At 61.4% G+C, this 57671-nt stretch carries 55 protein-coding genes (2 of these 55 only partly in view); 36 read left to right on the forward strand and 19 right to left on the reverse strand.

Annotated elements, in window-relative coordinates; all coding sequences use genetic code 11:
* From OSJ75_RS18305 to OSJ75_RS18330, 6 genes are all read right to left on the reverse strand, one after another.
* Positions 1-59: the 5' end (the start) of an ABC transporter permease gene (locus OSJ75_RS18305; protein WP_250019492.1), read on the reverse strand. 949 nt of this gene lie to the left of the window's left edge; only the first 59 of its 1008 coding nucleotides appear in the window; the start codon lies at positions 57-59; its stop codon lies off the left edge, out of view.
* Positions 52-1542 (reverse strand): sugar ABC transporter ATP-binding protein, encoded by a 1491-nt coding sequence (locus tag OSJ75_RS18310; RefSeq protein WP_250019491.1) that lies wholly within the window; start codon positions 1540-1542, stop codon positions 52-54. Before OSJ75_RS18310 ends, OSJ75_RS18305 begins: the two co-directional genes overlap by 8 nt.
* Positions 1535-2527: a sugar-binding transcriptional regulator gene (locus tag OSJ75_RS18315; protein ID WP_250019490.1), complete on the reverse strand. Its 993-nt coding sequence runs from the start codon at positions 2525-2527 to the stop codon at positions 1535-1537. The genes OSJ75_RS18310 and OSJ75_RS18315 overlap by 8 nt, the downstream gene beginning before the upstream one ends.
* Positions 2524-4044 carry an FGGY-family carbohydrate kinase gene (locus OSJ75_RS18320; RefSeq protein ID WP_267229024.1) on the reverse strand — a complete coding sequence of 507 codons (1521 nt, stop codon included), beginning with the start codon at positions 4042-4044 and terminating at the stop codon, positions 2524-2526. The genes OSJ75_RS18315 and OSJ75_RS18320 overlap by 4 nt, the downstream gene beginning before the upstream one ends.
* A 28-nt stretch (positions 4045-4072) precedes the next feature.
* Entirely contained in the window at positions 4073-5095 is a 1023-nt protein-coding gene (locus tag OSJ75_RS18325; RefSeq protein WP_250019488.1) for a galactitol-1-phosphate 5-dehydrogenase, read from the reverse strand.
* 68 nt (positions 5096-5163) lie between these two features.
* Positions 5164-6156, reverse strand: coding sequence for a substrate-binding domain-containing protein (locus OSJ75_RS18330; protein ID WP_250019487.1), 993 nt, complete (start codon positions 6154-6156; stop codon positions 5164-5166).
* Positions 6157-6414: 258 nt separating this feature from the next.
* Between OSJ75_RS18330 and OSJ75_RS18335 the strand changes: the two genes are divergently transcribed.
* From OSJ75_RS18335 to OSJ75_RS18360, 6 genes are all read left to right on the forward strand, one after another.
* On the forward strand, positions 6415-7347 hold the full coding sequence (locus OSJ75_RS18335; RefSeq protein WP_267229025.1) for a threonine/serine dehydratase: 933 nt from the start codon (positions 6415-6417) through the stop codon (positions 7345-7347).
* 30 nt (positions 7348-7377) lie between these two features.
* Positions 7378-8616, forward strand: coding sequence for a peptidase T (gene pepT, locus OSJ75_RS18340; protein WP_267229026.1), 1239 nt, complete (start codon positions 7378-7380; stop codon positions 8614-8616).
* A 1000-nt stretch (positions 8617-9616) separates the two neighbouring features.
* Positions 9617-10444: a transporter substrate-binding domain-containing protein gene (locus OSJ75_RS18345; RefSeq protein ID WP_371929612.1), complete on the forward strand. Its 828-nt coding sequence runs from the start codon at positions 9617-9619 to the stop codon at positions 10442-10444.
* Between the two features lie 66 nt (positions 10445-10510).
* Entirely contained in the window at positions 10511-11794 is a 1284-nt protein-coding gene (locus OSJ75_RS18350; RefSeq protein ID WP_250019812.1) for an NAD(P)/FAD-dependent oxidoreductase, read from the forward strand.
* A gap of 45 nt (positions 11795-11839) precedes the next feature.
* Positions 11840-12799 carry an amino acid ABC transporter permease gene (locus OSJ75_RS18355; protein WP_267229027.1) on the forward strand — a complete coding sequence of 320 codons (960 nt, stop codon included), beginning with the start codon at positions 11840-11842 and terminating at the stop codon, positions 12797-12799.
* Between the two features lie 18 nt (positions 12800-12817).
* Positions 12818-13570, forward strand: coding sequence for an amino acid ABC transporter ATP-binding protein (locus OSJ75_RS18360; protein WP_250019810.1), 753 nt, complete (start codon positions 12818-12820; stop codon positions 13568-13570).
* Positions 13571-13596: 26 nt separating this feature from the next.
* Here the strand turns inward: OSJ75_RS18360 and OSJ75_RS18365 are convergent, their stop codons facing one another.
* Positions 13597-14409, reverse strand: a complete 813-nt coding sequence (locus tag OSJ75_RS18365) for a PfkB family carbohydrate kinase (protein ID WP_267229028.1) — start codon at positions 14407-14409, stop codon at positions 13597-13599.
* 50 nt (positions 14410-14459) lie between these two features.
* A complete protein-coding gene (locus OSJ75_RS18370; protein WP_267229029.1) occupies positions 14460-15473 on the reverse strand; it encodes an SIS domain-containing protein in 1014 nt (337 codons plus the stop codon).
* Between the two features lie 191 nt (positions 15474-15664).
* Between OSJ75_RS18370 and OSJ75_RS18375 the strand changes: the two genes are divergently transcribed.
* Positions 15665-16396: a GntR family transcriptional regulator gene (locus tag OSJ75_RS18375; protein WP_323748382.1), complete on the forward strand. Its 732-nt coding sequence runs from the start codon at positions 15665-15667 to the stop codon at positions 16394-16396.
* A 19-nt stretch (positions 16397-16415) separates the two neighbouring features.
* Positions 16416-16937 (forward strand): SIS domain-containing protein, encoded by a 522-nt coding sequence (locus tag OSJ75_RS18380; RefSeq protein ID WP_267229031.1) that lies wholly within the window; start codon positions 16416-16418, stop codon positions 16935-16937.
* Positions 16938-16955: 18 nt separating this feature from the next.
* Here the strand turns inward: OSJ75_RS18380 and OSJ75_RS18385 are convergent, their stop codons facing one another.
* Positions 16956-17831, reverse strand: a complete 876-nt coding sequence (locus OSJ75_RS18385) for an FkbM family methyltransferase (RefSeq protein ID WP_250019804.1) — start codon at positions 17829-17831, stop codon at positions 16956-16958.
* Between the two features lie 189 nt (positions 17832-18020).
* On the opposite strand from OSJ75_RS18385, the gene OSJ75_RS18390 reads away from it, so the two are divergent.
* Positions 18021-18305 (forward strand): DUF3175 domain-containing protein, encoded by a 285-nt coding sequence (locus tag OSJ75_RS18390; RefSeq protein ID WP_267229032.1) that lies wholly within the window; start codon positions 18021-18023, stop codon positions 18303-18305.
* A gap of 20 nt (positions 18306-18325) precedes the next feature.
* Here the strand turns inward: OSJ75_RS18390 and OSJ75_RS18395 are convergent, their stop codons facing one another.
* Positions 18326-19678, reverse strand: a complete 1353-nt coding sequence (locus OSJ75_RS18395; protein WP_267229033.1) for a formimidoylglutamate deiminase — start codon at positions 19676-19678, stop codon at positions 18326-18328.
* 86 nt (positions 19679-19764) lie between these two features.
* Between OSJ75_RS18395 and hutI the strand changes: the two genes are divergently transcribed.
* The 12 genes from hutI (at position 19765) to OSJ75_RS18455 (ending at position 32346) form a co-directional block, all read left to right on the forward strand.
* Complete coding sequence (gene hutI, locus OSJ75_RS18400) at positions 19765-21015, forward strand: imidazolonepropionase (protein WP_267229034.1); 1251 nt, start codon at positions 19765-19767, stop codon at positions 21013-21015.
* Positions 21012-22553: a histidine ammonia-lyase gene (gene hutH / locus OSJ75_RS18405; RefSeq protein ID WP_267229035.1), complete on the forward strand. Its 1542-nt coding sequence runs from the start codon at positions 21012-21014 to the stop codon at positions 22551-22553. The genes hutI and hutH overlap by 4 nt, the downstream gene beginning before the upstream one ends.
* Positions 22550-23353 (forward strand): N-formylglutamate deformylase, encoded by an 804-nt coding sequence (gene hutG, locus OSJ75_RS18410; protein WP_267229036.1) that lies wholly within the window; start codon positions 22550-22552, stop codon positions 23351-23353. Before hutH ends, hutG begins: the two co-directional genes overlap by 4 nt.
* Entirely contained in the window at positions 23353-25023 is a 1671-nt protein-coding gene (gene hutU, locus OSJ75_RS18415) for a urocanate hydratase (protein WP_267229037.1), read from the forward strand. The genes hutG and hutU overlap by 1 nt, the downstream gene beginning before the upstream one ends.
* Entirely contained in the window at positions 25023-25610 is a 588-nt protein-coding gene (locus tag OSJ75_RS18420) for a HutD family protein (protein ID WP_267229038.1), read from the forward strand. The genes hutU and OSJ75_RS18420 overlap by 1 nt, the downstream gene beginning before the upstream one ends.
* An 18-nt stretch (positions 25611-25628) precedes the next feature.
* Positions 25629-26375 carry a UTRA domain-containing protein gene (locus tag OSJ75_RS18425; protein WP_250019820.1) on the forward strand — a complete coding sequence of 249 codons (747 nt, stop codon included), beginning with the start codon at positions 25629-25631 and terminating at the stop codon, positions 26373-26375.
* 110 nt (positions 26376-26485) lie between these two features.
* Positions 26486-27634: an ABC transporter ATP-binding protein gene (locus OSJ75_RS18430; protein WP_267229039.1), complete on the forward strand. Its 1149-nt coding sequence runs from the start codon at positions 26486-26488 to the stop codon at positions 27632-27634.
* Between the two features lie 46 nt (positions 27635-27680).
* Positions 27681-28817, forward strand: coding sequence for an extracellular solute-binding protein (locus OSJ75_RS18435; RefSeq protein WP_267229040.1), 1137 nt, complete (start codon positions 27681-27683; stop codon positions 28815-28817).
* A gap of 59 nt (positions 28818-28876) precedes the next feature.
* Positions 28877-29698, forward strand: a complete 822-nt coding sequence (locus OSJ75_RS18440) for an ABC transporter permease (protein ID WP_267229041.1) — start codon at positions 28877-28879, stop codon at positions 29696-29698.
* Positions 29695-30507, forward strand: a complete 813-nt coding sequence (locus OSJ75_RS18445) for an ABC transporter permease (RefSeq protein WP_267229042.1) — start codon at positions 29695-29697, stop codon at positions 30505-30507. Before OSJ75_RS18440 ends, OSJ75_RS18445 begins: the two co-directional genes overlap by 4 nt.
* A 1-nt stretch (position 30508) precedes the next feature.
* Entirely contained in the window at positions 30509-31573 is a 1065-nt protein-coding gene (locus OSJ75_RS18450) for a LacI family DNA-binding transcriptional regulator (RefSeq protein WP_267229043.1), read from the forward strand.
* Entirely contained in the window at positions 31573-32346 is a 774-nt protein-coding gene (locus OSJ75_RS18455; protein ID WP_267229044.1) for a phosphodiesterase, read from the forward strand. The genes OSJ75_RS18450 and OSJ75_RS18455 overlap by 1 nt, the downstream gene beginning before the upstream one ends.
* Here the strand turns inward: OSJ75_RS18455 and OSJ75_RS18460 are convergent.
* A complete protein-coding gene (locus OSJ75_RS18460; RefSeq protein ID WP_267229045.1) occupies positions 32340-32735 on the reverse strand; it encodes a helix-turn-helix domain-containing protein in 396 nt (131 codons plus the stop codon). The two genes, OSJ75_RS18455 and OSJ75_RS18460, sit on opposite strands and share 7 nt — an antisense overlap.
* A gap of 262 nt (positions 32736-32997) precedes the next feature.
* Between OSJ75_RS18460 and OSJ75_RS18465 the strand changes: the two genes are divergently transcribed.
* The 6 genes from OSJ75_RS18465 (at position 32998) to OSJ75_RS18490 (ending at position 38334) form a co-directional block, all read left to right on the forward strand.
* Positions 32998-33738 carry a L,D-transpeptidase gene (locus OSJ75_RS18465; protein ID WP_267229046.1) on the forward strand — a complete coding sequence of 247 codons (741 nt, stop codon included), beginning with the start codon at positions 32998-33000 and terminating at the stop codon, positions 33736-33738.
* Positions 33739-33808: 70 nt separating this feature from the next.
* The gene (locus OSJ75_RS18470; protein WP_267229047.1) at positions 33809-34999 is read left to right on the forward strand and encodes an RHE_PE00001 family protein; all 1191 of its coding nucleotides are present in this window, start codon (positions 33809-33811) and stop codon (positions 34997-34999) included.
* Positions 35000-35192: 193 nt separating this feature from the next.
* On the forward strand, positions 35193-36170 hold the full coding sequence (gene exbB, locus OSJ75_RS18475) for a tonB-system energizer ExbB (protein WP_267229048.1): 978 nt from the start codon (positions 35193-35195) through the stop codon (positions 36168-36170).
* 9 nt (positions 36171-36179) lie between these two features.
* The gene (gene exbD / locus OSJ75_RS18480; RefSeq protein WP_250019780.1) at positions 36180-36629 is read left to right on the forward strand and encodes a TonB system transport protein ExbD; all 450 of its coding nucleotides are present in this window, start codon (positions 36180-36182) and stop codon (positions 36627-36629) included.
* Between the two features lie 5 nt (positions 36630-36634).
* Complete coding sequence (locus OSJ75_RS18485; protein ID WP_267229049.1) at positions 36635-37483, forward strand: energy transducer TonB family protein; 849 nt, start codon at positions 36635-36637, stop codon at positions 37481-37483.
* Positions 37484-37506: 23 nt separating this feature from the next.
* On the forward strand, positions 37507-38334 hold the full coding sequence (locus OSJ75_RS18490) for an ATP-binding cassette domain-containing protein (protein WP_250019819.1): 828 nt from the start codon (positions 37507-37509) through the stop codon (positions 38332-38334).
* Positions 38335-38358: 24 nt separating this feature from the next.
* On the opposite strand, the gene OSJ75_RS18495 is transcribed toward OSJ75_RS18490, so the two are convergent.
* Entirely contained in the window at positions 38359-40098 is a 1740-nt protein-coding gene (locus OSJ75_RS18495) for an ABC transporter ATP-binding protein (protein ID WP_267229050.1), read from the reverse strand.
* Positions 40099-40328: 230 nt separating this feature from the next.
* Between OSJ75_RS18495 and OSJ75_RS18500 the strand changes: the two genes are divergently transcribed.
* The 3 genes from OSJ75_RS18500 (at position 40329) to OSJ75_RS18510 (ending at position 44561) form a co-directional block, all read left to right on the forward strand.
* Positions 40329-41390 carry a siderophore-interacting protein gene (locus tag OSJ75_RS18500; RefSeq protein ID WP_267229051.1) on the forward strand — a complete coding sequence of 354 codons (1062 nt, stop codon included), beginning with the start codon at positions 40329-40331 and terminating at the stop codon, positions 41388-41390.
* A 19-nt stretch (positions 41391-41409) separates the two neighbouring features.
* The gene (locus OSJ75_RS18505; RefSeq protein WP_267229052.1) at positions 41410-42291 is read left to right on the forward strand and encodes a helix-turn-helix domain-containing protein; all 882 of its coding nucleotides are present in this window, start codon (positions 41410-41412) and stop codon (positions 42289-42291) included.
* 122 nt (positions 42292-42413) lie between these two features.
* Positions 42414-44561: a TonB-dependent siderophore receptor gene (locus tag OSJ75_RS18510; RefSeq protein WP_267229053.1), complete on the forward strand. Its 2148-nt coding sequence runs from the start codon at positions 42414-42416 to the stop codon at positions 44559-44561.
* Between the two features lie 3 nt (positions 44562-44564).
* Here the strand turns inward: OSJ75_RS18510 and OSJ75_RS18515 are convergent, their stop codons facing one another.
* Genes OSJ75_RS18515 through OSJ75_RS18540 form a run of 6 tightly spaced genes read right to left on the reverse strand, consistent with a single transcriptional unit; the run spans position 44565 to position 50752 of the window.
* Positions 44565-46163 carry a GMC family oxidoreductase gene (locus OSJ75_RS18515; RefSeq protein WP_267229104.1) on the reverse strand — a complete coding sequence of 533 codons (1599 nt, stop codon included), beginning with the start codon at positions 46161-46163 and terminating at the stop codon, positions 44565-44567.
* The gene (locus OSJ75_RS18520; protein WP_267229054.1) at positions 46160-47149 is read right to left on the reverse strand and encodes a branched-chain amino acid ABC transporter permease; all 990 of its coding nucleotides are present in this window, start codon (positions 47147-47149) and stop codon (positions 46160-46162) included. Before OSJ75_RS18520 ends, OSJ75_RS18515 begins: the two co-directional genes overlap by 4 nt.
* On the reverse strand, positions 47142-48029 hold the full coding sequence (locus OSJ75_RS18525; RefSeq protein WP_250019769.1) for a branched-chain amino acid ABC transporter permease: 888 nt from the start codon (positions 48027-48029) through the stop codon (positions 47142-47144). The genes OSJ75_RS18520 and OSJ75_RS18525 overlap by 8 nt, the downstream gene beginning before the upstream one ends.
* A 4-nt stretch (positions 48030-48033) precedes the next feature.
* On the reverse strand, positions 48034-48744 hold the full coding sequence (locus OSJ75_RS18530; protein ID WP_250019817.1) for an ABC transporter ATP-binding protein: 711 nt from the start codon (positions 48742-48744) through the stop codon (positions 48034-48036).
* Positions 48731-49543: an ABC transporter ATP-binding protein gene (locus OSJ75_RS18535; protein ID WP_250019767.1), complete on the reverse strand. Its 813-nt coding sequence runs from the start codon at positions 49541-49543 to the stop codon at positions 48731-48733. The genes OSJ75_RS18530 and OSJ75_RS18535 overlap by 14 nt, the downstream gene beginning before the upstream one ends.
* Before the next feature lie 3 nt (positions 49544-49546).
* Positions 49547-50752 (reverse strand): ABC transporter substrate-binding protein, encoded by a 1206-nt coding sequence (locus OSJ75_RS18540; protein ID WP_250019765.1) that lies wholly within the window; start codon positions 50750-50752, stop codon positions 49547-49549.
* Between the two features lie 287 nt (positions 50753-51039).
* Here OSJ75_RS18540 and OSJ75_RS18545 point away from each other — a divergent pair, with 287 nt between their 5' ends.
* The 4 genes from OSJ75_RS18545 to OSJ75_RS18560 all read left to right on the forward strand — a co-directional run bounded on the left by OSJ75_RS18545 (position 51040) and on the right by OSJ75_RS18560 (position 55860).
* Positions 51040-51951, forward strand: coding sequence for a LysR family transcriptional regulator (locus OSJ75_RS18545; RefSeq protein WP_250019763.1), 912 nt, complete (start codon positions 51040-51042; stop codon positions 51949-51951).
* Positions 51952-52032: 81 nt separating this feature from the next.
* Positions 52033-53811: an adenylate/guanylate cyclase domain-containing protein gene (locus OSJ75_RS18550; protein WP_267229055.1), complete on the forward strand. Its 1779-nt coding sequence runs from the start codon at positions 52033-52035 to the stop codon at positions 53809-53811.
* Positions 53812-54027: 216 nt separating this feature from the next.
* Positions 54028-54615, forward strand: coding sequence for an ANTAR domain-containing response regulator (locus tag OSJ75_RS18555; RefSeq protein WP_267229056.1), 588 nt, complete (start codon positions 54028-54030; stop codon positions 54613-54615).
* A 6-nt stretch (positions 54616-54621) separates the two neighbouring features.
* On the forward strand, positions 54622-55860 hold the full coding sequence (locus OSJ75_RS18560) for a CmpA/NrtA family ABC transporter substrate-binding protein (protein ID WP_267229057.1): 1239 nt from the start codon (positions 54622-54624) through the stop codon (positions 55858-55860).
* A 146-nt stretch (positions 55861-56006) separates the two neighbouring features.
* Here the strand turns inward: OSJ75_RS18560 and OSJ75_RS18565 are convergent, their stop codons facing one another.
* Positions 56007-56213: a hypothetical protein gene (locus OSJ75_RS18565; protein WP_252597217.1), complete on the reverse strand. Its 207-nt coding sequence runs from the start codon at positions 56211-56213 to the stop codon at positions 56007-56009.
* On the opposite strand from OSJ75_RS18565, the gene OSJ75_RS18570 reads away from it, so the two are divergent.
* Together OSJ75_RS18570 and ntrB are read left to right on the forward strand one after the other, a co-directional pair.
* On the forward strand, positions 56158-57450 hold the full coding sequence (locus OSJ75_RS18570; protein WP_267229058.1) for a CmpA/NrtA family ABC transporter substrate-binding protein: 1293 nt from the start codon (positions 56158-56160) through the stop codon (positions 57448-57450). The two genes, OSJ75_RS18565 and OSJ75_RS18570, sit on opposite strands and share 56 nt — an antisense overlap.
* A 51-nt stretch (positions 57451-57501) precedes the next feature.
* Positions 57502-57671 carry the beginning of a nitrate ABC transporter permease gene (ntrB, locus tag OSJ75_RS18575; protein WP_371929617.1) on the forward strand. The gene runs 679 nt beyond the window's last position, so 170 of the gene's 849 nt are visible here — the first part of the coding sequence; the start codon lies at positions 57502-57504; its stop codon lies off the right edge, out of view.

Consider the following 57671-nt stretch of genomic DNA (forward strand, 5'->3'; position numbering starts at 1 on the left):
AGACGTTTGCCAATCGGCGGATAGGGCGCTTCGACGGAAGGCGTTGCGGTCTTAGACATGTTGTTCACCCAATATTGTAGCGCGCAGGATAGCATCGCGGTCAGTGTTGGCAGGGTCGTAGCGGCCGATGTTGCGACCCTCGTGGAAGACCCAGATATTGTCGCAGGCGGCATAGAGCTCCTCGAGCTCGCTGCTGGCGACGATGACGGCTGCGCCATCCTCCGCCAGCTTGTCCACCAGATCGTAGAGGTCGGCCTTGGCGCCGATATCGAGGCCGCGGCTCGGCTCGTCGAGCAGCAGGATGCGCGCGCCGTTGATGATCCACTTTGCCAGCACGACTTTCTGCTGGTTGCCGCCGGAAAGCTGCACCACGGCCTGTTCGGGCTTGCCGTATTTCGTCGACAGGCTCTTCAGGACCGGCACCGTGCGCTCCTTCTGCAGCTTGTGCCGCGTCAGCCAGCTGCTGCGCATCGACGGCAGGGTGGCATTCTTGTAGATCGGCGCATGGAGCACCAGACCCTCGGTCTTGCGGTTCTCCGGCACGAGGCCCACGCCGCGGCGAATGGCATCCGCCGGATGCCGCGGATGAAACGGCCTGTCCTCGAGCAGTATCTCGCCGTCGAAATGGTGTGCGCCGAACAGCGCCTTGAGGAAGGAGGTGCGCCCCGAACCATTGAGGCCGGTCAGCCCCACGACTTCGCCCCAGCGAACCTCGAGGCCGGCAATGTCGAGGCCTTCCGCGCCGCGCAGGCGGTTGACCCGCAGGGCGGTATCGCCGGTGACGGGCTTGCGCGGCTTGCGCTCGATCAGGGACCTCTGCTTGCCGATGATGGCCTCGACCAGCGCCGTGTCGCTCGTCTCTTCTATGCTGTAGGTGCCGATCGTGCGGCCGCCGCGCAATACGGTGACGCGGTCGCCGATCTCGCGCAATTCGCCGAGGCGATGGCTGACATAGACGATGGCGACGCCCTGCCTGACGAGTTCCCGGATCACCTCGAACACCGATTTCAGCTCGGTCTCGTTCAGCGATGCGGAAGGCTCGTCCATGATGATGACTTTCGCATCCATGGTCAGCGACCGGGCAATGGCGGTCAGTTGCTGGTTGGCGACCGAGAGCGTCTCGACGCGGGCATCGGGCCGGAAGCGGGCGCCCACGCGCGCCAGCGCCTCGTTCGCGCGCCGCCGCCGCTCCGCATGATCGATGATGCCCATCCGCGTCGGCGCATGGCCGAGGAACAGGTTCTGCTCCACGGTCAGCTGCGGCACGAGATCCAGCTCCTGGTAGATCATGGAAATGCCGTGGCGCGCCGCATCGGCAGGCGAGCGCAGTTCCACCGGCTGGCCGCCGATCGCCAGTTCGCCGCCCGTCGGGCGGAAGGCGCCGGCGATGATCTTCAGCAGGGTGGACTTGCCGGCGCCATTGGCGCCAAGCAGGCAATGGACCTCGCCGGGCCGTACTTCCAGCGACGCCGATTCCAGCGCCACGATGCTGGGCAGGAAGATCTTCGAGACATTGCGAACGGTTAGAACATTATCAGGCATCCGACATCCTCAGCGCATATCGTGCGGTCGCTTCATCGGTAACGATGACCGAAACATAGCCGGCCTTGAGCGCCGACGCGGCGATGCGGAACTTCTCCTCGCCCGCGACGACGCCGATCGACCACTTCTTGGTTTTCAGGAATTCGAGCCGCATCCCGACGGTGCGGTCGTCAATGGCGCGGTCGACTATATTGCCGTCGCCATCGACGAAGCGGCCGAGTATGTCGCCGACGGCGCCGGCGTCCTTCAGCCGGTCTATGTCGGCTTCGTCGAGATAGCCGGAGCTGAGAAGCACCGATTCATGCGTGATGCCGCCCATGCCGAAGCAGACCACCTCCGCCTGCATGGCAAGATCGAGCACGCGCTCGATGATCGGGTCTTCTTCGAGCACTTCGCGCGTGCTCTTCTTGCCGACGATGGCCGGCACCGGCAGGAGCGTCGCCGTACCATTGCCGGCCTTGGCGAATTCCTCCGCGACCGCGCTGGTATGGGTCATCGAGGAACGCAGGTTGGTAGCGCCATTGACCAGCACCACATGCACGCCCGGGTTCCAGTTCGTCGGCAGGAACCGCGCCACGGCCGACATGGTGCGGCCCCAGGATACGCCGACGAGATCGGCCCGCGGCGTCAGGCCCGTCAGGTAGCGGGCCGCGGCCTGGGCGACGCTCTCGATCAGCAGCCCGGAATCCGCCGTGCCGCCGGAAGGAACGACGACGGCATCGTTGAGGCCGAATTCCTGCTGCAGCCGCACTTCGAGTTCGGTCTTGCGCTGGGCGCGCGGCGTGATCTCGATCCGCACGACGCCAAGCTCCTTGGCCTCCGTCATCAGCCGGCCGACCTGCCAGCGCGTCAGGCCGAGCTCCTTGGCGATCTCGCTCTGTGTCTTGTCGAGGTCGTAATAGAGCTTGGCCACGCGCACCATCAGATGCTCGCGCTGCTCGTCGGAAGGAAGCCTGGTGGAGGAAGTCAGCCGCGCATCGGTCATTGTTCGGTTCCCGCTCTTTGCCGCGCGCTGAGATCGTGGAGCACCGGCGTCAATGATTCCGTTGCCGTTCTATAAAGTTCCAGCATGTTGCGATAGCGCCTGCTGGCGGCGGGATCGGGCAGGAGTTCGCGCGTCGGCGCGGCGCAGCTTTCCGAGGCGCTGATCAGGTCCGGAAACAGGCCGAGCGCATGGGCCGAGCACGCCGCCGTGCCGATGAGCGAGAGATTGTCGCCATAGGCCACCTGCACCGGTCTACCAAGTGCATCCACGGTGGCCTGCAACCAGAGCGGGTTCTTGCAGATGCCGCCCGCCACCACGATCCGATCGACCGATACGCTGCGTTCTTCGAGCACATCGACCACATTGGCCGAGCCGAGGGCGATCGAGTCCACCGCCGCCGAATATATGTCCGCCCGGCCATGGCCGAGGGAGAGCCCGAGAATGGCGCCGCGCAGGTCGGCATCCCGGTAAGGCGTGCGGTTGCCCATCCAGTAGTCGAGGGTGAGCAGGCCGGAATTGCGGGCCGCGGCGGACGAGGCCTCGCGGATGAGATCGGCATGGCCGGCCTCGTCCAGCCCGAAAATCTTGCGGCTGAGCCAGTTGAGGATCGAGCCGGCGGAGACCTGCCCCGCCTCCACCAGCCAGAGCCCGTCGACCAGCGCATTCGGATAGGGACCCCAGAAGCCGCGCACATCGCCCTGTCCGGCGAGATGGGTGAGATGGACGACGGATGTGCCGCCGATGATCAGCATGCCGCCGGCGGCGACCGTGCCGGCGCCAAGCATGCCGATATGGGCATCGATGCCGCCCTGGACGACGATCGCCGGCGCTGCAATGCCGAGTGCATCGCGCACTTCCGGCAGCAAGGCCCCGATAGGATCGCCCACCGGGACGATGGTCGCGGGCAGCTTGCCGTGAAGGCCGGGAATGCCGAGGGCTTCGTAGATCTCGGGCACGAAGCTGCCGGCGCTGGAATCATAGTTCCACTTGCAGGCGGCGTTCATGCGCGAGCCGGCCCAGATGCCGCTCAGCCGGCAATTGATGAAATCGAGCGCCTCGCAGATAATATCGGCCCTGGCGAAGACTTCCGGCTCGTTGGCCGCCAGCCACATCGCCTTCGGAACGAGCCATTCGGCTGCATCGCCGCCGCCGCTATAGGCCATGACGGGATGGGAAACGGCTTCGGTTGCGCGCGCTTCGGCGGCCGCCCGGCAATCCATCCACAGGATGGCCGGATAGAGCGGTGCGCTGGTCTTGTCGCAGATCACCACGGACGACGCGGTAGTCGCCACGCAGACGGCGGCGATATCGTTCGATCCGCATTGGGCGATGGCATCGCGGCCGGCGGCGAGCACCGCGGCCCACCATTCTTCCGGCTGCTGCTCCGCCCAGCCGGCGCGTGGATGCGCGGTCGCATAGCTCGCCTCGGACGTGGCCAGCATGGTGCGCCGTTCGACATCATAGACGCCTGCCCTGGCACCTCCCGTGCCAAGATCGAAGCTAAGGACGAGTGTCATCCTCTAAATCCTCCCTGTCCCGCCACGATCAGGGGCGGAACATCACCTTGGAGAAGAACATCGACCTGTCATTCTGGAACTTGCCGAACATTGCCGGCAGTTCGGCAAGATCGAGGTCATGGGTCAGCATGAATTCCCATTCGAGTTCTCCCGATCCGAGCTTCTCCAGCGTGACCGTCCATTGCGGCCCGGGATAGGGCGCGCCGAACGAATTCCACGACCCATGCAGGGAAATCTCCTGCCGCAGGAAATGCTGGAAAGTCTTGTTGTCGAGCGGCACTTCGCCGACCGGAATGCCGATGAATACCACATGGCCGCTGGGCGCCGCCATCTTTACGGCCATGTTGATGGACGAGGGATGCCCCGCTGCCTCCACGATCGTATCGCAGAGAAGACCGGCCGGTATGTCGCTGCCGGAAAGGAACGTGTGCTTGGCGCCGGCCCGGCGGGCGAGTTCCAGCTTCTCTTCCGACACGTCCACCGCGACGACTTCGCTGGCGCCCATGAGCCGCATCCACTGGATGGCGAACAGGCCGATGGGACCGCAGCCGATGACGCCGCCGCGCTGGCCCATGGTCATGCCGCCGGCCTTCCAGATGGCGTGGAGCGCGATCGAGGCGGGGTCGGTCATGGCGACGGCCCTCGGGTCGATGCCTTCCGGCGTCTTCAGGAGATTGGACACCGGCACGCAGACATATTCCGCATAGGCGCCATCGCGGCGGGAACCGAAATAATCATAGTCGCGGCAGCGCGAGAACTGGCCCTTCTGGCACTGGTCGCATTTGTAGCAGGGCAGCATGGGCGGCACGGCCACGAGTTCGCCCTTGGTGAAGCCTTCGACGCCCTCGCCCAGTTCGGCGATATGGCCGGAGAATTCATGGCCGCAGATCAGCGGCATCTTGTGCGCGCCCTTGATCAGCATGCGCGGCAGGTCGGAGCCGCAGACACCGACGGCGGCAACGCGCAGCAGCACATGCCCCGGAAGCACATCCGGAACGGGAACCTCTTCGAGGCGTATATCACCGGGGGCGTAAAGTACTGCTGCGCGCATGATGGATCCTTGACTGCGTATGGATAGGAAACAATGCGGGGTCGGCAGAACCGGCCCCGCCAATATGGTTATTTGCCCAGAACCTCGGGGCGATATTCGGCGAACAGGCCTTCACGCGGGAAATCCGCGACATTCTTGGCAGTGACGAGCGTCGAACCGGCATCGACGAACTTGGCCACCGGCTTCTTCGCCGCCGCCTCGCGCGCCACCTGGATGGTCACGTCGCCGAGATATTTCGGATCGTTCAGCGCGGAAGCGATGTAATTGCCGCCATCGGCGATGATGCCGAGGGCTTCCGAAAGCCCATCGACGCCGGCGACGAGCACGTCGTTGCGGTTGTTTTCCTTCAGCACCTGCAGCGCGCCGAGAGCCATGTCGTCATTATGGGCATAGACCAGCTTGACGTCCGGATTTGCCTGCAGGAGATCCTGCATGGCGGTAACGGCATTGGCCCGGATATATTCGGCATAGGGTCCCTCGACGATCGTATGGCCGGAACCCTCGATCGCCTTGTGGAAGCCGTCGCGGCGATCCATCATGACCGCGCCGCCGGCATCGCCCTGGATCTCGATGATCTTGGCCTTCTCCACGCCATCGGCCTTCAGCCTTTCGACGACGGCCTCGCCGACCATCTGGCCCATCTTCTTGTTGTCGCGGCCGATATGGGCGGTGACGCCCTCGCCATTGACGCTGCGGTCGACGGTGATGACCGGGATGCCTGCGGCAACGGCGGCTTCGAGCGAAGGCACGACCGCATCAGGATTGACCGGATTGATGATGAGCGCGTTGACGCCCTGGGTGATCAGATCCTGGATATCGTTGTTCTGCTTGCTCACATCGCCATTGGCATCGAGGAAGATCAGCGTATCGCCGCCCGCCTTGGCCGCTGCCTCGGCGCCGGTCTTCAATTGCACATAGAATGGCGACTGCAGCGTCACCTGGCTGAAGCCGATCTTCAATCCCTCCGCATGGGCTGGCGCGGTTAGCCCGATACCTGCCGCGAGCGCAACGGCAGACGCGGCCAGAACGAATCTCGACAAAAAACGACGACGGTTGAGCATGGTTTTCCTCCCCATTGACCCAGATTTTCAGAGCGAACAACAAAAGTGCAATTTCTGCTCATTTGTTAAATTGAAAATAAGCAGATGCTCATGGCGGTGTCAACCTCACTGAAAATTTGCAATGGTCCATCGAGATGGCCCATGGAGATTTGCCTCTGCATCCTGCGCACCTCAGTGCTGCAATGCGCTGCGAAGGTGCTTGCGCGACGACCGGCGATGGTCCTAAGCTGGCGGCTCCCCCATTGCGAGATTCTCCCGATGCTCATCACAAGCGAGACCATAGCCGACACCGCGCGGCTGATCCGTCCCCATGTGCGCCGAACGCCTGTCCTGCGCACCGACCTGGCCGATTTCGGCGGTCCGGCGCTGCCGCTCGACCTGAAGCTCGAATGCCTGCAGCATTCCGGCTCGTTCAAGGCGCGCGGCGCCTTCGCCAATCTGCTGACGCGCGAGATTCCCGCCGCCGGCGTCGTCGCTGCCTCGGGCGGCAATCATGGCGCGGCCGTCGCCTATGCCGCGAAGCAGCTCGGCATCCGCGCGACCATTTTCGTGCCCGAACTTGCCTCGGCGGCGAAGATCGCGCTGATCCGGCAATATGGCGCCGATATCGTCATCGGTGGGGCGCGCTACGCCGATGCGCTGGCCGCGAGCGAGACATTCATTGCCGAACACGGCGCGCTCGCCGTCCATGCCTATGACCAGATGGAGACCCTGCTCGGCCAGGGTACGCTGGGCCATGAGATCGAAGAGGATTTGCCCGAGGTGACGACGCTGCTGGTGGCGGTTGGCGGCGGCGGGCTCATCGGCGGCATAGCCGCTTGGTATGCCAGCCGCATCAGGATCGTGGCGGTGGAGCCCGACGGCGCCCCGACGCTGCACGATGCCTTGCGGGCCGGCAAACCGGTCGAAGCGCCGGCGGGCAGCGTCGCGTCGGATTCCCTCGCCCCGCGCCAGGTGGGGCAGCTCATGTTTCCGATCGCACGGGACCATGTCGCCGAATCGGTCCTCGTCACGGATGATGCGATCATCGCCGCGCAGAAGGCGCTGTGGAACGGCGCTCGCGTCGTGGCCGAACCGGGCGGCGCCACCGCCCTTGCCGCCATCCTGTCGGGCGCCTATCGTCCCGGTCCTGACGAGCGCGTCGCCGTGCTCGTCTGCGGGTCGAATACGACAGCCGTCGATTTCGGCTGATAGCGGCCGAATGGTCAGAAAGGAAGAGCAATGAACCAGACTGTCGTCGAACGTTTCCTGCGTTATGTGGTGATCGATACGCAGTCCGACCCGACATCGCCCAGGCAACCATCGACGGAGAAGCAGAAGGATCTCGGCCGTCTTCTGGTGGAGGAACTGCTGGAACTTGGCCTTTCCGACGCCCATCTCGACGAACATGGCTATGTCTACGCCACCATCCCGTCCAATGTGGACAGGCCCGTGCCGGTCATATGTTTCTGCTCCCACATGGATACGGCGCCCGATTTCAGCGGAGCCAATGTCAAGCCGCAGATCGTGCGCAATTATGGCGGCGGCGATATCCCCTTGCCGGGGGATTCGAGCCGGATCATCCGCCCGAGCGAACACAAGGCATTGTCGGACCAGATCGGCAACGACATCATCACCACGGACGGCACGACCCTGCTCGGCGCGGACGACAAGGCCGGCATCGCCGAGATCATGACCGCCGCGCAGACATTGGTGCAGAACCCGCAGATCCCGCACGGGACCATCAAGATCCTGTTCACGCCGGATGAGGAGATCGGCCGCGGCGTCGACAAGGTCGACCTCGCCAGGCTCGGCGCCGAATTCGCCTATACGGTCGATGGTTCGACGGCGGGCACTATCGAGGACGAGACCTTCTCGGCCGACGGCGTGGAGATCACCATATCCGGCGTCGCCATTCATCCGGGCTTTGCCAAGGGCCGGATGCAGAACGCCATCAAGATCGCGGCCGCGCTGCTGGACAGGCTTCCCGCCGACCAGGCGCCTGAAACGACCGAGGGGCGGCAGGGCTTCATCCACCCGACCGGCATCACCGGGTCGATGGAAAAGGCCGAACTCGGCTTCATTATCCGCGATTTCGACGATGCGCTTCTCAAGCAGCGCGCCGCGCTGCTCGAGACATTGCTGAACGAGGTCGTCGCCGCCTATCCCGGCGCGTCCTCCACCTTTGAGGTCAAGGAACAATACCGCAATCTGAAACAGGTGCTCGACCAGCATCCCCGGATCGTCGAATACGCCACCGAGGCGATAGCGCGGGCGGGCCTGACGCCGGTGCGCGGCAGTATCCGTGGCGGCACCGACGGATCGCGCCTGTCGTTCATGGGCCTCCCCTGCGCCAACATCTTTGCCGGTGGCCACGCCTTCCACTCGCCGCTGGAATGGGTGAGCCGGCAGGACATGGAAAAGAGCGTCGCCACGCTGGTGGCACTCGCACAGATCTGGGCCGAACGCAGCGAGGGCTGAGGGCGGTGGTTTGGTGGCGGGGTGGTAGTTCTGTAAGCTCTCGACACCCGCCAACATCTCAGAGCCATCACCCTGCAATCATTCCAATAACCCTCATCCTGCGCTTGTCGAAGGGCGCAACAACGTTTGTGCAATCTTTTTTGGTTGCATCAACATCGTGCGTGCTTCGACAGGCTCAGCATGAGGGAGGTGGGGTGCAACACCTATTGAATACGGAAAATCCGCACCACGCCCGCGAAATCGCGTCTGGTCATTGAAAAAGGGGGGGGGGAGACGGGCGGCCTTCAGCGCGTCAGTAGGTATCAGGGTCGAGGTCCGAAGACCGCCCGCGACGTCTTTGCCTGCCATTGTTACGCTTGTCAGACGCAACAACCCGGAAAACGAAGCGCCACCTCCGTTTCCTTCTGCAGTTTGCCGGTCGATCGGGGTTGTCACTTCCGACCATCCGGCAACGCCACCCTTCCCCAGCTTGTCGAAACAGCACCGGAAGCTGCTCCCCCACTGGAAAGGATTTGTGCAGAATACCCCGGCTTCAAACAGGTGGGATAAGTTTCCACTTATCCCACCTGGAGGGGCGTGTGTTGCATTACTGTTGTGGGGTCCTTCGACAGGCTCAGGATGAGGATGATTGATTTGATTGCAGAAAAGCAGGGAGCCATGATCTGAAACCTCGCAGAATTATCCCCCTGCCAAACTCCACTCTCCCTCATCCTGAGCCCTCATGGTGAACTTGTCGAAGCACGCAGCAACGTTCGTGCAATCCTTCTTTGCAGCGCTGCATCGAAATAGTGGCATCGAAGGCAGGCTCTTTTGGGCCGGGTTTTTGCCTGCCGCCGATGTGCGAACTTCATCATCCCATGTGAATTCGACAACAAGTGACGGTGGTTTCGCTGCGCCGCTCTCTTGACTCCGCAGCTTTTCACGCCGCAATGTATTGTCTGACGTCTTACATAACCACAAGAGAATGCGGGGAAGACGTTGCCAAAGAAGGAGGTCTCTCGTGAACAGTTTTCTCAAATTTGCAGTGGCAGGAGCATTGGCTCTTGCGGCCTCGACGGCGGCCCACGCCGGCGCGACGCTCGATCGGGTCATGAGCAAGAAGGCAATGGTGGTCGCCACGAACAGCAGCTGGCCTCCCCAGAGCTATCTGGACGACAATAATGAAATGGTCGGGTTCGACATCGACATGGCCAAGGAAATCGGCAAGCGCCTGGGCGTCGAAGTCTCGTTCGAGACGCCGGATTGGGCGACCCTGACGGGCGGCCGCTGGCAGGGACGCTATGATGTGGGCGTTGGTTCGGTAACGCCGACCAAGGCGCGCGCCAATGTCATCGATTTCGCCTCGATCTATTATTACAGCCCCTATGTCTATGTCGTGCACAAGGACAGCAAGGCTGCTTCGGTCAACGATCTCAACGGAAAGGTGATCGGCGTCGAAACGGCGACGACCTCCGAGGATTTCATCCGCCGCCAGCTCGAGATCGATGCGCCGGGCCTGCCGCCGATCGAATACAAGATCGAGCCGGGCGAAGTGCGCACCTTTGCCGACTCCATGCTGCCTTTCGACGATCTGCGGCTTGGCGATGGCGTGCGCCTCGACGCGGTCATCGCGCCGGAACAGACTGCACAGAACGCCATCAAGAACGGCTATCCGGTACGCATCATCGAAGGCGAATATGCCTTCCGCGAACCGCTGGTCGTGATCGCCGAAAAGGGCGATCCGGAATGGACCGCCAAGGTCGGCGAAACCATCGCGGCGATCAAGGCCGACGGTACCTTGGCCAAGCTGACCACCAAATGGTACGGCAAGGACTACAGCGCCAACTGATACATTTGAAGGGGGCGGCCGATGTCGCCCCTTTTCAATCGCCTTGCCGTGGGCCGCGAGAGATCAATGACATATATAGATACGTTTTACCGCCGGACGCTTGCGGACGATCGATCCTTTCCGAAGCTCGATGGCATCATCGAATGCGACACGCTGATCGTTGGCGGCGGTCTTGCCGGCCTCACCGCCGCATTGCAGCTTGCAAGAGCCGGCCAGTCGGTGGTCGTGCTCGAAGCGCAGCGCATCGGCTGGGGCGCCTCCGGCCGCAATGGCGGATTTGTCAGCCCGGGCTATGCCAATGGCGCCGATGCGATCGAGCGTGCCGTCGGCGCCGATGCTGCCCGCAAGCTGCATGCGCTTTCGGTCGAAGGGATGTATTTCGTCCGCGATACGATCGCAGAATTGAAGATTGCCGAGGCGGCGCCCGTCAACGGCATCATGAGCGTGCTGCGCTATCCCGATCCGGACGGGCTCAAGGCCTATGCCGAGAAGCTGCAGAAGAATTTCAACTACAAGGTCGATTTCATGGAGTGCGACGAGGTGCGCCAGCGCCTGCGCTCCAATCGCTACTTCCAGGCGCTGCGCGACCCGCAGGCGTTCCACATACATCCGCTGAACTATCTGCGCGCGCTCGCCCGCGAGATCGAGCGGCTCGGCGGCAGGATTTTCGAGCAGAGCGCGGCGGCATCGACCGATCTTTCCGGAGCGTCGAAGGTCGTGCGCACCGCCGCCGGCACGGTGAAAGCGCGCCGCCTGGTGTTGAGCACCGGCGGCTATACGACTTCGCTGATACCGAAGGTCGGCCGCAGCTTCCTGCCCATCGCCACCTATGTGATGCTTTCGGAAGAGGCGCCGGAACTGATCGCTTCCGCCATCGCGACCACCGATGCCATCGGCGACAACCGGCGGGCGGGCGATTATTACCGGGTGGTCGATGGCGGGCGGCGCCTGCTCTGGGGCGGCCGGATCACCACCAAGGCGGCTTCCGCCAGCGCCCTCGCCAATGAGCTGCGCCGGGAAATGACCACCACCTATCCTCAGCTGGCGCAATTGCGCACCGAAGTCGCCTGGTCGGGGCTGATGTCCTATGCGCGCCACCTCATGCCCCAGATCGGCCGGCTGCAGCCCGATGTGTGGTATTGCACGGCCTTTGGCGGACATGGGCTCAACACGACGGCGATCGGCGGAAAGCTGGTTGCCGAAGCCATACTCGGCCAGTCCGACCGCTATACGCTCTTCAACCCCTATGGCCTCGTCTGGGCCGGCGGCCTCGCCGGGCTCGCCACCGCCCAGCTGACCTACTGGAAATTGCAGGCCCAGGACTGGTGGCGGGAGCGCCCCTATGTCTGAGCCCAAGAGCGCCTTGTTCAAGCCCCAGAGAAGGAAACTCCGCTCATGATCGCAGCGTTCATCCTGTCGCATCCGAAGGCGACGAAGCGGATCGGCGGATCGGTTGCCATCGTGCTTCTGGCTGCCATGCTTTACTGGATGGGCGTGGGACCGGGCTGGCTGCAGCCATTCCTGCCTGAAGCCCTGCAATCCCCCGGGGCGTCGCGCGTCGCGGCTGCGATCGTGATCTCGCTGCTGATCGCGCTGAACTGGAAGGTGCTGGGTCTCCTGCCGCGGCTCTACCAGGTCGGCGCCGTCTGGGCCGAGCTATTCGCGCTCCTGCTGCTGTTCTTCTATTCGTTCAATCTCAGTTTCAGCTTCATCGCCAAGAAGATCGGGTTTCTCATCACGCAAGGCGTGGTGACGACGCTATATATTTCGGTGATCTCGATCGTCATCGCGACGATCATCGCGCTCATCGGCGCAATCGCCAAACTGTCGAAGAACGGCGTCGTCTACGGCCTCGCCAGCTTTTACACCTCGCTCTTCCGCGGCCTGCCGCTCTTGATGCAGATCTACATCATCTATCTCGGACTGCCGCAGGTCGGCTATGTGATCGGCGCCATTCCGGCCGGCATCCTCGCGCTTTCGCTCTGCTACGGCGCCTATATGACGGAGATCTTCCGCGCCGGCATCGAGAGCATCCCGAAGGGCCAGAGCGAGGGCGCCACCGCGCTCGGCCTGCGGCCCAACCACACCATGTTCCTGGTGATCCTGCCGCAGGCGATGCGCGTCATCATTCCGCCGACGGGCAACCAGTTCATCGCCATGCTCAAGGATTCGTCGCTGGTCTCCGTCGTCGGCGTCTGGGAAATCATGTATCTGGCACGCACGATGGGCCAGAAGGAGTTCCGCCACATCGAGATGCTGATCACCGCATCCATGATCTACTGGCTGCTGTCCATCGCCCTTGAAATCATCCAGGCCCGCATCGAGGAACGGTTCGGCCGTTCCCTGAAGCGCTGATCGGAGACGACAGAACTCATGACCCAGCCTGCTCCTGCAAGTGCCGAGATCGAGATGAAAGACGTCCATAAATGGTATGGAAGCTATCATGCGCTCGACGATATAAACCTGACGATTGCGCCGCGGGAGAAGGTGGTCCTGTGCGGGCCGTCGGGCTCGGGCAAATCGACCCTGATCCGCTGCATCAACCGGCTGGAGACGCACCAATCGGGCAGAATCGTCGTCGGCGGCATCGAACTCAACGATGAAGAGGACCGGATCGACGAGGTGCGGCGCGAGGTGGGGATGGTATTCCAGCACTTCAACCTGTTTCCGCATCTCACCATCCTGCAGAACTGCATCCTCGCCCCGCTATGGGTTCGCAAGACGCCGAAGAAGCAGGCGATCGACCAGGCGATGCACTTTCTCGAACGCGTCCGGATTCCCGAGCAGGCGAACAAGTTTCCCGGCCAGCTTTCCGGCGGCCAGCAGCAACGGGTGGCGATTGCCCGGGCGCTCTGCATGAGCCCCCGGATCATGCTGTTCGACGAGCCGACATCGGCGCTTGATCCGGAAATGGTCAAGGAAGTGCTCGACACCATGGTTTCCCTCGCCAGGGAAGGCATGACGATGGTGTGCGTCACCCATGAAATGGGCTTTGCCCGCCAGGTGGCGGACCGGGTGATCTTCATGGATCAGGGGCGGATCGTCGAGGAAGGAAAACCGGCGGAATTCTTCGACAATCCGCAGAACGAGCGCAGCAAGCTGTTCCTCAGCCAGATCTTGCACTAGGTTCCAGCCGGCGGCAGGTCGGGCGGTCAGAGCAAGCGCGGTATTTGCCGGAAGCCGCCAAGATGGGTGCATGTGGCGGCCGCGGCATCGCGCCCGGCCTCAAGCCAGACGCGCAGATCGCCGCCCTCCCTGCTCCTTGCGGCGATGAAGCCGGCAATGAAGCTGTCGCCGGCGCCCGTGGTATCGACGACGTCGACCGGCTTGATGCCGATCTGGACGATCTCCTTGCCGTCGGATGCCAGCGAGCCGAGCGCGCCCATCGTCACCACCGCCAGGGCGGCGCCGCGCCGGTGGAACTCGGCTGCCATGTGCCGCGCTTCATCAGGGGAGCCGGCCGAGGCGAAGACGATGCCGAGGCCGGCCACGTCGAGATTTCGCGGATCGGCATTGACGGAGACGTCCTGCGAGACGCTCGTGCCGCTTTGCGCCAGCGCCTGCCGAAGCGCGCCGCCATCGTCGAGCCAGCCGATATGGACGTGGCGCATCTGCACCAGCACTGCGAGTTCATCGGGCTTTGGCGCATAGCCCCGGCACGCGCCGAACTCCTCGACGACAAAGACCCGTTCGCCCGCCTCGGTGATGTCGATGTCGGTGAAGGCGGTAACGGCGGGCCTAATGGCCACATGGTCGGTATTGACGCTGTTCGCCGACAAGGCGTCGACGATATGCCGGCCATCGGCATCATCTCCGATGGCGCCGAAATAGGCCGTCGGGCAGCCGAGCGCGGTCAACTGGACGGCGACATTGACGGCATTGCCGCCAGCGAAAGCCTCGCGCACCGGTGTTTGAAAGCGGTCGACGCAATTGTCGCCGACCGCTGCGAAATGGAAGGATCTCATTCAGGCCTCAATACATGATGCAGCACCATGCGGGCTGACTGCGTCCATAATCAATAGGCGACGCGCTTGTAATAGCGCCGCGTGGTCAGCGGATGATTGCGGATCACTTCCAGATGCGCGCTGACCCTTTCGAGGACGGCGGCGAGGACGACCGGCGAGACCAGGGCGCGCACCTCATCCGAGACGCCGGGAAGCGCGAAGGATGCCGTGTCGAGAACGAACAGCTTCTTCGTGTAGTTCGGCACGAAATTCTCCACCCTTTCGGCGAGCGGGCGGAACTTGTCCTCGCCCTTGAAGAGAATGACGCTGACATCGTCCTCCACGAGTTCAAGCGTGCCGTGGAAGAAATCCGAGGCATGCACGGGCCGCGTCCTTATCCACTGCATCTCTTCGAGAATGCACATGCCGTAATAATAGGCTTCCGGCCATACATTCCCGGCTCCGGCGATGATGTGGTAGTTCGACGCTGCAATCGCCTCGGCAAAACCACGCGCCTGGGGCTCGAAACCGCGCTTCACTTCGATCAGCAATTGCGGCAGCAGCGCGATCTCGGCAATAATCTGCTCGTAATTGGCGATTTCGCCACGGTGTTTCATGATCGAAAGCGCGACGAACAAGGATTGCAGATAGAAGGATTCGCAGGACGTGTCGTCCTCGGCAAAATTGACGAAGGCGTGGTCGCCGCCCTTGCCTAGCGGCGTCTCGGCATGGCCGACAAGGGTCAGCACAGTCGCGCCGATCTGCTTCAGCTTCGCCAGCATCGCCACGCTCTCCTTGGTCGTTCCGGAGAGCGAAGGCATGACGACGATGGACTTGGCGGTGAGATTGGCCGAATCGGCGAGGATCAGCTCCGCCGGCAGATCGAGATAGGCCGGAAAGCGCGAGCTGCGCTGCAGGAGCTGGGCTGCCGGCTGCATCAATATGGCCGCGCCACCCGTGCCAAGGAAGAAGACATTCTCCGCGCCTTTGTTCAGGCAATCGGCAATGACGGCATCGAAACGTGCCGCAAAGCCAGCCGCGCCCGACTGAATGCGAAGATATCTCTGTTCATCGAAGTTTAGCATGACAATGTCTGGTCCCGGTTTGAAATGTTGTAAGACAACTGACATCTAGGCCGCAGCTTGTCAAGCGGAGTAGAGCGCCTTTTCGGCATATTGCGGCACTTGTCGGGGAAGCCTGCCGCCGCAGTCGCATGCCTGGCTTGACCTCGCAGGATTTGTCAGACAAGAAGAATGAACAATTGCGAGGTATTGCCGTGGAAGAACCGTTGCGCGATTCAAGGACCCTTGTGGTGCGCTTGAGAGACCGGATTGCGGAACTCATCCGCGAGGAGGGCCTCGCCCCCGGCGACAAGCTGCCGACCGAATCGCAGCTGACCGAACGTTTCAAGGTCTCCCGTCCCGCACTCAGGGAAGCCCTGAAGCTGCTCGAGCAGGACAGTTTCATCTATGTCGAGCATGGGCGCGGGCGCTTCGTTTCGGCGATGTCCGCCGTGCATGTGGACCGGCCCATCACGGTGTTCGAGAGCGTCACGGACATGTCGCGGCAATACGGATATCGTACCAACAACCGCATTCTCTCGATCAGCGAGGAAATCGCCGACAAGACCGTGGCCAGGCATCTGAAGCTCGAGGCCGGCGAGCGGGTGATCCGGCTGGAGCGGCTGCGCCTCGAGCGCGACACGCCGATCATGTATTGCCTCGACTATGTTCCGCGCACGATCATCCCCGAAAAGCTCTATGATCTCGACTGGAGTGGATCGCTGCTCGACCTGTTGGAACGCTACAAGCAGCGCCCGCGCATGTCCGCGGCATCGGTGACCGCGGTGACGCTGCCGGAAGAAATCGTGGAGCGCCACGATCTGCGGGATTTCGGCCCTGCCCTGCTGATCACGGAAACGGCATATAATGACGCCGGCGCCCCCGTCGTCTACGCCGTCGACTATCACCGCGGCAGCCATTTCACCTTCAGCCTCGTGCGCAAATAATCGTCGGGAGGAGCAGCACATGCGGCCGCCGCCCTTGCAAACCGTCAGGGAAGAACTGGATGCGGTGATGGCGCGCATCGATGAGACCGGTCTTGCGGCGCTGCAAGGCCTGTTCCGGGATTCGGCCAGGCGCATCTTCTTCTGCGGGCAAGGTCGTTCGGGGCTGGTGGCCGAGATGGCTGCGATGCGGTTCATGCACCTTGGCTACCGGGTCCACTTCGTCGGGGAGGCAACCGCTCCCTCGATTGCATCGGGCGATCTGATGATCGTCCTCTCGGCCTCTGGCGAAACCGCCACCACGATAGCGTTCGCCAGGATCGCGCGCTCCGTAGGTGCACAGGTGGCGTGCCTCGTGGGGAGGGCCGAAAGCACCCTCGCCCAATATTGCGATCCGCGCATCCTCGTGCCGGTGGCCGGCAGCCGCCAGTTCGGCGGCACGCTGTTCGAACAGAGCTGCCTGCTCATCCTCGACAGCATTGCGCTGGCCTTTTCGGACGGGCAGCACGATGCCATGCAGGCCCGTCACACCAATCTGCAATAGCGCCCGAGGGCTGGGCCGCTAGGCAGGCAGCGCGACTATGTCGATATGGTCGCCCTCGGCAGTCTCCACATCGTTCATGATTGCTTCGACGTCGTGGCCGCGATCGACGAGTTCGCCGTCCTCGGTGATGACATTGATACGATATCCGAGCCCGATCAGCATTTGGAGATAGGTCTCCGGCGTCACGCTCGAAATCCAGCCGATAAGGCTCGGGCTGAACTCGCTGACGATAATGGGCCGGAACTGCCTGAGAATATCGATCATGCCGTTGAACGCCTTCACCTCGGCGCCCTCGATATCGATCTTGATGAAATCGATGCGATCCCAGCTCTTCAGGATGCCGTCGAGACGCACACAGGGTATCAGCCGCTTGATTTCAAGTGACTGTCCGGCTTGCAGCGTCGCAGTCGTGCCATTGGAGCCGGAACCGCTCAGCGAAAGCACGTCCGTCCGATCGCCGACAGCGGTCAGCAGGATTTCTACCTGGCTGAACTGATTGGCGTCGCGGCTGGCGGTGAGCAACCTGCCGTTTTCGATGTTCGGCTCGATGGCCAGGACACGCCCCGTCGTGCCGACGAGCTTCGCCAGCAGCATGGTGAAATAGCCGATATTGGCGCCGATATCGAGCGCCCGCATGCCGGGTTTCACGAGTTCCTTCACGATCCGCGTGACGTTCGGCTCATAGCTGCCGCCGGCAACATTGCTGCCCACATCGGGATCGGCGCGATCGGCATAGATCCACGCATCGTTGAGAAACACCTTTTCGAGGTTTTTCGCGCCGGGCGGGTCGAGCAAGCGGCGATTCTGGAACTCGAGCGAGTTCAGATACATGCGAACTATGTCTTCAAGCGGCTTGCCCGCATAGCCATAATGCCCGCTTTCTTCCTCGTTCATCTGTCGTCCCAAGATCAAACGGAAAGCATATTCGATATCGGCTCTGGTCGTTTCAATCGTCATGTGATGCGTCTCGCCCCCTCGCTAGCCCGGCATTGTCGATGATCTATAACCGATGCTTTCCGGGCAAGGAACAAATTCCGGCTGATCATGTTGATCAACAACACAATTCGCAATGGAGAGTGTTTCATGCCCGCGCAGAAGAAATGGTCGCAGGAAGTGACCGAGAAAAGCGACGCACTCGACCTTGAGGAGAATGTCTTCGAGGCCGACGACCCAAGGAAAATCGCCCGATCGTTGAAGAAATCGGCGGAAGCGTCCGACCGGCGGAAATCAAGCCCGTTTCGCTCCGCCATGTCGATGCTGACATTCTATGTCAATCGGGCCGGTACCAAGCTTCCGCAGAAGCAGAAGCGCGTGCTCGAGCGGGCCAAGGATGAATTGCGGGAATTGTACGGGCGCAAGCCCTCATAGACAGGCGCGCTTGCCGCCGGCTATTGCGATGCCGAGATCACCTGCCGCAGCGCCGACGAGAAGCGCGTCTCGATCTCGCCGCGATGGACATGGCGGCCTTCGGATACCAGCTTCCTGCCGCGCACCCAGACATCATGCGGCTTGACCGCATTGGCGAAAATCCAGGCATCGAGTGCCGCATCCCCCGCATAGACGTCCGCTACATCGGCGGAAAGGCTGACGAAACTGGCCGGCCTTCCGACTTCAAGGCCGCTCTCGGCGCCGAGCGCTGTGGTGCCGCCCCGCAATGCACCGTCGAAGAGCGCGCGGCCGGTAGATCCCGCCTGGCCCGCCATGACATTGCGCGAGCGGTGCAGCAGACGCTGCGAATATTCGAGCTGGCGCAATTCGTCCCCTATGCCGATCAGGACATTGGAATCCGAACCCACGCCATAGGCGCCGCCGGCGGCGATGAACGCCGTGCCCGGAAATATCCCGTCGCCGAGATTGGCCTCCGTCACCGGACAAAGCCCGGCCACCGCCCCTGATTGTGCCATGCGCTGCGTCTCGTCGGCGGTCATGTGGGTGGCGTGGATGAGGCACCAGCTCGCATCGACAGGAGCATGATCGAGCAGCCATTCCACCGGCCGTTTGCCGGACCAGGCGAGGCAGTCGTCCACCTCCTTCATCTGCTCGGCGATATGAATATGCTTTGGGCCGCTTCCCGCCAATCGCGTCACCGCGGCAAGCTCGGCTTGCGTCACCGCGCGCAGGCTATGCGGCGCGACGCCGAGATTGGCTCCCGGCATGTCGCCGATTATCCGTTCACAGCGGGCGTAGAGCTTTTCGAAACTCGCCAGCGAATTGACGAAGCGGCGCTGGCCTTCATTCGGGGCGGCGCCGCCGAAGGTGGAATGGGCATAGAATACCGGCAGCAGCGTCAAATCGATGCCGGTCTCGGCCGCCGCCCCGGCTATCCTCGCCGCCATTTCGGCAATGTCGCCATAGGGGCTTCCGTCCAGATCATGGTGGAGATAGTGGAACTCGCCGACCTTGGTGAAGCCGGCTTCGAGCATTTCCACATAGAGCTGCGCTGCGAAGGCCTGCGCATGGTCCGGCGTCATGGATAGGGCGAAGCGATACATGATATCGCGCCAGCTCCAGAAACTGTCCTCCCCCGCCCCGCGGGTTTCCGCCAGCCCGGCCATGCCGCGCTGGAACGCATGGCTGTGAAGGTTCGGCATTCCGGGAATGATGATTTCATGGCGTTCGTCGGCGGCGGAAGCAACGCCGTCAAGCTCCAGCGACTGGATGCCTCGATCGTCGAACGACATCCGCACATTGCTCTTCCAGCCGGTCGGCGTGAGGAGAGTCTTTGCAAATACGCTGGCCATGGTTCCTCCCGTGACAGAAAAATCGTTTGCGTTGGGTTTAATTATGTCTATACATATTGGAGGGAGAAGGAAAGGCACAAAGCTCGATGGGTGGAGAGAATAATAGCGCAGATCCTGAGGTGGTTCCGGGACATTTGTGGCTGGGCGCCCGCCTTGCCACGCTCGAAGAGGGCAATGCCGAACCGATAGAAGACGGAGCCTTGCTGGTCAGGAACGGCGTGATCGCGTTCGCCGGGCCAAGGGCTGAGCTACCGGCCGATCTCGCCAAGGACGCTGCCATCACCGATGTGCAGGGCCGCCTCATCACCCCCGCCTTCATCGACTGCCACACCCACCTCGTCTATGGCGGCAACCGCGCACGCGAATTCGAGATGCGGCTGGACGGCGCCAGCTATGAGGAGATCGCCCGCGCCGGTGGCGGCATCGTCTCTTCCGTCAAGGCCACGAACGAACTCGATGACGACGCGCTGACGGCCCAGGCCCTTCCGAGACTGGACGCACTCCTGGCCGAAGGTGTCTCGACGGTCGAGATAAAATCCGGCTACGGGCTCAACATCGAAGCCGAATTGAAGATGCTTCGCGTGGCGCGTGGCCTTGCGCGGCATCGGCCGGTGCGCATAGTGACGAGCTATCTCGCCGCGCACGCCACGCCCCCCGACTATAAGGGAAGAGCGGACGACTATATCGCCGAAATCGTCATCCCCGGCCTGGCTGCTGCGCATGCGCAAGGTCTGGTCGACGCGGTCGACGGTTTCTGCGAAGGCATTGCATTCTCGACGGAGCAGATTGCGCGGGTATTCGACGAGGCGGCAAGGCTCGGCCTGCCGGTCAAGCTTCACGCCGAACAGCTCTCCAACCTTGGCGGCGCAAAGCTCGCCGCTTCCCATGGAGCACTCTCCGCCGACCACCTCGAATATCTGGATGATGAGGGCGCGCGCGCATTGGCGGATGCCGGAACCGTCGCCGTCCTGCTTCCCGGCGCCTTCTATGCGCTGCGCGAGGAGCGGGCCCCGCCGGTAGCGGCGCTGAGAAATGCCGGCGCGCGCATTGCCATCGCCACCGACAGCAACCCGGGAACATCCCCCCTCACCTCGCTTCTCCTGACGATGAACATGGCCTGCACGCTGTTCGGCCTGACCGTGGCGGAAGCACTGGCCGGAGTGACCCGCGAGGCGGCACGGGCACTCCGCATTCTCGATCGGACAGGCACGCTCACAACGGGAAAATCCGCGGATTTCGCGGTCTGGAATGTCGAGCAGCCGGCAGAGCTTGCCTATCGGATCGGCTTCAATCCCCTGCATGAACGGATATTTCAAGGAAAGACGACCAACAGATGACCGTCACACTTCAACCCGGCAATGTCCCGCTGGCTGTTCTTGCCGAGCTCTACTGGACCGGCGCTCCCGCCCGGCTCGATACTGCCTGCCATGCCGGCGTCGAAGCTGCCGCGCGCCGTATCGCCGATATCGCCGCGGGGAACGCCCCCGTCTATGGCATCAATACCGGCTTCGGCAAGCTGGCGTCGATCAAGATCGAGGCTGCGGATGTCGCAACGCTTCAGCGCAACCTCATTCTCTCGCATTGCTGCGGCGTCGGCCAGCCGCTGACGGAAAATATCGTGCGGCTGATCATGGTGCTCAAGCTGATCTCCCTCGGCCGCGGCGCTTCCGGCGTCCGTATGGAACTGATCCGGCTGATCGAAGACATGCTTTCGAAGGGTGTCATTCCCGTCATACCCGAGAAGGGTTCGGTTGGTGCATCCGGCGATCTGGCGCCGCTGGCCCACATGGCCGCCGCGATGATCGGCGAAGGCGAAGTCGTCGTGGAGGGCGCCCGCATGGCAGCGCGCGACGGTCTCGCCAGGGCTGGCCTCACGCCGGTGGTGCTTGCGGCAAAAGAGGGTCTGGCTCTGATCAACGGCACGCAGGTTTCGACGGCATTGGCGCTGGCGGGCCTGTTCCGCGCCCATCGTGCCGCACAGTCGGCGCTGATCACCGGCGCCTTGTCGACCGATGCGGCGATGGGTTCGTCCGCGCCGTTCGAAGCGGAAATCCACACATTGCGCGGACATCGCGGCCAGATCGACACTGGCGCGGCGTTGCGGCGTCTCCTCGAAGGTTCGCCGATCCGCGCCAGCCATGTCGAAGGCGACGAGCGCGTGCAGGACCCCTATTGCATTCGCTGCCAGCCGCAGGTCGATGGCGCATGCCTCGATCTGCTGCGAATGGCGGCGCGGACGCTCGAGATCGAAGCCAATGCCGTGACGGACAATCCGCTCGTCCTCAGCGATGGCGCGGTGGTTTCGGGCGGCAATTTCCACGCCGAGCCCGTTGCTTTCGCCGCCGACCAGATCGCCCTCGCCATCTGCGAGATAGGATCGATCGCCCAGCGCCGGATTGCGTTGCTGGTCGATCCGACGCTGTCCTACGGCTTGCCGGCTTTCCTCGCCAAGAAGCCCGGGCTGAATTCCGGCCTGATGATTGCCGAGGTCACTTCCGCCGCGCTCATGTCCGAGAACAAGCAGATGTCCCATCCTGCCTCCGTGGACTCGACGCCGACGTCCGCCAACCAGGAAGATCATGTCTCCATGGCCTGCCATGGGGCGCGGCGGCTGCTGCAGATGACGGAGAACCTCTTCGCCATCGTCGGCATCGAGGCATTGACCGCGGCACAGGGCATCGATTTGCGCGCGCCGCTGAAGACGAGCTCGGAGCTGACCAATGCCCATGCGGCGATCCGAAATGCAGTGCCGGAGCTTGAGGAAGATCGCTACATGGCGAACGATCTGGCGGCCGCTTCCGAATTGGTTGCTTCAGGCGGCCTCAACGCGGCAATATCGTCCGGCATCCTTCCAGAACTGGATACCGCACCATGAATATGGTCGAGACGACACGCGGCTCTTCGCCGATCATCCTCGGATTTCCGCATACGGGCACCTTCGTGCCGGCCGATATCCAGGAGCGGCTCAACGACAATGGCCGGCTGCTCGCCGATACGGACTGGCATATCGACAGGCTCTACAGCGACCTTCTTCCGAACGTCACGACGGTGCGGGCGGTATTTCATCGCTATGTGATCGACGCCAATCGCGATCCGCAAGGCGTCAGCCTCTATCCCGGCCAGAATACGACCGCGCTCATTCCCGAGACGGATTTCGACGGCGAGCCGATCTGGCGCAGCGGCGAACGGCCCACGGCGGCCGATACCAGAGCGCGCCTTGCGACCTATCATGCGCCCTATCATCAGGCATTGGCGCAGGAGATCGAGCGCGTTCATGCGGAGCACGGCCTGTGCATTCTCTATGATTGCCACTCCATACGCTCGCATATTCCGTTTCTGTTTCAGGGAAAACTTCCGGATTTCAATATCGGCACGAATGAAGGCAAAAGCTGTTCCGCGGAGATCGCCTCCGCCGTCGGCCGCATCGTGTTTGCGGCACGGGGTTATGACGCGGTGATCAATGGCCGCTTCAAGGGCGGCTGGACCACGCGCCATTACGGCAATCCCGACAAGGGCGTGCACGCCATACAGATGGAGTTGACGCAATCGTCGCATCTCGGCACCGAAGCGCCGCCCTTTGACTATGACGAGGGCAAGGCGGAACGGCTGCGCCGGCATTTGCGCGACATTCTGGAAATTCTCGAACAGACAGCAATAAAGCTGGGGAGCAGATGATGAACAATCCACGGCACAATATTCGTGAGATCCGCAGCCCGCGCGGCTCCGAGCTCAATGCGAAAACCTGGGTGACCGAAGCGCCGCTGCGCATGTTGATGAACAATCTCGACCCGGATGTGGCGGAGAATCCCAATGAACTCGTCGTCTATGGCGGTATCGGCCGGGCCGCACGGACCTGGGACGATTTCGACAAGATCGTTGCGACGTTGAAGAACCTCAACGAGGACGAGACGCTTCTGGTGCAATCCGGGAAGCCGGTCGGCGTGTTCAAGACCCATTCGAACGCGCCACGCGTGCTCATCGCCAATTCCAACCTCGTGCCGCATTGGGCGACATGGGATCACTTCAACGAGCTCGATAAGAAGGGCCTGGCGATGTATGGCCAGATGACCGCCGGCTCGTGGATCTATATCGGCACCCAGGGCATCGTGCAGGGCACCTACGAAACCTTCGTCGAAGCCGGACGCCAGCATTATGGCGGCAATCTCCAGGGAAAGTGGATATTGACCGGCGGCCTTGGCGGCATGGGCGGCGCCCAGCCGCTTGCCGCGGTGATGGCAGGCGCATGCTGTCTCGCGGTTGAATGCAATCCCGATTCCATCGATTTCCGGTTGCGCACCCGCTATCTGGACGCCAAGGCATCGACCATCGACGAAGCATTGGAAATGATCGACCGATGGACAAAGGCCGGCGAGGCCAAGTCGGTCGGCCTGCTCGGCAACGCGGCCGAGATCCTGCCTGAACTCGTAAGGCGGGGCGTGCGCCCGGACATCGTGACGGACCAGACCTCGGCCCACGATCCTATCAACGGCTATCTGCCGAAAGGCTGGACACTGGCGGAGTGGCGGCAGAAGCGCGAAAGCGACCCGAAGGCGGTCGAGCGGGCGGCGCGCGCTTCCATGCGGGAACATGTGGAGGCGATGATCGCCTTCTGGAACCAGGGCATCCCGACGCTCGACTACGGCAATAATATCCGCCAGGTCGCCAAGGATGAGGGACTGGAGAACGCCTTCGCCTTTCCGGGCTTCGTTCCGGCCTATATCAGGCCGCTGTTCTGCCGCGGCATAGGACCGTTCCGCTGGGCGGCACTGTCCGGCGACCCGGAGGATATCTACAAGACCGATGCCAAGGTCCGCGAACTGACGCCGGGGAATACCCATCTGCACAATTGGCTGGACATGGCGCGCGAGCGGATATCGTTCCAGGGATTGCCGGCGCGTATCTGCTGGGTCGGTCTCGGCGACAGGCACCGCCTGGGCCTTGCCTTCAACGAGATGGTGCGCAATGGCGAATTGAAGGCGCCGATCGTGATCGGGCGGGACCATCTGGATTCGGGTTCGGTTGCCTCGCCCAACAGGGAGACGGAAGCCATGCGCGACGGTTCCGACGCCGTGTCCGACTGGCCATTGCTGAACGCTCTCCTCAATACGGCATCCGGCGCGACATGGGTTTCCCTGCATCACGGCGGTGGTGTCGGCATGGGGTATTCCCAGCATTCCGGCATGGTCATCTGCTGCGACGGGACCGACGATGCCGCCGAGCGCATCGGCCGCGTGCTCTGGAACGATCCCGCAACTGGCGTGATGCGTCACGCGGATGCCGGTTATGAAATCGCGATCGAATGCGCCAGGGACAAGGGCCTCAACCTGCCCGGCATACTCGGCTGATGAGGATATTTCGGTCCAGCACCTATCGGCAGACGCCGTGGAAGAACGGCGGCGGTGTCACGACCGAGATCATGGTGTTCCCGGAAGGGGCGGCCTTGAGCGATTTCGACTGGCGGGTCAGCATGGCGCAGGTGTCGTCGGACGGCGCCTTTTCCGAGTTCGACGGGATCGATCGCACCCTGACCGTCATCGAGGGTGCCGCGATGACGCTTCATTTCGGCGAGCAGCGGAAAGTGCGTCTGTCGCCCGCTTCTCCCCCTTTCGACTTCCCGGGTGACGTCCGCGTGGATGCCGTCCTCGAGGGTGAAGCCCTGACCGACTTGAACGTGATGACCCGCCGCGGCCGCTGGAGCCACGATGTGACGAAAATCGGCGGCAATGAGCGCCATGCGGTTCGGACAAACGCAAATTGCGTCGTCCTGTTCTGCAGCGGCGGAGCCGTGAAGGTCGAGGTCACCGGGCATGATGCGGCACTGCTCGAAAAACACGACGCGGTTCTATATGACGCGAAAGGCGGGGAATTGGAGCTTGCCTGCCATGGCTCCGGCGACGCCCTGCTCATCGAGCTTTACAAGCAGTCGGCCTGAGGATCTGCAGTGGAAAACCTGAAGCGTGAACCAGCGACGGATGCGGACAGCGCCAAGGGGCAGCTTTCCGCGCGTATCAGGCAGGATATCGAACGCAAGATAATGTCTGGCGAATGGCCGCCCGGAAAGCGCATACCGATCGAGCGGGAACTGATGATCGAATATGATTGCGCCCGGATGACGGTGAACAAGGCGCTCTCGGCACTTGCGGTAGCCGGGCTGATCGAAAGGCGCCGGAGGGCGGGAAGCTTCGTTTCCCGGCCCTTGTCGCAAGCCGCCGTGATAGAGATTTCCGATGTGAGGGCGGAGGTCGAGGCAACGGGCCAGGTCTACACTCTCGAAGTGCTTTCCCACCGGCAGCGCACCAGCACCCGCATGGACATGAAGCGGCTGGACGTGGAGCGGCCGCGCCCGATACTGGCGATTGCCTGCAGGCACTGGTCCGGCCAGCGCGTGCATTCCTTCGAAGACCGTCTCATCGATCTTTCGAACGTTCCCGAGGTTGCGGCTGTAGCCTTCGACAGCGAGCCGCCCGGCACGTGGCTGCGGACGCACGTACCATGGTCGGAAGCGGAGAACCGGATTACCGCGCTCAATGCCGATGCCGACCTCGCCGCGAAGCTCCTGCTGAAGGAAGGTTCCGCCTGCCTTCAGGTGGAACGCTCGACCTGGCGTGACGACCGCCCGATCACCAATGTGCGCATGATCTATCCCGGCGATTCATACCGGCTCGTCGCGCATTTCAGCCCGAAAGGCGCGGGCTAACAATATCTCCACCTGCGGCCGAAATCCGTGCCGATATTTCCGCTTGTCATCGAGGTGTAATAAACGGACATTACAAGAAAAAATGCACAGCTGCGCAAGTGGGGGCGGAAATGGATGCGGGAGCTTTCCTCAGTATCGAGGATATCAGTGTCGGCTATGGGCCGACAACGGTACTGGACGGCTTGAATCTTGCCATTCGCAAGGGCGAGTTCGTCGCGCTCCTCGGCTCGTCGGGGTGCGGCAAGACCACCCTGCTGCGCACCATTGCCGGCTTTGCCAGGCCAGTGAAAGGAGCAATCCGGGTCGCTGACCGAAACGTGACCCACCTTCCCCCGGACAAGCGCGGAATGGCACTGGTATTCCAATCCTACGCCCTCTGGCCGCATATGACCGTAACCCAGAACATGGCCTATGGGTTGAAGCTGCAAGGCCGCGACCGGCAGGAGATCACGTCGCGCATCGGCGAACTGCAAGGCTTGCTCGGCCTCTCCGGGCTGGGCGACCGGAAGCCAGCCCAGCTATCCGGCGGACAGAGGCAGCGCGTCGCGCTTGGTCGTGCGCTGGCGATCGATCCGGAAATATTGCTGCTGGACGAGCCTCTGTCCAATCTCGACGCCCGGATCCGACTGACGGTGCGCCATGAAATCCGCGCGCTGCAGAAGCGGCTGGGTATCACCGCCATCCACGTGACGCATGATCGCGAGGAAGCCATGGTGATGGCGGATCGCATCGTCGTGATGAACCGCGGCCGGATCGAACAGCAGGGCACGCCCGAGGACGTCTATAACCGCCCTGCTTCGCCTTTTGTGGCCGCATTCATGGGCGCGGAGAATCTCCTCGACATGGAGGTCAGCGTGGGTCCCCAGCGGATCGATTTGGCCGGACAGCAAGTCCTTGCGATGCCCCACCATCGGGATCTGAGGAGCGGACGCGCGGAAATCCGGTTCAGGAGCGAGGCGGCTACCCTGCTTCGGCCGGGCGAGCCGCCTCCGGCACAGGCTGGCGGGCCTGAACTTGCCGGCGGGCTTGAACTTGCCGGCGGGCTTCAACTTGCAGGTACCGTTGCGAATGTCAGCTATCCCGGCGGCCACTTCCGCCATGGCGTCAGTATCGGCGGGCGGGAAATCCTCGTGGATTCTCCATCGCCATTCAATCAGGACGAGCAGGTGCGAGTATATGTGCCGTCTTCAGCCCTGTTTATTTTCAATACCAGTACCGATGGGGAGAACGATCGCCAAACAGAAGCGATCCGCAATTAAGTTTCCGTAATAGAAGAAGTCAGCAATCTTGCTCTGGAGACCGAAAATGAGAACATTTATCAATACCGGCATTTTACTGGGCCTTGCGATGTCGCCAGCCGCCGCCGCGGACCTCACCGTTCTGACAGCCGGCGACCAGAACATGGTCGACTATGTGAACGACTATCTCGGGCCGCTCTTCGAAAAGGAGAATCCCGACGTCAAGGTCCGTGCCGTTGGCACCGGACCCGGCGACGCCGGCTCGCAAAAGATCGTTGAGCGCTTCGACGCACAGGCAAAGGCCAATGTGGAAAGCTGGGACGCGGACGTGGCCGTGGTGCACGAGAAGTTCGCCGGCCCGATGGTCAAGGCCGGCTATCTCGAAGCCTATCGCTCGAAGATACCGTCCGGCGAAATGGTGACCAGCGACAAGGCCAGGATGGCGCTCGGCACCAATGTCGATGGCTATGTCATGCCGATGTTCTCGAGCCAGACGGCAATCGCCTACAATCCGGCCCTGATCCCGAACCCGCCGAAGACCTATGCGGAACTGGCCGAGTGGGCCAGGCAGAACCCCAAGCAGTTCGGCTATAACGGGATCAAGGGCGGCGCCTCCGGCGTCAGCTTCGTCATGGGCTGGATCTATGCTTTTGGTGATGGCGACGCCAACAAGCTTATGAACGGACCGTTCGAGGAAGCCGAAACCCAAAAATGGGCGAAGGCTTTCGCGCAATTGAAGGAATTCAGCACGAATGCGACCCTGACGCCCGGCAATGCCGGCACGCTGGACATGTTGAGCCGCGGCGAGATCGCAATGGGCCCGGTCTGGGTGGACATGTTCTACTCCTGGCAGGCCGACGGAAAACTGCCGCCGGAAATGAAGCTTTTCCTGCCGGAGCCGGGGATGCCGGGCCAGCCCATGCACTATGTCATTCCAGCCAAGAGCCCGAACCAGGAGATCGCGCGGAAATTCGTGGCCTTGGCGACGAGCCCCAAGGTGCAGGCCGAAGGCATCGTCAAACGCTTCAACTGGTATCCAGGAATCGACGCCAAATTCGTCCAGCCCGAACTGGACAAGGCGAGCTGGGACAAGCTGTTCGTCGATATTTCCCCCGACGACCTTGCAACCAAGGCGAAGCCCTTTCCCATCGCTCCCTATAATTCGGCTATACTGGAAGCCTATGAAAAGAATGTAGCCAACTAATGAAAAACGGCCGGCCGCGCCACGGTCGGCCTCCCCTTTTGCCGAGACCGGAGCATCCCATGAAGCGGCGCCTACTTGCGGTCCTCCTCGTTCTTCCCGCGCTTGCGATGATAATCGTGTTCTTCATCGTGCCGTTGTTCGCGTCCATTATCGGGGCATTCGAGGTCGAGGGCGCGTTCGGCCTTGGCAATTTCAGCAAGTCGTTCGAACTCTATTCCAGCGACATGATCTTCACGGCGTTGATCGTTTCGGCGTCGACGCTGCTCATCGGCGTCTTTTCGATCGCTATCGGCGGTTATCTGACACTCGGCGAGAACCCGCTCGCCGTCGCCGTGTTGCGGTGGCTCTACCGTTGGCCGATGTTCATACCCTTCATCGTCGTCGGGCAGATCCTGCGGACGTTCCTCGCCAAGAACGGTCTCATGAACAATATACTGGTCTCCGCCGGTCTCTTGACCCCGCTCCAGACCGTCGGCTTCCTCGATTGGCGCGGCATCGTCATCGCCTTCGTCTGGAAGCAGACGCCCTTCGTCACATTGCTCGTTTCCGGGGCCATGGCTTCGCTCGATCGCGGCACCATCGAGGCAGCCCGAAACCTCGGCGCGTCGCGTCTTCGAATTCTCGTCGAGATTATCGTGCCGCAGGTGGCGCCAACGATCCTCGTCGGGCTCATTCTTTCGTTCGTTACCATGATGTCGGTGCTTTCCGTACCGTTGATGATCAACGCACAATCACCGACGATGCTGACAGCGGATATCGCATTCCGTATCAACGCGCATGGGGATTACGGCGTCGCCAACGCCCTCGGGCTGATATCGCTCGTCATGACGGCCGGCGTGGCGTTCCTCTATCTGAGGCAGACAGTCAAGGAGCGCTCATGACGACCGGCATCGATCTCTGGTGGCTGCCCCGGGCTCTGCTGCTCGGGCTGCTGGCGTTCATCATCTTCGGCCCCCTCACCAACCTCCTGCTCTGGACCGTCGCGGAGAAATGGTATTTCCCGCATATGCTGCCGCTCGACTATGGGTTCGGTTTCTGGCAGCGGGTGTTCTCGCCGCGCGGCAATGCGATGGTTTCGCTGGGGTCGAGCATCATGATCGCATCCCTGACCGTCGTGGTCTCCCTGGCATTGGCAATCCCGGCCGGATACGCATTGTCGCGATTGCGGCTGCCCTTCCGCGGGCTGTTCCTGCTGGCTTTCCTCATTCCGCAAGCCTTCCCGAACCTGCCGGTCTATGTGAATATCGCCCGCTTCTTCTATCAGATCGGCCTCAACGGCACGATCGCCGGCGTTGTTCTCGTGCATGTGACGCACGGCCTCGTCTACGCCGTCTGGATTGCAACCGCCGCATTCTCGGCGGTGGACGTCGACGTGGAGGAAGCGGCCCGATCCATCGGCGCCGGGCCGTTCCGCGCATTCCGCGACATTACCCTCCCCCTCGCCGCGCCGGGATTGCTCGCCAGCGCCATTTTCGTTTTTCTCGAATCGCTCGACGAATTCACGGGGACCTATTTTGTCGGCGCGCCGGACGTGACGACCCTCCCCCTCCTCCTCTATACCGCCAGTTCGGGCGGCAATTACCAGATCGCATCCATAACCGCCTTGCTGTTGCTCATTCCATCGATAGGTTTCATGTTGGTGGTCGAGCGATTCTTGCGGGCGGATGTTCTTTCCAAAGTGGGGCATTGAGATGAAATCCAAACGGACCTCAGACAGCAAGGGCGGCGGCAATTATGTAAGTGCAGTCCAGGTCGCCAAGGCAGCCGGCGTTTCCCGCTCGGCCGTATCCAGGGCTTTTACGCCCGGCGCCAGCGTTTCGGCCAAGAAACGCGAGAAGATACTGGCGGCAGCGGAAGCACTCGGCTACCAGGTCAACGATCTGGCGCGCGGACTGCTGGCGCGGCGCAGCAGGCTCGTCGGCATCGTCGCGACCGATCCCGAACTCGGCTACCGCTCGCACCTCGTCGCAGCGCTGACGAAAGCGCTCATCCATCGTGGCAGCGTCCCTATCGTCATCAATACCGGCCATACGGAAGAGGAACTGACTGCCGCGCAGAAGACCCTGTTCGGCTATCGCGCCGAAGCGACGATCATCCTTTCCGGCTCACCACCCTCGTCTTTCGTTGAACTTGCACGGCGCAATGGCCAGCCGCTCATTGTGCTCGGGCGCTCGGAAACCGGCGCCGACGACGTGAACGTCGATAATGAGGATGCCGGCCGGGAAGCAGCGCGGCTTTTCCTTGCGGCGGGATACAGGAAGCTCGCCTTCGCCGCGCCCTCGATACGCACGCCGACGACGATAGAGCGGGAGAGGGGTTTCCGGCGGGAAGCCGAGAAAAATGGGGCGCTCGTCATGAGCGGCGACGGCTCCAACTCCAACTATCAGGGAGGGCAGGAGGCCGCCAGGCAGTTGTTCTCAGGCACGGACAGGCCCGAGGCGGTGTTCTGCGTCAATGATCTCGTGGCATTCGGCCTCATGGATCACGTGCGGCGCCATGCAAACCTGCGCATACCCGAAGATGTCGCCGTCATCGGTTTCGACGACATACCCGAGGCGTCGTGGAGCGCCTATGAACTGACCACCTTCCATCAGGACGCAAGGCAGATGGCCGAGCAGGCAGTTGCGCTGCTCGACAGGCGCGAAGCAGAACCGGAGCACAAGCCCATGCACGTGCGCCTGGCGACGCAACTGGTGCTTCGCAGCAGCACGCGGCCCGTATCGGACCTGCCGCTGCGAAATGAGGGTGCTGCCTGATGAAGATCATACAGGTTACGGATTTGCATCTGGTCGCAGCCGGAGCGACGCTGTGCGGGCTGGACCCGCTCGAACGCCTGCGGGCCTGCATCGCCGATATCAATGTGTGCCATGCGGATGCGGCCCATGTGATCTTCACCGGCGATCTCAGCGACACGGGGGCAGTGGATAGCTACCATATCCTGGCAGGCGAATTGCGGAAGCTGGTTCCACCGCATCATCTGCTGCTCGGCAATCATGATGACCGCGACGCGTTTCTTGAGGTCTTTCCGGAAGCGGAAGCGGAAAATGGCTTCGTCCAGAAGATCGTCCATACCCCGGAAGGTATTCTGTGCCTGCTCGACACGCTGCTGCCGGGAAGGCCGGAAGGGCGCCTGGACCAGGCAAGGCTACGATGGCTCGATGAGCGATTGGCCGAGGCAAAGGCCGAACCGGTCTACCTGTTCGCCCATCACCCGCCCTTTCCTATCGGCATTCCTCTGCTCGACACCATGGGCATCATCGAGGCTGACGAGCTTCACGCCGCTCTGAAGCGCCACGGTAATGTCAGGCATGTTTTTGCCGGACACGCACATCGGCCGGTCGGCGGTAGCTGGCGCGGCATCCCCATCAGCATATTGCGCAGCACCAACCACCAGACGGCGCTCGATTTCTCGGGCGGCGACCTCGCCATCACGCACGAGCCGCCTGCCTATGCGGTCATCCTGATCGACAAGGACAATGTCATCGTGCATTTTCACGACTTTCTCGATAGGTCGGCAGCTTACTATTGATCATTGCCGTGGCGCACCCTGCGCAGATCGGCGGATGGAACTTCCTTGTACTTCCGCTGATACAGCCGGGTGAAGCGCCCGGGATTGCTGAAATGCAGCATTGCTGCGATCTCCCGCACCGTTGAAACCTCTCCGCGTAGAATGATGTCGCGCGCGGCCGCAATGCGGATCGCCAACAGATATTGAAGCGGGGAGGAGGCATGGCGTCGCCGAAACAGACGCTGGAGCGAACGAACGCTGAGTTCGGCGGCATCGGCGATATCGGATATGGCAAGCGGCTTGGTGATATTGGCCTGGATGAAATCCTCGGCCTCCTGTAGCGGATTCGGGGCGGGCGGAATTGTCGTATCGATAGCGTCGGCGATCTTGAGAATATTGCTGTCGGACATGGGCTCCTCAGGCGGATTGTCGGTTGAACTCAATCAGAGGCGGCACCGGAAGTTCATATGAAATGCCAGGTTGCACGGTACGCAAACTGGGCGACTTGGAAAATTGGACCTTAGGACTATGCGAAGTGGGCGCGTTGACACCTGTCAACGCCTCGGTGGCTGGGGCAGAGTTGACAGCTGTCAACTGGCAAATGCGATTCATGTTTTATAAACCACATTTTTTTATCATTTCCGGATCGTAGCAAAACAGCGAGATGCCGCCTTGTCCGAAGCCCAGAAGTCGAACGCCCAATCACACACCACCCCGGATTTCACGCGGCGGCAATTGCTATGGGGTGCCGGCTCGCTGGCACTGCTCGGCAGCGCGGGCTGCACCCAGACGACGCTCAGCCTGCCGGAAATGAACATAGACCCGATGCCGACCAACGGCATCCGCCCGCAGATCAGCGTCGACAGGAACGTCACTGTACCCGATGTCATGTATGCGGCGGTGCAGGAGGGCCCGTATTCGCTGCCGGCGGTACCCTACCAGAAGATCCCGGCCCAGTTCCGACGGCAGGTCGTCGTCGACCCGACGGGCGAGCAGCCAGGTACGATCGTGGTCCGTCTGCAGGAACGGTTTCTCTATCTCGTCCAACCGGGCGGCGATGCCATTCGATATGGCGTCGGCATCGGCAAGGATGGCTTCCTCTGGAGCGGCCGCGCCAATATTCAATACAAAAAGCAATGGCCGCGCTGGACCCCGCCGCGTGAAATGATCCAGCGCAAACCAGAGCTGGTAAAATACCAGAACGGCATGGAGCCCGGCCCGCAGAACCCGCTCGGGGCGAGGGCGCTTTACATTTTCAAGGATGGCGTGGATACTGGTTACCGTATTCACGGTTCGCCTGAATGGTGGTCCATTGGCCAGTCGATGTCATCCGGTTGCGTCCGCCTGATCAATCAGGATATTATCGACCTCTATAGCCGGGTTCCCGGCAAAGCGACGGTTGTTGTTGGCTGACAATCGACCGCTTCAACGGAAGTTATAGCTAGACTATCTTCCGTTTGCCTCATCCTTTATATTTAATTCAATGGCTTATGATTCTAGTGCATTGTCGTTGAATGCCTTGTTCCAACCGGTGGTTGAAGCCGAGGACGCTTTGGCGCGCCTGGATGATCGGCTGAGCCGCAAATCCGAGGCCGGGGAGGCGTCCCGCCGGACCGCGGATGGCCTTCTCAAGGAAAACACCGGCTGGATCGAGCGCTCGCATTTCGCCGAGGCATGCAACGCGATGTGGCTCGCCGGCGAACTCGTCCATGTCGAGGACCTCGTTCTCCACGATGCGCGGATGGATATTCGCACGCCGACGCATGAATTGACCATCGCGCACACCATACTGCGCGCCCGCCGCCAGATTGCTTCCAACCCTCCTTCCTGGGCGCTGAGCGCAAAGGGCCTCGCCAGCCTGCGCGGCCGCAGGGATGGCGAGTATATATCGGAACCCGCAAGGCCGGCCGAAACGCCGGGGGCGAGGGCAGGGGAGCAGGCGAGCGAGGAAGCAAAATCGGCCGCCGAGTTCGAATTCGAGACAGAGCTTGCCCGCTTCGACGAAGTCATGAAGCGGTCCGCCGAGACGCTCGCCCATCCGCGGTCACGCCTGCCGCGTACGCCGAACGTCGATATCCGCCACACCGCCACGCTGGAAGGCGACCCGCTCGTCTACGATCCCGACTGGGACGAGGACGCCCGCATCACGCAATGGCTCGGCGTTCACGATGTTTCCCGGGCACTGCCGCCACTGCTCGCCGCGGCGATCCTTTGGGATGCGTGGGAAACCATCGAACCCTTGCAGCATCAACATTGGCTGGGCCCATTGCTGGTATCGGCCATGTTGCGCGAAAGGGGCAAGACGCGCATCCACCTTGGCGCCTTCAATGCCGGGCTGAAAAACATTCCGAGAGCCGAGCGCCGGTCCAGGGATATGATGACACGGTTGCTCGCCTTCATCGGCGCCGCCCGTGATTCCAGCATTGCTCACCTCAAGGAAGTCGAGCGGCTCAGCCTTGCCAGGGTCCAGCTGGAACGCAAGCTCAAGGACCGGCGCTCCACCTCCAGCCTTCCGGCTCTCATCGACCTCGTGCTTGCGCGGCCCATCATATCGGCGGCGCTCGTGGCGAAGGAACTGAAGATATCGCAGCGCGGCGCCCTCAATCTCATTGCCGAAATAGGGATGCGCGAGATCACCGGGCGAGGCCGCTTCCGCGCCTGGGGCATACTATAGGCTGGGTCTCCGTCCGCTGAACTCGTTCGCACGGCTGGTGCAGAAGCCCTTAGGCGCTTTGAGCGGTTGATTTTTCTCAGAATATACTTGATTGTTAAAGTCATAAATTATAAGCCCGCCCGTGAATGCCGCTGCCGGTACGTGCAGCCGGTGCCTCGTTGAAGGCAGACGGGAAAGACAGGGATATCCAGACATGGAACCAAGAGCCGCAAGACCGACCGAAAACCGCCGTGACAACCGAACTTCGAGGTTCGGCTTTATCTGCGCCGCTGCCCTTGCGCTGATCCTGCTGCAGCAGCCTGCTTCAGCGCAGGAAACACAGTCGCCACCCGCGCAGCCATCGGTGACGACGCCCCAGCTGGTCCAGCCTGCCACCCCGGCTCCGGTAGAACCGGCCCAGCCGGACGCGACTACGGCTCCCGCCGCCGCTGACGCTGCGCCGTCGCAGGCGTCGGGAACGCTGCCGCACAATCTGTCGCCGTGGGGAATGTTCATGGCCGCCGACTGGGTGGTGAAGTCCGTCATGCTGGGATTGGCCTTTGCATCGCTCGTAACCTGGACCGTGTGGCTCGCTAAGACACTGGAACTCGCTGGCGCTCGCGTGCGGGCCTATCGCGCACTCAACGCAATTGGAAGCGCGCGCACGCTCCAGGACGCCGAGCGCGCGCTGGAAGGGAAGGGCGGACCCGGCGCCTTGCTCGTCAGTGCGGCCCGCGAGGAAGTCCGCCTCTCCAGCGACACTCACGGGCATGTCGGACCGGAAGGCCTCAAGGAACGCGTGGCGTCGCGCCTCTCGCGTATCGAAGCGCAGGCCGGGCGCCGCATGAGCAGGGGCACCGGCGTTCTCGCCACTATCGGCTCGACCGCACCCTTCGTCGGACTGTTCGGCACCGTATGGGGCATCATGAATTCCTTCATCGGCATCTCGCAGTCACAAACCACCAATCTTGCGATTGTCGCACCCGGCATCGCCGAGGCGCTTCTTGCGACGGCCATCGGCCTCGTCGCCGCTATCCCCGCCGTCGTGATCTACAATGTGTTCGCGCGTTCGATCACCGGTTATCGCCAGCTCCTGGCGGACGCCTCTGCCGGCGTCGAGCGTCTTGTCAGCCGCGACGTCGATTTTGCGCATCTGCCCGCAGCGCGGCAGCCTCGCGCAGCGGCTGAATAGGAGAAACCCATGGCCGGCGGCATAAGGCAAAATTCGTCCGACGACGATCTGCAGGAAAACCACGAGATCAATGTGACGCCGTTCATCGACGTCATGCTGGTGCTGCTGATCATTTTCATGGTTGCCGCACCACTTGCCACGGTCGACATCAATGTCGATCTGCCGGCATCGACGGCGACGCCCGCCCCGCGTCCAGATCAGCCAGTCTATGTGACATTGAAGGAAGACAAATCCATTGCTGTGGGCAATGACGTCCTGACTGCGGACGCGCTGGGCGGTTTCCTCGACCGCCAGACCAACGGAAACAAGGAAACCCGGATATTCCTGCGTGCTGACAAGGCTGTCGATTACGGCTCGCTCATGGATCTGATGAATGGCCTCCGGTCGAGCGGTTATCTCAAGATTGCGCTTGTCGGCCTGGAGTCCGCACCGGCGGCATCGAACGGAAACAACGGGTAATGTCCATGCGGCGCGCAGGCCCCTTTGCATTTTCGGGCACGGACTGGCGTGAGATCGGGCGTTGGTCCGCCGCGGGCGTCGTGGTGGCCGGCCTGCATGTCGGTGCCGCTCTGGCTATCCAGCAGGCCGATATCGATGAGGCAGCCGGAGACATACAGGCGCCCATCATCATCGACATGGAGCCGATGCCCGCGCCGATCGTGGCGAAGCCGGTAGAAGAAATCGCCGAGCCGGTCGAGCCGGAAGAGGTGGCCGAGCAGGAGGTCACTCCGCCGGAAGAGATCGAGCCCGAGCCCGAGGAACAGGTGGAGCCGGTAGAACAGGCCGCGCTCGAGCCTGAACCAGATGTGGAGCCGCTTCCGGAACAGGCTGAGGAACTGGTGGAACTGCCGAAGGTGGAAGTGCCGTTGCCGGTCGTTCGGCCCGAGCCGGAAAAACCGGAACCTCAAAAGAAGCCGGCCGAAAAGAAAATCGTCAAGAAAGTCGAAAAGAGGGTCGAAAAGAAGATCGAAACCGCGAAGGTCGAAGCGCCGAAGGCTGCACAGCCGCCAAAACGGGCCGCATCGAGCGCGGCTGCCGAGCGCCAGGCCGCGAAGTGGGGCGATCGCATCAGCAGCTATCTTCGACGGAAGGCGCGCCGGGCACGAGCCGATGGCAGTGGCACGGTCACGGTCCGTTTCGTCGTGACGCGCGATGGCTCCATTGTCGCTACCAGCGTCGTCGGCAGTTCGGGTTCGAGCCAGCTCGACCAGAGCGTTCTCAATACTGTCCGCAATGCCTCGCCGGTTCCCTCCGCGCCGGATGAAGTGTCGGTTGCGCGCCAGAGCTTTACCGTACCGTTCCGGATCAACTAGACGGCGCGGCTGAAAGGACGATGATGGATCATCTCGAATTAAGCTCAACGGATCGGCAGGCCGCATCCAATTCCGCGGGGGCATTGTTGGAATTGGGCGATGTCAGCTTTTCGGCGGAGGCCCGCGTTCTGCTTCGTCCGCTTTCGCTGACGTTGCGGTCGCGGCAGGTCACCGGTTTGATCGGTCACAATGGTTCCGGAAAATCGACGCTGATCAAGATCCTTGCCCGGCAACAGGCGCCAAGTGCGGGCAGGGTCATCTTCGAAGGGCAACCCATCGACGATTGGGGCGCGCGCGCTTTCGCCCGGAAGGTCGCTTATTTGCCGCAATATACGCCGCAGGCGGAGGGGATGCTGGTGCGGGAACTCGTGGCGCTGGGGCGCTATCCCTGGCACGGCGCACTCGGCCGGTTCAGCAAGCTCGATCGCGAGAAGGTCGAGGAAGCCATCGATCTGACCGACATACGCGGTTTTGCCGACCGCCTCGTCGATACGCTGTCCGGCGGCGAACGCCAGCGCGTCTGGTTGGCGATGCTTGTCGCGCAGGATGCCGAATGGCTGCTTCTGGACGAGCCGATTTCCGCACTGGATGTTGCTCATCAGGTGGAGATATTGTCACTCGTCCATCGCCTTTCCCAGCAAAAGGGGCTGGGCGTCGTCGTGGTGCTGCATGATGTCAACATGGCTGCACGCTACTGCGACGAGATCATCGCGCTCCATTCGGGCAAGATGATCGCACGTGGTACGCCCGACGAGATCATGACGCCGGAAAGCCTTGCCGCCATCTATGGGATCAACATGGATGTCATCAAACATCCGTCCACCGGCGTTCCGGTCAGTTTCGTTCGTTGATCGGACACTGGCCGGGTTGACACCCTAGCCCGCCAATGACGGCGTGCCATGCTCGCCGAACTGGGCATCGTACAGCCTCCTGTAGAAGCGGCCGGACTGCAACAGCTGCGTATGCGTGCCCTGTTCCAGTATGCGGCTTTCATCCACGACGATGATACGGTCCGCATTGCGGATGGTCGCAAGCCGATGCGCGATCACCAATGTCGTACGACCCTCGGCAAGCTCCGCCAGCGAGGCCTGGATTTCGCGCTCGGTCTGGGTATCCAGCGCCGACGTCGCCTCGTCGAGAATGAGAATGGGCGGGTTCTTGAGGAACATGCGCGCGATCGCCAGCCGCTGCTTCTGCCCGCCGGAAAGCTTCACGCCACGCTCGCCGATCACCGTGTCGAAACCATCGGGCATTGCGGATATCGTCGCGTCCAGTCTCGCCCGCCGCGCAGCTTCCGCTATGTCGAAATCCGAGGCATCCAACCGGCCATAGGCGATGTTCTCGCGGATGGTTCCGCCGAAAAGGAACACGTCCTGCTGCACCACTCCGATCTGGCTCCGCAGGGAGGTGAGGGTCATATCGCGAACATCGGTGCCATCAATGTATATGGCTCCGGCGTCCACTTCATAGAAGCGCGGGAGGAGGGAGCACAATGTGGTCTTGCCGGCGCCGGACGAGCCGACGAAAGCCACCGTCTCGCCGGCCTTGATCTTGAGGTTGACATCGCGCAGGGCAGGGCGGTCGAGCGAATAGCCGAAGGTGACGCCGGCATAATCGATATCGCCGCGCAGCTTGGAGACAGTCACGGCATCGGGCCGGTCGGCGATGTCGGGCTCGGTATCGAGAAGTGCCGTATACCGCCGGAAACCCGCTATGCCCTTGGGATAGGATTCGATGACGGCGTTGATCTTCTCGATCGGGCGCACGAACACGGTGACGAGCAGCAGGAAGCTGACAAAGCCGCCATTGGACATTTGTCCCGTTATGACGAGATAGCTGCCGGCGATCATCACGATCACCTGGATGAGCCGCATGCTCATATAATTGAGCGACGTGCTGGCCGCCATGATCCAGTAGGCGGCCAGCTTGGTCTCGCGGTAGCGGGCATTGTCCCGTGCAAACAGCTGGCGCTCATGCTCTTCATTGGCAAAGGCCTGGACCACGCGCATGCCGCCGACATTCTCTTCGATCCGGACGTTGAAATCACCGACCCGGCGATAGAGGTTCTGCCAGTTCGCTGTCATCCTGCCGCCATAGCGCCCTGCACCCCAGACAATGAACGGCACGACGATCAGGGTGATGAGCGCAAGCATCGGATTGACGTAATACATCAGGCAGAAGGCGCCGATGAAAGTCATGACGGCTATGAACAGGTCTTCCGGCCCGTGATGGGCGACCTCGCCGATTTCCTCGAGATCCTTGGTTACCCGCGCGACGAGGTGGCCCGTCTTGTGGTTGTCGTAGAAGCGGAAGGAGAGCTTCTGCAGATGATCGAAGCTCTTCCGGCGCATCTCGGTTTCGATATTGATGCCGAGCTTGTGGCCCCAATAGACGACGATGGCATTGAGGCCAGTGTTGAAAAGGTAGAGAGCCAGAAGCGCCAGCGAGGCAATTATGACGAGAGTCCAATCCTGCTGCGGCAGCAGATCGTCGACAAAGGTCTTCACCGCCATCGGGAAACCGAGCTCGAGCAGTCCCGACAGCACCGCGCAGGAGAAATCCAGCGCGAACAGGCCCTTATAGGGTGTGTAATAGGCAAAGAAGCGTTTTATCATTGGATGCACGTGCTGATTGCTGACATGGGGTGCCGTGAGGCGCGGGGAGGGGGATAACACATCCGCTTCTTGAACCCAATGCGCCATAGAGGTGGAATTTCTCCGAGATCGCTTCTATCCGAAGTTGTGAACAATAATATGACTTGATGCGTCATATTATTGTCGGGTAATACGAAACAGGCATGCTGGCGGAAGCCGTGCCCGGCAAAGCCATGTTTCGAGGAGTGGAAATGGATCAGGTTCGATTAAGCGCTACTGCACGGGTGAGTCTTCCGACCCCTCTCGTCTACTTCAACAAGCTCACCAATCATTTTGCGGAGCATGGCGAGGTAACGAAGGCAGGGCACAAGGGCCAGATCGAACTGAGCTATGGTATCGCCACGATCGAAGCCGGCGACGATACGCTGCTTCTTTCGGCGGAAAGCGATGACGAGACCGGCCTCGCATACATGAAACATGCGATTGCCGAACATGTGATCGAATTTGCGCGCCGCGAACGACCGAAAATCGTCTGGGCCGGCGACGGCACGTCCGGCGGCGCGCTGCCCTATTTCAGGGAAATGAGCGTGGTCGGCGTCAGCACTCTTTCGCCCATGATGCGGCGGGTTCGGCTGCGCGGCAAAGACCTGCGCCGCTTCTCCTATGGCGGGCTTCATGTTCGACTTCTGATCCCGCCGCAACAGGTCTCGCCGCAATGGCCGATTGCCGGCGAAGATGGCCGGCCGATCTGGCCGGCAGAGGAACACAAGCTCACGGCCCGGGTCTATACGATCAGGAATATCGACGTCGAACGCGGCGAAGTGGACATCGACATCGTCATTCATGATGAAACGCCCGGCTCCGTATGGGTCATGAATGCCCAGCCCGGCGATATTGTCGGATTGACCGGCCCCGGCGGCGGCGGGGTGCCGGATGCGGACTGGCAATTGCTCGCAGGAGACGAGACCGCCCTGCCGGCGATCGGCCGCATCATCGAAAAACTCCCGGCCGAGGCGAAAGTCGTTGCGCGTATCGAAGTGGACAGTGCGCTCGAAGAACAGCGCTTCGACCATCGCTGCCAGCTCGATCTGCAGTGGCTGCACCGGAATGGCCGCAAGGCAGGCACGACCACGCTCCTGCAGGACGCGGTGAGAAGCGTTGAATTTCCCAGGGATCAGCAGCGCATCTTCGCCTGGGCGGGCTGCGAATTCACGGCATTCAAGGCAATCCGCGGCTATTTGCGCAAGGAGCGCAAGCTTGATCGCAAGCAGCACCTTGTCGTTTCCTATTGGCGGCAGGGCGTAGAGGGTTAAAATCCGCGGGGCAAGGGAAATGACATTTCACCCACGCATGACGAGCCGGATTGAAGGTGTGTCCGTTATCGGCGGCCTCAAATGGCGTTCATGGGCGGGTGTGGTGGCGGATGTCTGGTCGGTGAAGTGCGAGCCGGAAGCGCGAGGCGAATATATCTCCGAAGACCCGCGACTGTTCGTCGTGCTGGACAAATGCGGCGGAGGAACGCTTCAACTCGGTACGGACAAGGCTTCCGACCTGAACAGCCATGGCATTGATTGCCCGATGAGCTTCATTCCGGCCGGTCTGCCCGTATGGGGCCGCTTGCGCAAGATGGAATATCTGCGCCATCTCGATATCCATTTCGATCTGGACATTATCAGACGCCGGTTCGGCGACGATCTCATCACCCAGCGCTTCCAGAAGCCACGCCTGATGTTCTCGGATGACGCAGTCGCCGGGCTGGCGCGTCTCATCGCCGATGAATGCGTCAACGAGCAGCCGCTCAACGACCTCTATGGCGACAGCCTGGTGACGGCGCTTGTGGTTCAGCTTTTCCAGATCGGCCAGGCTAGGAAGCGGCAACGCAGCCAGCTATCGGCTCGGCATCTGCGGCTGGTGACGGCCTATATCGAAGAACATAGTCTCCGGACGATCCGGCTGCAGGAGCTCTCGGATCTGACGGGCCTGTCGCAATCCTATTTCAGCCATGCATTCAAGGCTTCGACGGGCATGGCTCCGCATCAATGGCAGATGAAGGCGCGGATCAGGAAAGTCCAATCGCTGCTCGGAAAGAAAGGCGCATCGCTGACAACGGTCGCGTCGCTCGCGGGCTTTTCCGATCAGGCGCATCTGACCCGGGTTTTCAAACGGGTGGTGGGCGTGACCCCTGCAGTCTGGCAACGGGAGCAATGGAACTGAAGAAGCGCCCATAATCGTTCAAAACGCAGCAGAAACCGTCAATCCACACCGCCTAACTTGATATACAAGCTCAACTTAATTGAGACGGCCGGTGGGGCATGACGTTGCAAGGAATTTTGACGATGCGCGGGATATATAGATCAACTTTATTGACGCTTCTGGGGAGCGCCGCGGCGCTAGGCTTGATGTCGGTTGCGGCACAGGCACAGGATGCGAACTCATCGATAAGGCTGCAGGAAATCGTCATCAGCGGCCAGAATGCCGACGGAACCGCGACGGGTCCCGTGCAAGGCTTCGTGCCGCAGCGTTCGGCCACCGGTTCCAAGAGCAGTACCCCGATCGAAGAGATCCCGCAGGCCGTATCGGTTATCGGCCGTGACCAGATGGATGCGCAGGGCGCGCAGAAGATCGACGAAGCGCTGCGCTATACATCCGGCATTTTCGCACAGCCGTTCGGCGTCGATAACGACACGAACTGGCTCTATATTCGCGGCTTCGACGCCACCCAGAAGGGCACTTTTCTCGACGGCCTGCACAATTTCGGTTACGCCTTTGGCGGCTTCTATATCGATTCCTACGGCATTGAGCGGATAGACGTCCTTAAAGGTCCGGCCTCCGTGCTCTATGGCGGCAGCAACCCGGGCGGTATCGTCAACTATATCAGCAAGCGACCGACGGGCGAGCGCATCCGCAGGGTCGAGGCCGGCATCAACAGCTATGGCAATGGCTATCTCGGCTTCGACATCGGCGACAAGGCATCCGATACGGTCGACTACCGCATCAACGGCAAGATCGGCGGCGGCGACAATTACACCGACTACTCCGAAGAGTTCCGCGGCGTGATCAATCCCAGCATCACCTGGAAGCCGGATGAAGCCACCAAGCTGACGATCCTCGGCAACTATACCCATCTCGATTCGGTACATGATGGCGGCTCGTTCCTGCCCTATTACGGAACTGTGGTACCGACCGCCTTCGGCCGGATCGACCGGAAGGCCAACTTCACGGAGCCGTCGATCGACGATTACAATCGCGAGCAGGCGTCCATCGGCTATGAGCTGGAACATACGTTCGACAATGACTGGACGGTGCGCCAGAACGTTCGGTATAGCCATGGCGAGGTCCAGGAGCATTCGCTCTACGCATTCGGTTATGCGGGGTTTGCGGATCAGCCGGGCGCGACCGACGATCTTTCACGTATCAACTTCAAGCACGACACCACCATCGACAACTTCCTGGTCGACAATCAGTTGGAGGGCACGGTCACGACCGGCCCGATCGAGCACAAGCTACTGTTTGGCGTCGACTACAAGTTCTACAACATCGATCAGGTGCAGATTTCAGGCACCGGCACTCCGATCAGCGCCAATGATCCCGTCTACGGCGCACCTCAGGCGCCATTGGGCGCTCCCTATATCGACCAGGTGATCAAGCAGCACCAGATCGGCATCTACACGCAGGACCAGATGCGGTTCGGCGATGGCTGGATCGTCACGCTCAACGGCCGCTATGATTATGTGAAGACCGATGCCAGCGGGCTCCCCGACTATGAGGGCCATGATGGCAGCCTGAGCGGCCGCGCCGGCATCGCCTATGAGTTCGACAACGGACTAACACCGTATGCAAGCGTCGCTAGCTTCTTCAGCCCCGAAATCGGCGTCAACGGCAATCTCGAATTCCTGAAGCCCGAAACGGGCCAGCAATATGAGGTCGGCGTCAAATATCGGCCGGAATGGTTCGACGGGTTGATCACCGCTTCATTCTTCGACCTGACCAAGGAAAATGTCCTTACGGGCCCCTTCCAGCAGGAGTTCCAGATCGGCGAAGTCAATTCGCGCGGCTTCGAGATCGAGGCGCAGGCCAACATCACCGATGCCTGGAAACTGACCGCGTCATTCACCGCGATGGATATCGAGGTCAAGGAGGATGCCGATCCGCTGCTCATCGGCAAGCGGCCTTACCTGATACCCGAAACGCAGGCATCGCTGTTCGCCCAATACACCGTTCCGTCGGGCAAGCTGGAAGGCCTGGAACTCGGCGCCGGCGTCCGCTACGTCGGATCGACCTATGCGGATCGCGAGAATACGCTCAAAGTGCCGGATGTCGCACTGCTCGATCTGAAGCTTGGCTACAAGAAAGACAATTGGGGCGTCGATCTGAACGTCACCAATGTCTTCGACAAGGAATATGTGGCGGGCTGCCAGGGCGTCAATGTCTGTGGTTATGGCGAAGGCCGGCGCGCGCTGCTCAAGGCGCATATGACCTGGTAACTTCTAGCGGGCCGCAGCCAGGATCATGTCTGCGGCCTTTTCAGCGATCATGATCGTTGGAGAATTCGTATTGCCGGATGTGATGTTCGGCATGATCGACGCATCGGCTATTCTCAGGCCATCGACGCCCCGTACGCGCAATTGCGGATCGACGACGGAATCCGGATCAGCGCCCATGCGGCAGGTGCCGGCGGGATGGAAGATGGTCGTCCCTATCGCACCGGCGGCTTCGATGAGTTCGGCTTCGCTTTGATATTGCGGCCCCGGCTTGAATTCCTCCGGGCTGTATTTCTGCAACGATTTCTGCGCCACGATATTGCGCGTGATGCGGATCGAATCTGCCGCCACACGCCTGTCGCCTTCGGTGCTGAGATAGTTCGGCCTTATGGCCGGCTGGTCGCGGTGATGCCGCGATTTGACGTGGACGCTGCCGCGACTTTCGGGCCGAAGATTGCAAACGCTGGCGGTGAAGGCAGGGAAGGGGTGGACGTTCTCGCCGAATTTCTCCAAGGACAATGGCTGAACGTGATACTGCAGATTGGCGGTTTCGACGGATGGATCCGAGCGCGTGAAAACGCCGAGCTGGCTCGGCGCCATCGACATTGGCCCTGATTGCCGCAACAGATATTCAAGCGCAATGGAGGCCTTGCCGACGAGGCGGTTGGCTTTCTCGTTCAAGGTCGGAATGCCGGAAACCTTGTAGGCGCAGCGCAACTGCAAATGGTCCTGCAGATTTTCTCCGACATCGCGCCGCTCGACTCTCGTCTCTATCCCCGCCGCCTGCAATACGTCGCCGCGCCCTATGCCGGAGAGTTCCAATATTTGCGGCGAGCCGATCGAGCCGGCGGCCAGGACTATCTCGCGCCGGCACCGCAGCTGGCGCACTGTCCCCTCCTGCTCGAGTTCGAGCCCGGTCGCTCGCGGCCCATCGAAGAGGAGCCTCAATACATGCGCGCCGGTCTCCACCCGCAGGTTGGATCGATCTCTGGCGGGGCGGAGAAATGCCTTGGCCGTGTTCCAGCGAATGCCACGCTTCTGGTTGACCTTGAAATAGGACGAGCCTTCATTGTCGCCGCGATTGAAATCATCGATGCGCGGGATGCCGGCTTCCTCAGCAGCGTCCCGGAAAGCATCGAGGATGGCCCAATGCAGCCGGGCTTCCTCCACGCGCCATTCGCCGCCGGCGCCATGAAACTCGCTTTCGCCCAGATAGTAGTCTTCCGATTTCTTGAAATAGGGCAGGACATCGTCCCATCCCCAGCCGGTGCAGCCGCTCTGCCGCCAGATATCGTAGTCTCGGGCCTGGCCGCGCATATAGATCATGCCATTGATCGACGAGCAGCCGCCCAGCACCTTTCCACGCGGATAATTGAGAATGCGACCATTCAGCCCCGGTTCCGCCTCGGTGGTGAAGCACCAGTCCGTGCGCGGGTTCGAGATGCAGTAGAGATAGCCGACCGGAATATGTATCCAGTGATAATTGTCGCGCCGGCCGGCTTCCAGCAGAAGCACTGACACATCCTTGTCGGCCGACAGCCGATTGGCCAGCGTGCACCCGGCCGTCCCGGCCCCGACGATGATGTAGTCATAGGTGGTCATCAGTCGTGGTCTTTGTTCTGCAGCCATCGTCCGAAACGGGAAGCATAGAGCTCACCGATAAGCCCACGCCGGAACACGAGCACGCAGATCATGAAGATGATCCCGGTGATGACCGTGACCGGAAACTCCGACGTTGCCAGATAATTGCCGAGCGCCGTGATCAGCGCGGCCCCGAAGATCGGCCCCACCAGCGTGCCGATGCCGCCAAGCAACGTCATCAGCACCACTTCGCCGGACATTTGCCAGCTGACATCGGTAAGCGTGGCAAACTGGAAGACGATGGCTTTCATGCCGCCCGCGAGACCGGTCAAAGCAGCGGACATGACAAAGGCCGCCAGCTTGTAACGGGCCACCGAGTAGCCGAGCGATATGGCGCGAGGTTCGTTCTCGCGGACGGATTTCAATATCATCCCGAACGGCGAATTGATGATGCGCCAGATGATGAACATGCCGAGCAGGAAAACGGCAAGTACGAAGAAATACATGTTGAGCGGCTGGTTGAGGTCGATAAGACCAAACAGATGGCCGCGCGGAATGCCCTGGATTCCGTCTTCGCCGAAGGTGAACGGCGCCTGCAGGCAGAAGAAGAAGAACATCTGCGACAATGCCAGCGTGATCATGGTCGAATAGATGCCCTGCCGGCGGATCGCCAGGAAGCCGATGACGAAGCCGAGCACGGCAGCTCCGGCGACGCCGACCAGAATGCCGAGTTCCGGCGTCAGGCCCCAGACCTTGACGGAATGCGCCGTGAAATAGGCCGCGCCGCCGAAGAATGCCGCATGTCCGAACGATAATATGCCCGTATAGCCGAGGAGAAGGTTGAACGCGCAGGCAAAGAGGGCAAAGCACAGGACCTTCATGAGGAATACGGGATAGAAATAGAAGGGTGCGGCCAGGAGCAGGGCGATACCGATCAGGATCAGGACGAACTCGAGATTGAGCCGGCGCGGCTTATCGGTCGCAAGGGATGCTTCGGTCATGTCAGACATCCTTTCCGAACAGGCCTGCGGGCCGCACAAGCAATACGATGGCCATGATCACGAAGATGACGATGCTCGATGCCTCCGGATAGAACACTTTGGTCAGTCCCTCGAATATGCCGAGCATGTAGCCCGTGATGATGGCGCCGAGGATCGAGCCCATGCCACCCACGACAACGACGGCGAACACGACGATGATGAGGTTCGAACCCATGAGCGGGCTTACCTGGTAGATCGGCGCGGCCAGGATGCCGGCGAGACCGGCGAGGCCCGCTCCAAGCCCGTAGGTAAAGGTGAGCAGCAGCGGAACGTTGATGCCGAAAGCACGCACCAGCGTCGGGTTTTCCGTCGCAGCGCGCAGGTAGGAGCCGAGTTTCGTCTTCTCGATCAGCAACCAGGTGCCGAGGCACACCACCAGCGACGCAACGACCACCCATGCGCGATATTTCGGCAGGAACATGAAGCCGAGATTGTAGCCTCCGGCAAGAGCACCGGGGACGGCATAGGGCTGCCCGGCAGCGCCGTAATAGTAGCGGAACATGCCTTCGAGAACGAGCGCCAGGCCGAATGTGAACAGCAGGCCGTAAAGATGGTCGAGATTGTACAGCCGCGATAGCGCAATGCGTTCGATGAAGGCGCCCGCGAGGCCGACAACCAGCGGCGCGATGATCAGCGCCGGCCAGTAGCCGATGCCAAGCTCGGCGAGCAGCAGATAGCCGACAAAAGCGCCGATCATATATTGCGCGCCGTGAGCGAAGTTGATCACCCGCAGCAAACCGAAAATGATGGCCAGCCCGAGACTCAGCATGGCGTAGAAGGAACCGTTGATCAGGCCGATCAGCAATTGCCCGAGGAAGGCTTGCACCGGCACGCCGAAGATCATCATCATCGCGTCAAACTCCCAGCGCTTCGTTGAGCATGGTCATGCGTTGCGGTAGTTCCCCGACAGGGAAATTATCGATGATCCTGCCATGGTCCACCACATAGAAGCGATCGGCCACCTTGCTGGCGAAACGGAAATTCTGCTCCACCAGAAGCACGGTGATACCGCGTTTCTTCAGCTCCACGAGCACTTCGCCGATGCGCTGCACGATGACCGGCGCGAGGCCCTCCGTCGGCTCGTCCAGAAGCAGAAGCTTCACCCCGGTACGAAGGATGCGCGCCATCGCAAGCATTTGTTGCTCGCCGCCGGACAGCTTGGTGCCGGGACTGTTGCGCCGTTCCTTGATGTTCGGAAACAGCTCGAAAATTTCATCGATGCTCATGCCGCCCTTCGATACGACCGGCGGCAGATGCAGGTTCTCCTCCACGGTCAGCGTCGCGAATATGCCCCGCTCCTCCGGCACGAACCCGATTCCGGCATGCGCGGTACGGTGGAGAGGCACGCGCATCATGTCCTTTCCGTCGAAAGCGATCTTGCCGGTGCGCTTGCGGATGATGCCCATTATGGCGCGGAGCGTCGTCGTCTTGCCGACACCGTTCCGGCCGAGCAAGGTCACCGTCTCGCCGGAATGGATATCGAGATCGATACCGTGCAGCGCGTGACCTTCGCCATACCAGGCATTGAGATCGCGGACGGAAAGCAGCGGCTCACTCATGTTCAGTTCCCATATAGGCAACGCGCACGCGTTCGTCCCGGCTGACGGTGCGGTAATCTCCGGATGTCAATATCTCGCCGCGTTGAAGCACGGTCACCTGATCGCACAAATCGGCCACCACCTTCAGATTGTGCTCCACCATCAGCACGGCCCTGTCCCGCGCCACGTCCCGGATGAGATCGGATACATGGTGGACGTCTTCATGCCCCATGCCGGCCATGGGTTCGTCGAGCAGCAGAACCTTCGGTTCCAGCGCCAGCGTCGTTGCGATCTCGAGCACGCGCTTGCGGCCATAGGAGAGATCGGCCGCGAGCCGGTTGCGCGCATCCTGCAAGCCGACAGATTCGATCAGTTGCATTGCGCGGTCGTTGAGTTGGTCGAGAGCGCCCATCGGCAGCCAGAATTGCGTCGAAAGGTGGTGGGGCCGTTGCAGCGCCACTCTCACATTGTCGAGCACCGACAAATGCGGAAATACCGCGGAAATCTGGAACGAGCGGACCAGGCCCATGCGCGCCACCTTGGCCGGGTCGGTGCGCGTGATGTCTTCGCCAAGCAGCGTTATCGTGCCGCTCGAGGGCTGCAGGAACTTGGTCAGCAAGTTGAAGACGGTCGTCTTGCCCGCGCCATTGGGGCCGATCAGGGCATGGATTTTGGCGTGGCGCACATCCAGATCGACATTGTTGACCGCGACGAACCCGCCGAAATCGCGGCGCAATCCGCGCGCTGTCAGGACGACGTCCGAAACCTTGTCTGCATTCGCGCCGGGGGAGATCGCTCCCCCGGCAGAGCCGTGTGACACGCTCATCGGCTACTTCACCAGATCGCAGCCGCTCTTGGCGGGGTCGATATAGGCTTCAGCACCCGGAACCGTGGCGAGCACCTTGTAATAATCCCAGGGCTGCTTGCTTTCGTCCGGCTTCTTCACTTCCATCAGGTAGACATCGCTGATGAGGCGTCCATTGGCGCCGACCTTGGCACCGCGGCCGAAGACGTCATCCACCGGCATTTCATGCATTGCCGCGGCAACCTTTTCGGTCTCGTCCGTGCCTGCCTTCTCGATCGCCTTGAGATATTGCAGGACGCCGGAATAGGTCGCGGCATGGATCATGTTCGGCATGCGGCCCGTGCGGTCGAAGAATTTCTTGCCGAAAGCGCGCGACTCGTCGTCCCGATCCCAATAGAAGCTCTCCGTCAGTGTCAGGCCCTGTGCCGCCTCCAGGCCGAGACCATGGACCTCGGCCAGGGTGAAGAGAAGCGCGGCAAGCCGCTGGCCACCGGCAACGATGCCGAACTCCGCCGCCTGCTTGATGGCATTGGCCGTATCCAGTCCGGCATTGGCGAGGCCGATCACCTTGGCGCCGGACGATTGCGCCTGCAGCAGGAACGAGGAATAATCGGTCGTGGCGAGCGGATGGCGCACGGAGCCGACCACGTTGCCGCCCTTGGATTTGACGAAGGTGCTCGTCTGCTCCTCGAGCGAATAGCCGAACGCATAGTCTGCCGTCAGGAAGAACCAGCTATCGCCACCAGCGCCGACAAGCGCGCCGCCTGTGCCGACCGCCAGAGCATGCGTGTCATAGGCCCAGTGGAAGCCATAGGGTGAACACTGCTTGCCGGTCAGTTCGGCAGTCGCCGCGCCCGTAACCAGGTCTATCTTCTTCTTTTCCTTGGAAATGCCCTGGACTGCGAGGGCCACAGACGAGGTGGTCAACTCCATGATCGAGTCCACCTGCTGCGTGTCGTACCATTGACGCGCAATATTGGCGGCAATGTCCGGCTTGTTCTGATGATCGGCCGAAATGACCTCGATCGGTGCGTCGAGCACCTTGCCGCCAAAATCTTCCGCCGCCATCTTGGCGGCTTCGAACGACCACTTACCGCCGAAGTCCGCATAGACGCCCGACTGATCGTTCAGGATGCCGATCTTGACCTTGCCGTCCGATACTTCCGCGCCCATCGCGGGAATGGCAGTCGCCGCCAGCAGGGCTGCGGTCGCGATGCTCAAAAGCTTCATTCGTATCTCCTCCCAAAGATTAAACTAACCGGCCATCCGGAGGATGATCCGCTACAGCCGATGATGTGATGAAAATCTACACACGCCCATGCGGCTCAGCCGCACCCCGCTTGGTTATTCTCCTCCCTCGATCCGGCCGTTTCCCGATCCGGATAAACCAGCCCATGATCGCCTTGTTTCTCCCGACCGGCAACCATGTTGTTGCAAAAACTGTAGCATTGACAAATAAGTACACAAACACCTAATTTTGCACATATCAAGTACAAAAACGTACAGCAGGGCAGCGCATGCGGCAGTTCACCTGGGACGATTTGCAATACTTCCTGGCGGTGGCGAAGACCGGCCAGCTGACCAATGCAGCGCGAAGGCTGCGCACGAACCACGTCACCGTTTCGCGGCGGATCGACAGGCTCGAAGAAGCTCTCTCGGCGCGGCTGTTCGAGCGCAGTCCGCGGGGCTACATTCTGACGGCGCTTGGAGAGAAACTGATCGAATCCGCCGAGATCATGGAACGGGAAGCCGTGCGGTTCCAGAGCGAGGCGGCAGGCGGAACGGCGGCACTGAGCGGCGTCGTGCGATTGAGCATCCTCGAAGGCATCGCCAATTTCTTCCTGGCGGACCGGTTGCCTCTCATGGCGCAATCCCACCCCTCTCTTTCCATCGAGATGGTAACGATCCAACAGATCGTTTCGCTTTCCCGGCGCGAAGCGGATCTGTCGATCACGCTGAATGCCACGCGGACGGGAAGGTATCATCAGGAGAAGCTGACGCTTTATCGCCTTTTCGTCTACGGGTCGCGGTCCTATCTCGAGCGTCATTCGACTGTCCGGCAGCGTTCGGATCTGTCCACCCATCAGTTCATCGGCTATATCGAGGACATGATCTTCACGCCCGGGCTCGACTATATGCGCGAGATCCTGCCGGGCCTGAGGGCATCCTATCAGAGTTCGAGCATCTTCTCGCAATTGAGCGCCGCGCGATCGGGCTTCGGCCTCTGCATCCTTCCTTACTATATCGCCCGCAACTACCCCGAACTCGTGCCGGTACTACCGAAGCAATTGCATCTCAACCGGGATTACTGGCTGATCTGCCACGAGGATATCGTCAATACACCGCGCATCCGCGTCTTGCGCGAATTCATCAAATCCGAGGTCGAGGGTCAGGCGCCCATGTTCGAAGGCAGACCGCTGCTGACCTGATATCTGTGCCAGGTGTTTGAAATGGACTTGCCGGGCCGACAATCGTAAGCTCGAACGGACCAAACGAGGCGGGGCAAGAGCTTGGACAATGACCGGATAGCGCGGAGACTGGTCGCGATCCTTGCGATCGACATGGTCGGCTATTCGCGCCACATGGAAGTCGACGAATCTGCCACGATCGCACGACTGCGCCACCACCGTCAGGAGATCATGCAGCCGATCATCTCCGGCCGTGACGGGCGCATCGTCAAGACGACCGGGGACGGGCTACTGGTCGAGTTCGGCAGCGTGGTCGATGCCGTGGAAAGCGCCGTCCTCATCCAGCGCGCCGTCGCTGAAGCTGAATCCGGCATGGCCAGGGAGCGGCGCATCCAGTACCGCGCAGGCATCAATATCGGCGATATAGTGGTCGATGGAGACGATATTTTCGGCGACGGGGTCAATATTGCAGCACGAATGGAGGCGCTGGCCGACCCCGGCGGCGTCTCGTTGACGTCGAGCGTTTTCGAGCAGGTGGCCGGGAAAGTCGCGTTCGCCTTCGAGGATCTCGGCGAGTGCCAGGTGAAGAACATCAAGAAGCGCATCCGCGTCTACCGGGTCGTTCTCGAGATCATCGCGGAGCAGCCCAGGGACGACATCACCCGGCCGGCGGCGCCGAAACCCGCGATCGCCGTGCTTCCCTTCCAGGACATGAGCGCCGACAGGGACCAGGAATATTTCGCCGACGGCATCGCCGAAGACATCATCACCGGCCTTGCGCGCCACCAGGGCTTCCTGGTGATCGCACGCAATTCGTCCTTCACCTACAAGGGCGCCCCGGTCGACATCAAGCAGGTGGCCGGTGAACTCGGCGTGCGTTATGTGCTGGAAGGCAGCGTCCGGCGCGGCGGCAACAGGGTTCGGATCACGGCGCAGCTGATCGATGCCGGTTCAGGCAGCCATATATGGGCGGAACAGTTCGACCGGCAGATCGATGATCTGTTCGAGGTTCAGGACGATATCACCGCCAGCATCGTCGGCGTTGTCGCTCCCGAACTGATCGGCGCTGAGATGCAGAGGGCGCGGCAAAAAGACAGCGCCAGCCTGAATGCCTGGGACTGCGTCATGCGGGCCAACTGGCATGCCTGGCGCTTGACGAAGAGCGACTGCGCGCAGGCCAAGGCTTTTGCCCACAAGGCGCTCACGGCCGATCCCAATCTTGCGCGCGCCTATGTCGTGGTCGCAATGTGCTGCATCGACGAGGTGCTCTATGCCTGGACCAACGATCCAGCCGCTACGCTCGGCGACGCCCACGGCATGGCGCGCAAGGCCGTGGAACTCGATGATCGCGACGCCGAAGCGCATATGATCCTTGGTTCCGTGGCGCTGTTCATGCGCCGTTTCGAGGATTCGGGCCGCAGCCTCGACACGGCGATCGGCCTTAATCCCAATCTAGCCTCGGCCCGCATGTGGGGTGGTGGCTATTACGCGCTCACAGGCGATATCGAGCAGGCGCGGCACGCCCTCAAGCTTGCGCTGCGACTCAGTCCGCGCGATCCCGCCAATTATTGGACGTTCGGCTTCTTCGGCATGGCCGAGTTCGTTGGCGGCAATTACGATGCGGCCATAGAATGGGCACGCAAGGCGCTGCATCTGAAGCCGCATTTCCCGACGGCCTGTCGCGTCCTGCTTGCCAGCTACGGCGAACTTGGCCAAAGGGAAAAAGCATCCGAGGCGCTAAGGCACCTCATGTCGTTCGCACCGGAGACGACGATTGAGAGCACGCGCGCCAGCGTTCCATGGAAGCACCAGGAACATGCGGAGCGCTATCTCGCCGCCCTGCGCAAGGGCGGGCTGCCTGAAGCATCGCAATCTCACTAGTGACCCGAATCTGAAGTTCACTACATTATCGCAGCAGCGTCAGATGAACTTCAGATTCGATAAGGTCACTAGCAATTATATGTTTCTAGTGTGGTCTCGGAATTGAAATACGCTCCGGCCCCCTGCCGCCATAGTCAGGCGTATTTCAATTCCACCACACCAGCTGTGGCCGAATGTAGCATTGCATAATTTCTATGCACGCGCAAAATTAAGGCAATGCAACGACCGCTCTCGATCATGGTGTTTGATGAAAACCGCATTCGCGCCTCCATTATCGAGGAAGGCTTGCGCGAAGCGGGTCATGACCATGTCTCTCTCGTCCACGAGATCGACGGTCTTGCGCGCCAGATCGAACGCATACAGCCCGATGTGATCGTCATCGATATCGAAACGCCCAACCGGGACATGCTGGAGCACCTGTTCCAGCTGACCCGTATCGTCCGCAAGCCCATCGCAATGTTCGTGGACCGCTCGGATAGTTCCTCCATCGAAGCTGCGGTGGAGGCCGGTGTGTCGGCCTATGTGGTGGATGGCTTGAGAAAAGAACGGGTCAAGCCGATCCTCGACATGGCGGTCAGCCGCTTTCGCGCCTTCAGCCGCCTGCAGCAGGAGCTTGCCGACGCGAAAACGGCGCTTCAGGAGCGCAAGGTGGTCGAGCGTGCAAAAGGCATATTGATGAAATCGCGGCAACTGACCGAGGAGGAGGCCTATGTACTTCTTCGGCAATCCGCCATGAACGAGAAGAAGAAGTTGTCGGATATCGCGCAAAGCGTGGTCCTCGCGGCGAATCTTCTTGGAGGCTGAACTGGCATGAGCTTCATTCACAAGAGCATCGGTGAGGGCGGGGACAACGCAGGGGTAAAGGCTCATGGGGCGGGCACCCGTCTTGTCCGTGCTGGATTCATCCCGCTCCTCGATTCCGCGGTGCTGATTGCCGCTGCCGAGCTTGGACTGGCCGAGAGGGAAGGGATCCAGCTCGACCTGATCCGCGACGTCTCATGGGCCAATATCCGCGACAGGCTGGCGTTTCGTCAATTCGACGTGGCGCATATGCTTGCACCCATGCCCGTTGCGTCGATGTTGTCCATCGGCACCAATCCATCACCGGTATTGGCGCCGTTCTCGCTCGGGCGCGGCGGCAATGCCATCACCCTGTCGGTAAAGCTCTATCGGCAGATGCAGGCTGCAGCGAACCTTGCTGGCACTGAAGATGCGTTGACCAATGCCGTGGCGCTGCGAGGCGTCATCGATGCCAGGCGCAGCCGCAACGAGCCGCCGCTGGTTCTCGGCATGACCTACCCCTATTCGTCGCATAATTACGAGCTGCGCTACTGGCTGGCGGCCGGGGGTATCGATCCGGATCGTGATGTGAAGCTCGTCGTCGTACCACCGCCGATGACGTCCGATGCGCTCGCAGCTGGAGAAATAGACGGTTTCTGCGTCGGCGCACCGTGGAACATGATCGCCGTCGAACGCGGCGTCGGGCGTATCGTTGCCGTCAAGGGCGATATCTGGCCGTCCAGCCCGGAAAAGATCATTGGTGTCCGGCCGGAATGGGCATCGGCCAATACCGACACGCTGAGCCGCCTCGTCGTGGTGCTCGACCGCGCCGCGGAATGGTGCCATTTGCAGTCCAATCGACGGGAATTGGCGGAGATGCTTTCCGTCCCGCGCTATGTCGACACGCCTGCCGATCTGCTGCACCGCGTTCTGCTAGGGCAGTTCACCATCGACCCTATCGGCACCGAACGAATGGTGCCGGAATATTTCTCTTTCCACGGCGGCGATGCCAATTGTCCGAGGACCGAGCTCGCACAATGGATCTACAGCCAGATGGTGCGCTGGGGCCAGGTCGCGCATTCGCCGGAAAATCTTGAACGCGCTGCCGCGGCGTTCCGACCTGACATCTACCGGACTGCGCTCGGCTTGCCAGCCAATGCAGGCCCGGCCGCAGCGCAGGTAGCGGACCGCTTCATCGATGGAGTAACTTTCGACCCGAGCGATATACCGGCCTATCTGCGCAGCTTTTCCCTTCCCATCAACAAGTGACCTCCCGCCCAAAACTGTATATTTTTTGTGCAATGCACAAGCCGTAGGCATGCCGCGCCGGGCGTGCCAAAACACAGGCGCCAATATTATCCGTTCGATTCCAATCGCTTAACGGTTTTTACCGAGTTGGCACGGACCTTGCATAGCTAATTGCGGATCGTCAACGGAGACGAGCCGAGCGCATCCAGAGATGCGCAATGAGACACAGACGTCGCTAAATCGAGCGTGGCCGGATCAACCGGCGATGCTCTGTTCAGCGGCGTTTTTTCGTTTTTGATCCGGTTGAAGGGGAACCCGATGAATGGAATGCCGAATATAGGGCGACGGAAATTGCTGAAGGCCGGTGGTGCCATGGCTCTGCTGGCGGCGGCGCGGGCAGCCATGCCGGCAGGCGCCTACGCCGCCGGGGCCGGCCCCGAGACCACGAAGGCGGTTCTGGGCTTCATCGCCTTGACCGATGCGTCGCCGCTGATCGTGGCCAAAGAAAAGGGCCTGTTCGCCAAACATGGCATGCCGGATGTCGAAGTCGTCAAGCAGGCGTCATGGGGCACGACGCGAGACAATCTGGTGCTCGGTTCCGAGGGGAACGGCATTGACGGCGCACATATATTGACGCCGATGCCCTACCTCATCAGCGCCGGCAAGGTCACCCAGAACAACCAGCCGCTGCCCATGGTCATCCTGGCGCGGCTTAATCTGGACGCCCAGGGCATCTCCGTCGGCTCGGCCTATAAGGAGCTGGCCGCGGGCACCGATGCGGGCGTTCTCAAGGAGGCCTTCGCTCAGAAGAAAGCAGCCGGCAATCCGGCAAAGGTCGCCATGACCTTCCCCGGCGGCACCCATGATCTCTGGTTGCGTTACTGGCTGGCAGCTGGAGGCATCGATCCGAACAAGGATGTCGAGACGATCGTCGTACCGCCACCGCAGATGGTGGCCAACATGAAGGTCGGCACCATGGACTGCTTCTGCGTTGGCGAACCGTGGAATGCTCAACTGGTCAATCAGGGCATTGGCTATACCGCGGTCAATACCGGCGAATTATGGGGCAAGCATCCGGAGAAATCGCTCGGCATGCGTGCCGATTGGGTCGAAAAGCACCCGAATGCCGCCAAAGCGCTGCTCATGGCGGTCATGGAGGCGCAGCAATGGGCCGACGCACCGGCCAACAAGGACGAACTCGCCGCAATCGTCGGCAAGCGCGCCTGGTTCAATGTTCCACCCAAGGACATCGCCGGGCGGCTCAAGGGCGAATACGACTACGGCTCCGGCAGGGTGGAAGACTCCAGTCCGCATCTCATGAAGTTCTGGCGCGATCACGCCTCCTATCCGTTCCAGAGCCACGACAAATGGTTCCTTACCGAGAACATCCGCTGGGGCAAGTTCGCACCGGATACCGACATCGACGCCCTGGTCGCCCAGGTGAACCGCGAAGACCTCTGGCGGGCGGCAGCGAAGGACCTCGGCGTGGCCGCGGCCGACATTCCGTCCGGCACGTCGCGCGGCGTGGAAACCTTCTTCGACGGCAAGACCTTCGATCCCGGCGATCCGCAGGCCTATCTCGACAGCCTGGCCATAAAGCATCTCGCATAAGGATAGATCATGTCAGCAAGCGAAGCCCCCATCGTCAAGGAAACCAAGCCCATGGCCAAGGTCGTGCCGCTCGCCATTGCGCCGCGCTCGGCCAGGGACACCAACCCCTTCCTCAAATGGATCGCCAATCTCGGCTCGCATATCCTGCCGCCGGTGATAACGCTCCTGTTTCTCCTGGTCCTTTGGGAGATCATCTGCTCTTCGCCGGACGCCAGCGTGCC

This window comes from Phyllobacterium sp. 0TCS1.6A, from assembly GCF_026420825.1.
In the GTDB taxonomy this organism is placed as follows: domain Bacteria; phylum Pseudomonadota; class Alphaproteobacteria; order Rhizobiales; family Rhizobiaceae; genus Phyllobacterium.

Bases quoted from the DNA above. Each gene is read 5' to 3' on its own strand.
- OSJ75_RS18360 (WP_250019810.1), top strand. From the start codon at position 12,818: ATGACCCAGCCTGCTCCTGCAAGTGCCGAGATCGAGATGAAAGACGTC.
- OSJ75_RS18485 (WP_267229049.1), top strand. From the start codon at position 36,635: ATGCGGCGCGCAGGCCCCTTTGCATTTTCGGGCACGGACTGGCGTGAG.
- OSJ75_RS18500 (WP_267229051.1), top strand. From the start codon at position 40,329: ATGGATCAGGTTCGATTAAGCGCTACTGCACGGGTGAGTCTTCCGACC.
- OSJ75_RS18545 (WP_250019763.1), top strand. From the start codon at position 51,040: ATGCGGCAGTTCACCTGGGACGATTTGCAATACTTCCTGGCGGTGGCG.
- OSJ75_RS18540 (WP_250019765.1), bottom strand. From the start codon at position 50,752: ATGAAGCTTTTGAGCATCGCGACCGCAGCCCTGCTGGCGGCGACTGCC.
- OSJ75_RS18505 (WP_267229052.1), top strand. From the start codon at position 41,410: ATGACATTTCACCCACGCATGACGAGCCGGATTGAAGGTGTGTCCGTT.
- OSJ75_RS18355 (WP_267229027.1), top strand. From the start codon at position 11,840: ATGATCGCAGCGTTCATCCTGTCGCATCCGAAGGCGACGAAGCGGATC.
- OSJ75_RS18325 (WP_250019488.1), bottom strand. From the start codon at position 5,095: ATGCGCGCAGCAGTACTTTACGCCCCCGGTGATATACGCCTCGAAGAG.
- hutU (WP_267229037.1), top strand. From the start codon at position 23,353: ATGAACAATCCACGGCACAATATTCGTGAGATCCGCAGCCCGCGCGGC.
- OSJ75_RS18450 (WP_267229043.1), top strand. From the start codon at position 30,509: ATGAAATCCAAACGGACCTCAGACAGCAAGGGCGGCGGCAATTATGTA.
- hutH (WP_267229035.1), top strand. From the start codon at position 21,012: ATGACCGTCACACTTCAACCCGGCAATGTCCCGCTGGCTGTTCTTGCC.
- OSJ75_RS18380 (WP_267229031.1), top strand. From the start codon at position 16,416: ATGCGGCCGCCGCCCTTGCAAACCGTCAGGGAAGAACTGGATGCGGTG.
- OSJ75_RS18470 (WP_267229047.1), top strand. From the start codon at position 33,809: ATGGCTTATGATTCTAGTGCATTGTCGTTGAATGCCTTGTTCCAACCG.
- OSJ75_RS18555 (WP_267229056.1), top strand. From the start codon at position 54,028: ATGCAACGACCGCTCTCGATCATGGTGTTTGATGAAAACCGCATTCGC.
- OSJ75_RS18560 (WP_267229057.1), top strand. From the start codon at position 54,622: ATGAGCTTCATTCACAAGAGCATCGGTGAGGGCGGGGACAACGCAGGG.
- pepT (WP_267229026.1), top strand. From the start codon at position 7,378: ATGAACCAGACTGTCGTCGAACGTTTCCTGCGTTATGTGGTGATCGAT.
- hutI (WP_267229034.1), top strand. From the start codon at position 19,765: ATGGGTGGAGAGAATAATAGCGCAGATCCTGAGGTGGTTCCGGGACAT.
- OSJ75_RS18510 (WP_267229053.1), top strand. From the start codon at position 42,414: ATGCGCGGGATATATAGATCAACTTTATTGACGCTTCTGGGGAGCGCC.
- OSJ75_RS18315 (WP_250019490.1), bottom strand. From the start codon at position 2,527: ATGACCGATGCGCGGCTGACTTCCTCCACCAGGCTTCCTTCCGACGAG.
- OSJ75_RS18525 (WP_250019769.1), bottom strand. From the start codon at position 48,029: ATGATGATGATCTTCGGCGTGCCGGTGCAAGCCTTCCTCGGGCAATTG.
- OSJ75_RS18370 (WP_267229029.1), bottom strand. From the start codon at position 15,473: ATGCTAAACTTCGATGAACAGAGATATCTTCGCATTCAGTCGGGCGCG.
- OSJ75_RS18330 (WP_250019487.1), bottom strand. From the start codon at position 6,156: ATGCTCAACCGTCGTCGTTTTTTGTCGAGATTCGTTCTGGCCGCGTCT.
- OSJ75_RS18445 (WP_267229042.1), top strand. From the start codon at position 29,695: ATGACGACCGGCATCGATCTCTGGTGGCTGCCCCGGGCTCTGCTGCTC.
- hutG (WP_267229036.1), top strand. From the start codon at position 22,550: ATGAATATGGTCGAGACGACACGCGGCTCTTCGCCGATCATCCTCGGA.
- OSJ75_RS18490 (WP_250019819.1), top strand. From the start codon at position 37,507: ATGGATCATCTCGAATTAAGCTCAACGGATCGGCAGGCCGCATCCAAT.
- OSJ75_RS18390 (WP_267229032.1), top strand. From the start codon at position 18,021: ATGCCCGCGCAGAAGAAATGGTCGCAGGAAGTGACCGAGAAAAGCGAC.
- OSJ75_RS18455 (WP_267229044.1), top strand. From the start codon at position 31,573: ATGAAGATCATACAGGTTACGGATTTGCATCTGGTCGCAGCCGGAGCG.
- OSJ75_RS18420 (WP_267229038.1), top strand. From the start codon at position 25,023: ATGAGGATATTTCGGTCCAGCACCTATCGGCAGACGCCGTGGAAGAAC.
- exbD (WP_250019780.1), top strand. From the start codon at position 36,180: ATGGCCGGCGGCATAAGGCAAAATTCGTCCGACGACGATCTGCAGGAA.
- OSJ75_RS18520 (WP_267229054.1), bottom strand. From the start codon at position 47,149: ATGTCTGACATGACCGAAGCATCCCTTGCGACCGATAAGCCGCGCCGG.
- OSJ75_RS18535 (WP_250019767.1), bottom strand. From the start codon at position 49,543: ATGAGCGTGTCACACGGCTCTGCCGGGGGAGCGATCTCCCCCGGCGCG.
- OSJ75_RS18310 (WP_250019491.1), bottom strand. From the start codon at position 1,542: ATGCCTGATAATGTTCTAACCGTTCGCAATGTCTCGAAGATCTTCCTG.
- OSJ75_RS18495 (WP_267229050.1), bottom strand. From the start codon at position 40,098: ATGATAAAACGCTTCTTTGCCTATTACACACCCTATAAGGGCCTGTTC.
- OSJ75_RS18335 (WP_267229025.1), top strand. From the start codon at position 6,415: ATGCTCATCACAAGCGAGACCATAGCCGACACCGCGCGGCTGATCCGT.
- OSJ75_RS18395 (WP_267229033.1), bottom strand. From the start codon at position 19,678: ATGGCCAGCGTATTTGCAAAGACTCTCCTCACGCCGACCGGCTGGAAG.
- OSJ75_RS18320 (WP_267229024.1), bottom strand. From the start codon at position 4,044: ATGACACTCGTCCTTAGCTTCGATCTTGGCACGGGAGGTGCCAGGGCA.
- OSJ75_RS18570 (WP_267229058.1), top strand. From the start codon at position 56,158: ATGAATGGAATGCCGAATATAGGGCGACGGAAATTGCTGAAGGCCGGT.
- OSJ75_RS18385 (WP_250019804.1), bottom strand. From the start codon at position 17,831: ATGAACGAGGAAGAAAGCGGGCATTATGGCTATGCGGGCAAGCCGCTT.
- OSJ75_RS18460 (WP_267229045.1), bottom strand. From the start codon at position 32,735: ATGTCCGACAGCAATATTCTCAAGATCGCCGACGCTATCGATACGACA.
- OSJ75_RS18350 (WP_250019812.1), top strand. From the start codon at position 10,511: ATGACATATATAGATACGTTTTACCGCCGGACGCTTGCGGACGATCGA.
- OSJ75_RS18430 (WP_267229039.1), top strand. From the start codon at position 26,486: ATGGATGCGGGAGCTTTCCTCAGTATCGAGGATATCAGTGTCGGCTAT.
- OSJ75_RS18365 (WP_267229028.1), bottom strand. From the start codon at position 14,409: ATGAGATCCTTCCATTTCGCAGCGGTCGGCGACAATTGCGTCGACCGC.
- OSJ75_RS18565 (WP_252597217.1), bottom strand. From the start codon at position 56,213: ATGGCACCACCGGCCTTCAGCAATTTCCGTCGCCCTATATTCGGCATT.
- OSJ75_RS18435 (WP_267229040.1), top strand. From the start codon at position 27,681: ATGAGAACATTTATCAATACCGGCATTTTACTGGGCCTTGCGATGTCG.
- OSJ75_RS18440 (WP_267229041.1), top strand. From the start codon at position 28,877: ATGAAGCGGCGCCTACTTGCGGTCCTCCTCGTTCTTCCCGCGCTTGCG.
- exbB (WP_267229048.1), top strand. From the start codon at position 35,193: ATGGAACCAAGAGCCGCAAGACCGACCGAAAACCGCCGTGACAACCGA.